Raw genomic sequence first — 57,671 nt, forward strand, 5'->3', positions numbered from 1 at the left:
AAACTTGTTCACCTTCTACGCTGCCTGATCGCTCAACTTTTTGTAAAAAATATATTGAACGATCCGGACGTTTTCAACGGCTATAGCTGTATTCCCTTACGTCCATAATTTGTCCCGTCTCTGCTGCCTTAAAAATGGATTCGATGATCTTCATCAATTGATAAACTTCTTCATTTTTGACAACAGGTTCCGACTCTCCCCTGACGACTTTAGCGAAATTCGTATAAAATGGGTCCATTTGGGTTGTCACTTTTTCAAATTTTTCTTTTATGATTGCCTCTTCAGAAGGTGGAGCCATGGTTTTTGTCAGTCCTTGGCCAGCTTTAATCGGTTTGGGCGCTACCACAAATTCAAGTCCGCTTTGCTTCACGATTTTACCATTTAGATTCCAATCCTCTATGATAGCAGATCCTTTTGTCCCCTTTACGTACCAACGGGGAAGTTTGACATAATTGGTTGTCCCGACCTCCACAAGGGCAGTTACGCCATTTTCGAAAGTCAGATAGCTGATGAAGCCATCATCCACCTCGTCGCCCAAAATATAGCTCAAATCTGCGGCAACTTTCGCCAATGGGCTATCGATCATATACAAAAGCTGATCCAATAAATGAACGCCCCAATCCAAAAGCATACCGCCGCCATGCGCTTTCAGATGGCGCCAGTCACCCGGTATACCATTGGCCCCCTGTACACGAGATTCTATATGAAAGATTTCTCCAATTTTTCGCTTCTCGTACAAATCCTTGACCATCTGAAAATCACTATCCCAACGGCGATTTTGATGGACCATAAATACGCGGCCCATTTCCTTTGCGGTATGCATTATTTCTAACAGTTCTTCGCTGTTAAGTGTCACCGGCTTTTCGCAAATAACATGTTTTCCTGCTTCCAACGCCTGGATAGCGATCTCTTTGTGTACATCATTCGGAGTTGCAATCAATATGGTATCTGCAGAAGCATCATTCAAAGCTTCTTCTAGGCTAGCATAGGCGCTATACCCATCTGCTTCGCCAGCCTGTTGTCGGCTTTCTAAAATATCAAATATCCCATGTAATTCAACTTCTGGATTTTCCTGAATCAACTTAGCGTGAAAACTGCCCATACCACCGTAACCAATAATCGTGACCTTTAATTTCTTCATAATTAGTCCTCTTTCCTACGCCCACCACATGTCCTGTGGCGTCTCTTTAATCAAAACGGATTGTAAATTCTTCACGGCTCTGTTCAATCCCTCATCGATGGACATCAAAGGATCTTCATGTTCAATACTGACCACATAATCATAGCCATACATCCGCAAAGCGCTCATTATATCTGACCATACTTTTACATCATGACCGCACCCAACCGATCGGAACGTCCATGCTCTTGTTTTGACATCTCCATACGGTTGCATATCCAACAGACCATACATATTGATGTTATCTTGATCGAGATAGGTGTCTTTCGCATGGAAATGATGGATCGCTCCGGCATTTCCCAGAATCTTAATGGCGCCTACCGGGTCAATCCCTTGCCACCATAAATGGCTGGGATCAAGGTTCACGCCGATTGCATCGCACGTATTTTCGCGTAATTTCAAAAGCGTATACGGTGTGTGGCATAAAAAACCGCCATGCAGTTCAATACCAATCTTTACGCCATATTCGGTAGCCATTTTACCTATCTCTTTCCAGTAAGGGATGAGCTTATTTTCCCACTGCCATTTATAGATATCAGTATAGACTTCTGGCCATGGAATTACCGGCCAATTAGGTGCCGTCGCATCTTCACTATCCCCTGCCGTTCCGGAAAAAGTATTTACCACAGGAACGCCCATCAATGCAGCCAACTTAATGGTTTTCCTTAATATTTCATCTGCAGCTTTGGCTTCAGCAGCATCTGGAGAAATAGGATTATTGTGGCAGCTGAACGCACTGATGGTTAAGTTCCGTTTTTCTAACTCTGCTAAGTATGCTTTCCTCTTCTCTTCGCTTTCCAACAGTTCATCAGTAGGACAGTGATGGTTTCCAGGGTTGCCTCCGGTTCCAATTTCCACTGCGCTTAAACCTGCACTCTGGACTTTATCCAACATCTCTTCAAAACTTAAATTTGCAAATAATGGTGTGAATACACCTAGTTTCATATCCATTCCTCACTCTCTTCATTTCATGATTTATCAGCCTTAATCGTCTTTTTTTATACGAGTCGTTGTCTATTTTTTAGTTCTTCCAATGCTTGACTGTTCCCGTAAGCGGGATAGGCATGCTTTGGTGGTTTGCACCAATCAATCCCGTTTTTAATGACTTGTTGAATCTCTGTGTTGTAGTAGGTCGGATAAGTCTCATGACCCGGTTGAAAATAAAAAATCTTTCCGTTTCCGCGTCTGTAAGTTAATCCGCTGCGGAATATATTCCCGCCTTCATACCACCCGACAAAAATTAACTCATCTGGCGTCGGCACATCAAAGTGCTCGCCGTACATCTCTTCTCTTTCCAACTCGATGTATTCGCCGATTCCAGCAGCTATGGGATGGCTTGGGTTCACTACCCAAATCCGCTCTTTTTCTTCGGCTTCGCGCCATTTTAGGTCGCAACTCGTGCCCATCAATTTCATAAAAATTTTGGACATATGCGCCGAGTGCAAAACAACCAAACCCATTCCTTTTAAAACATGTTCATGGACGCGGTTGACTACTTCATCTACTACTTCGTCATGGGCAAGATGACCCCACCAAACAAGAACATCTGTTTCAGCCAACGCCTCTTCCGTCAATCCGTGCTCCGGTTCATCTAAGGTCGCTGTCTTGACATCCAAACCCGATGACTTCAAAAAGCTTTCAATTTGTCCGTGTATCCCATTCGGGTAAACTTTTGCTACAGCTTCATCCGTTTTTTCATGCCGATACTCGTTCCATACCGTTACTTTCATTCAATTATCCCCTCTTTAGATCAGTATTTTTCCCATCTCTTCTTTATGTTGATTGATGTATACTGGCGCTCCTGTTTTAGCAGATTGGTAAATGGCTTCCAGTATTTGGGTCACGACTAATGCCTGTTCTGGTTCCACAACCGGATTGGTATCGTATTGGATGCTTTCAATCCATTGTTTCGCTTCCAGATAGGCGGGATCATCTCCCGATCCGTCGTAGAAGTCTACTCCACCAGGCTCCAATACCATTGTTTTATCGTACATCATGCCATGAGCTTCTCCGTTGATACGCAAGCCATCCTTCATATCCGCCCCACCTTCGGTCCCATGCAGAGTCGTTTGAGCTTCTCCTACATCCAAAGAATTCAAGGCCCAACTGGACTCCAGATAAATGGTCGCTCCGTTCTCCATTACGATAAACCCGAAAGCAGAATCCTCTACGGTAAATTCAGCCGGATTCCAAGGTCCGAAAGCATTTGCGGCACTTTCAGTCTGCGCCAATTTATGATACGTATTCCCCACAACATACTTTGGTTTATAGTTATTCATCATCCATAGCGTCAAATCAAGCGCGTGCGTTCCGATGTCAATCAAAGGGCCGCCACCTTGCGCTTCTTCATCAAGAAATACGCCCCAAGTAGGAACCGCGCGTCTCCTGATCGCATGCGCTTTAGCGTTATAAATATCTCCCAATTCTCCCTTTTGACAGATTTTATGCAAATAAGAAGAATCTTTTCTGAATCGATTTTGATAACCGATCGTCAGCTTTTTCCCGGTCCGATTCATCGCGGCTATCATAGCTTCTGCTTCTTCCGAAGTTTTAGCCATCGGTTTTTCACACATCACATGTTTACCGGATTCCATCGCCGCTATTGAGATTTCAGCATGAGAAATATTTGGTGTGCAGACATGAATGACATCAATCTCTTCATTTTTTAAAAGTTCCATATAGTCTGTATAGACATTTGCAGCATCCGTTCCAAATTCTTCTCTCGCTTTGCTTGCCCGTTCCTCGATAATGTCACAAAATGCCACCATTTCAACCGTTTCCACTTTAGCCAACGCTGGCATGTGTTTGTTGTTTGCGATTCCCCCGCAACCAATAATTCCAATTTTCACCATTTCATTAACTCCCTTTCCGATCCCGATTATAATGGAATAAATCCATCAGTTACTTACTTTCCAAACTGTTTAGCTTATCTTATTTTTTGATGACAATGGTTTCATAAGGTCTTAACTTCAAATCATCCAATCGATAGTTTCTGTCCCCGTAATTCGCTAGAATCGGCGTGTATATATCCGTATCGTCCCATACCGAAACTTCTTGGTCTGCAGAGCTGAAATTCGCCACAACCACCCATGTTTCATCAGCCAAGTTCCTTTCATAAGCAAAAACAAAAGGATCATCCTCCAATAACAACTTGAATTCTCCGACTACAATGATAGGGTTATTTTTACGAATCTTTATCAATTTTTTATAGCAGTTGAATATGGAATCTTCTTTGTTCCTTTCCTCCTGCACATTGATCCACTCTTTATTTGGATTGACAGGCAGCCAAGGGGAAACAGTGGAAAATCCGGCATGCATATCCGCATTCCATTGCATCGGTGTGCGTGCATTATCTCTTCCTTTGGCATTGATTGCCTGGAAAATTTTTTCATCCTGCCAGCCTTCGTTACGTAATGCAGTGGCAATGTTTATGCTTTCGATATCATTCAGTTCGTCGAATGAAGAGAGGACTCTGTTTGTCATACCGATTTCTTCCCCTTGATAGATATAAGGAGTACCTTTCATCATATGCAACAGAATCGCAAACATTTTTGCACTCTCAACCCGAAAAGTTTCATCATTCCCCCAACGGGATACAATTCTCGGGGTATCATGGTTATTCCAAAATAAACTGTTCCATCCTTCGTCCTTCATTTCAATTTGCCATTTTGCCAATACTCTTTTTAAATCCAACAAATCAATTTTTTTCAGGTCCCACTTGGAGTCATCGGATTGCTGATCCAATAGAATATGCTCAAATTGAAAAATCATGGATAGTTCATTTCTTGCAGGGCTGGAATACTTTATCCCTTCCTCGGGCGTCGCTCCCCACGTTTCGCCTACCGTCAACACATCATATTTCCCGAAAGTATTCCTGTTCATCTCTTGAATATACTCATGTAACTTTGGACCATTTTGAACTATTTTTTTATCAGGATCTTTTCCGATATGGTCAATGACATCCAATCTGAAACCACCAATGCCTTTGGCTAACCAAAAATTCATCATTTTCCAAATCTCTTTTCTGACAGTTGGGTTTTCCCAATTCAAATCTGGCTGGCGCTTACTGTATAGATGTAAAAAATACTGTCCACTATTTGGTTCATATTCCCAAGCTGATCCCCCAAACGAAGCTTTAAGATCATTGGGCTCGCTATCATTTATAGGGTCCCTCCAAATGTAGTAATCTCTGTACGGATTGTCTTTGCTTTTCAACGCTTGCTTGAACCAGTTATGTTCATCCGAAGTGTGGTTGACTACCAAATCCATTACTATTTTGATCTTTCTTTTTCCGGCTTCCGCCAACAGTTCATCAAAATCGGTCATCGTGCCAAAATCCGGAGAAATATCAGTATAATCGCTTATATCGTAACCGTTATCGTCCATCGGGGATTTATAGATCGGCCCCAGCCAAATAACATCAATACCCAATTCCTCCAAATAATCTAACCGGCTGATTATTCCTTGTATATCCCCGATACCGTCCCCGTTGAAATCTTGAAAACTTCTGGGATAAATCTGGTATACTACGGCAGTTTTCCACCACTTGTCTACAGTCATACTGACACCTCCATCATTTTATGGCGCCTCTCGTGACACCTGATATAATTCTTTTTTGTGCAATAAAATACAAAACCAGCATAGGCAGCATCGATAACAAATACGATGCAAAAGATAACGTATAATCCGTGCTGAATTCTGACTGGAAAATATATTGCGTCAAGGGTAAGGTTGCAGCTTCATTTTTTCCGCTCAATACGACCAACGGCAACATGAAATCATTCCAAACGCCCAATGTTGTTATAATGGCCACGGTGGCGTTGATTGGCTTGAGCAGAGGAAAAATAACTTTCCAAAATACTTGCCACGTTGTAGCGCCATCAATGATGGCTGCCTCCTCCAACTCAATGGGTATTGATTTAATATACCCTGTATAGATAAACAAATTGAAAGCCAAATTCAATACTAAGTACAGCAGAATCAACCCCCCTAAGTTATCCATATTCCAGCTGGCTGTTTGTTTTACAATTGGCAACATAATGATCGAGAATGGGACAAACATGGCACTGATGATGTAAAAATAAATAAATTTATAAACTTTTTTTTGCAGGTTACGGGCAATCACATACGAGATCATTGAGTGAAATAAGATTGTTAATATTACGGTTGGAATCGTAATAAGTAAACTATTCACTAATGCCCGAAAAAAGTCGGTCATTTCTATGGCTGTAGTAAAATTCTGCAGTGACCAGCTTTCAGGTAGTGCCAAAATACTATTTTGAGCAAGTTCCAGGGGTGTTTTAAAGGCAATCGTAATCGTTAAGTATAAAGGGAATAGTACAAAGAATGAACCGATTGTCAGTAGAGCTGTCGTTAGCCAGTTCTTTTTAGAGTTACGCATCAATCATTCCTCTTTTCTAATACTTTAATTTGGAATAGGGATATGGCCACAACGATGATAAAGAAGATGACCGCATTTGCAGATTGGTATGCAAATTCTCCGGCAGAGAAACCACCTTTATAAATCAAGAGTGAGATTGATTCTGTAGAAGTACCAGGTCCACCGCCAGTCAACGCTACAATTTGATCAAAAACCATCAAATAATTTTTCATCGATACAACAACGTTGATCATGAAAAATGGCGCTATCAACGGGAAAGTAATTTCCTTAAATTTGGTCCATGGCGTAGCTCCATCAATATCTGCTGCTTCATATAAATCAGGATCGATCGTGACCAAACCACTCAGATAGAGGATGGTGTTGAATGCCGTGGATTGCCAAACGGCAACGATAACGATCCCAATCCATGCAGAATCCGGATTACCGAGAATATTATTCGCTAATAAGGCAATACCTAAATTTTTACCGATAATCGGCAAATAATACGAAAAAATGAAATTAAAAATATACCCGATGACTAACGTACCTAATATATAGGGCAGGAAGTAAATCCCTCTAAGCGCTTTTTTAAAGGCAATTTTAGAATTTAAGCCGATAGCAAGCGCCAAGCTGATTATATTTGTTATGACTGTAGAAACGATTGCAAATCCTATCGTAAACAGATAGGCATGGCCCACCCTATAGTCCTTAAAAACGTTAAAATAATTTTTTAAGCCCACGATTTCAAAATCCCCGTATCCCTTCCAGTCCGTAAAACTATAAAATACACCTTGCAAAAGTGGATAGGTATGAAGAATAAAAAATATGATGACTGCAGGAATCGTTACAAGAAAGTAGACTTTATTGAATGATTTTTTCATTTTACCCCTCTATTCCCATCAAACACAGGATCACTAAAAATATAGCGACCCTATTTTTGATAGATTATTTTATCGGTTAACTACTTTATCCCACTCGCTGTCCATCATTTTTAAAAATACGTCCTTGTCTCCGTCAATCAAGTATCCTTGGACAATATTTTCTGCACCCATCCCAGCAGGATAAAAATGATCTGGGAAGCTATCTATGTTACCCTCTTCAAAAAATACTTTTATATTTGCAAAGGTTGGATCTTCTTGCAATACACCTTGGATGGCAGAAAAAGCTTTCTGTTCATCAATGTATTGGTTCGAAATTTCTTCACTGATCATAAATTCAACGAATTTCTTGGCCTCTTCTTTGTATTCGGATTGTTCACTGATCGCTAACATGACATCAATGCCTGAAACAAGTTTATTTTCCGCTTGATCATCTGACGATGGTAAAGCCATGAAGTTTATGTTCGCATCAGGGTTATTTTTTAATATTTCAGGGATTGCCCAGTTGCCTTGTATATAGAAAAGTCCTTCTCCATTTGCAAATTGTTTATTGCCGTCATCATAACCCAATCCAAATATGTCGCCTTCGCCATACTTGACTAACTCTGCTATTTTAGTTGCCACTTCATCATAACCTTCAACAAAACTGGTATCGTCAGCAGTTTTAAGTTCAGCAAAATTTTCTGGGGCTAGGTTACCACCAAGACCATTCCATATAGGCATTGCGGTCCATGCATCTTTGAGCGTAAAGAGTATCGGAACTTCTCCTTGTTCTTTTGCAATTTCCAGTGCAGCAATAAATTCTGCATACGTTTTAGGAACGCCCAGTCCCAATTCATCCAATATATCTTGGTTGATTAATACACCATTGGCATTTGTAGCATACGGAACACCAAAATTACCCTCGACCTCTGTTCCAACTAATTTCTTAGACATGTCAAGGTACGCTGGCTGAACTTTTTGCAATAAGTTGGTTTCAGATATATCCACTAGCACACCGGCCCTTGCAAGTTCTCCAAATGTAGCATTTCCGCCAATAGCCATAATATCTGGCACGTCATTTTTAGTTAATCTCGTTTTTAATACAGTCTCGGCTTCAGGTGGTGATTGCAATTCGATATTTACACCAGGATTTTCTACTTCAAATTTTGCAATCACAGATTCCAATGTATCTATATTTTCGCCTTTATTACTGAATAATTCTAATGTGACGCCATCGTCTTCTTTTCCTTCAGCAGTGTCGCTGCTTGATCCGTTCCCACAAGCTGCTAAAAGTAAAAGAGACGAGATGGAAATAGTGGTAAGTAATAATTTTTTAGTTTTCATCATATTTTCCCCTTTAATATAGATATCAAGTCGCAACAACGTAAACGTTTACGTTGTTGGTAAAAAAAATTTCTCGCTTACATATCATTATACGTAAACGTTTACGTATTGCGGAAAAACAAATTTCCCATATTGTTCCACGTAAACGTTTACGTGGAACGGGAAAATTTTTTTATTTTATTCTTTTCACACTATCTCTTTCAATAATTTGATAAGGCATTATAATCGAATGCACATCGACATCCTTCTTATTGATAATTTTGAACAATATTTCAGTTGCTTTCTCTGCCATTTTCACTAATGGCTGAGCAGTGGTTGTCAGCGGTGGTACTGACATCTCAGATATTTTCAAATTATCATAACCCATAATAGAGACATCACTCGGTATGCTTATGCCTAATTTATATGCAGCAGAGATTGCTCCAATGGCCATTTCATCACTTACACAAAATATGGCTGTCAAATCAGGATATTGCTTAATTAATTGAATAAAATTATCTCTTCCGTCATCGAATCCAAACCCGTTTCCCGATACTATCTGTCTTTCCTCAACAACCATATTTAGATTTTCTAATATTGCCTTTTTGTAGCCATCAATTCGTGGATTCCCCGCAATTGGATCTGCAGAGCTTCCGCTTATTAAGCCAATTTTTTTATGCCCCATCTTGATCAAATAATTCGTGGCTGCATAAGATGCATCATAATCATCAACTTTCACGTATGGTACACTCGCATATTCAGCTGATTTCGTAGATAGCAATACACAGGGAATATTATTTCTTTTTATATAATCATAGTATTCCTTTCGTAGGATTTCACTTACGAATATTATGCCATCCACTCTCTTCTCATGCAACATTCGCAGATTCTCTTCTGTGCTTGCAATATTTGATTTCGTATAGGTAACAATTAAGTTTGAATTTTCTTGCTTCGCTATAGCATCAATTCCATTAATAAATTCTGAACTTAATAGACTCGAAATCTCGGGTATAATAACTCCTATTGTATTTGTTTTTTTATTGATTAAGCTTCTAGCAACTTCATTTGGTTCATAACCCAATTCTTGGGCTATTTTTTTAACTTTTTTTCTTGTTTCTTCTGAACATCCAGGCTGATTATTTAAAGCTCTGGAAACTGTTGCGATAGAAACTTTTGCTTTTTCTGCAACATCTAGTATTGTACTCACAAAGCATCCCCTATTTCGTAAACGTTTACGAAAAATAATATATCACGTGTTTTTGGTTTTGTAAACGTTTTTTTATTTATATATTATATGCTTTAAATTAGTCATCAGTCGATTGTTTCACCTTATCCCTTGTTCAACCAATTAATTCCTTTACTCTCCTGTGCTCAGTACCGGCTAAATGAGATCTATTTTTACACCATATTTAATTACTAATGAGTGTAGTTTGATAGTCCAAAGTAATACTCTTCTAAAGCAGCTTCCAAAAAATGATTTCCAAACGTATAAATAAACCACCTCTGTTGGTCCCACAAAAGAGACATCTTTTATACCTTAATTGATTAAATTTTTATCTTGGAATATTCATTTTATTTGACGTGAATGTTTCCAAATTCTATTTTATGATTCCACCACTTGCGAATTAGCCATGCAAAGTACGGTATTTCTGATAACAGTAGCTTAAATTTCTGCCTTATTTTCTTTTATTACACACAAAAATATATCCCTATGAAATACCTCCTGTTTGGAGATTTTCACAGGAATACAATTCACATAAATACATACTTTCTTTGATGGTATTATTAGCAAACAGTTATATATAATACCAATTCTTAAAAAAATTTTATTTAATATACGAGTATATTTAGTTTCGTATGCATCAGTATAGTCTTTGTTTTAATTTACTCGCTCTATCATAGTGCCATTTCGTAGATTTTTCTGCTGATATCCAGTGTCTGGTCAGCGCGTTCCGAAAGGCGATCCCGCTTATGGACTTCCAATTGTTCAACCATATAGTCGATGTCCGTCTCTTCGATGCCGATTTCACTGAATCGGGTCGGCATTTCCAACGCACGGAAGAATTCTTCAGTTTTTTGGATGCCAAAATCAATTCGCGCCTCATCGTCACCTTCCGTCGCGCCCCAAACGCGCTCAGCATACTGCAATAGCTTATCCCATTTTTCCTTTTTGCGTACTTTCATGGTAGCAGGCAGAATGACCGAAAGCGTACGGGCATGATCGGTCCCGTTCAAAGCAGTGATTTCGTAGCCCAAGGCATGGCTGGACCAGTCGCCCGGGACCCCGGAAGCCGTGAATCCGTTGAAGCCGTTGGTCACTGTCCACATGAAGTTCGCCCGCGTGTTGTAGTCTATTTCTTCATCCGCCAGGACTTCCTGCCCAATTTCGATGAAAGTATGCAGGATGCCTTCGGACCAGCGATCCTGCAGTTTTGCGCCGACCGGATAGGTCAAATAGTTCTCCATGACATGGACAAAGGAATCGGATAGTCCGTTCGCCAATTGCCTTTTCGGCAACGTGTAAGTCAATTCGGGTTCCAGAATCGAAAAAGCCGGGAAAAGATTCTCATTTTTGATGCTCACCTTCGCCTGCAGTTCCTCGAAGCTGACGACTGTGATCGGGTTCATTTCCGAAGATGTGGCCGGAATCGTCAATACCGTCCCGAATGGCATGGCCTTTTCAACCGGCAAGCCTTTGCCGACACCGCTTGCGAAGATGTCGATTGGATCGCCTTCAAACAGGCTGGCTGCCGCGATGAATTTCGTGCCGTCGATGACCGAGCCGCCGCCCACCGCAATCAGGAAGGTGTAGTCTTCCGTTTTGATTTTCTCCACGGCATCCATGAGGTATTCAAAGACCGGGTTCGCCGGGATGCCGCCGAACTCCCCCCATTCCCTGTCGCCCAGCGCCTCTACGACACGGTCGAAGGTGCCTGAGCGTTTGGCGCTGCCGCCTCCGTAGGTGATCAGCACTTTTGCATCTTTAGGCACAAACTTGTCGATTTTTTTAACCTGATCCCGCCCGAACGCTATCCGGACAGGATTATAAAACTCAAAATCCATGATTTCAGCTGACGGTGACATAATATTCCCCCATTGGTTTCAGATAATTATGCTAACTTTGTGCACAAAGCATCGATTGCGTTTTCAAAGATGGCAAGACCGGCTTCCAACTGTTCATCCGTCATGACCAACGGAGCCAGAAAACGGACCACATTTCCGTAGGTGCCAGCATTTTCAATGATCAGGCCGTTCTGTACACAATGCTGGATGAGCGCGTTCACCAATTCCGGAGCAGGTTCCTTCGTCAATCGATCTTTGATGAATTCGACGCCGATCATACCTCCCAATCCGCGCACATCGCCGATTTCTTTGTATTGCTGTTGCCATTCCTCAACGCGGACAGTGTATGCTGCACCAAGTTCCAATGAACGTTCGCAGAGGTTCTCGTCTTCGATGACTTGGATTGTCGCAAGCGCCGCAGCGCAGGAGACCGAATTGCCTCCGAAGGTGCCTCCGATCAATCCGCCGCCAATGCCTTTAACGATTTCGTCACGGGCAACGATGGCGCTGAGGGGGAAGCCGCCTGCGATTGATTTTGCCGTACACAGAATATCCGGTGCACAGCCGGCTTCTTCGTAGTAGGAAGAGACGAAAAGTTTTCCTGTGCGCCCGAATCCGGTCTGCACTTCATCGGTCATCATCATGATGCCATTTTCATCACAGATTTGGCGGACAGCTTTGACCCACTCAATTGGAGCCGGAATGAAGCCACCCTCGCCCTGCACTGGCTCAAACACGATGGCAGCAACTTGACTGGCCGGCGTCAACTCATCAAAAGCGCGTTTGATGCGGTCGATATAGTAGGTGACTGCCTCTTCATCCGTGTAGTAGGCCGGTTTGCGGTAAAGGTTCGGATAATCCACTCGGAATATGCCGTCCGGAAAAGGCCCCAAGCCAATCGAGTTGGCCTTTTTCGCAGTCATATGTGTTGTCAGCAACGTACGTCCATGGAATGCACCAGAGAATACGATGACATTCGGACGTTTCGTGTAGGCTCTCGCCACCTTGACACCGTTCTCGATTGCTTCCGCACCACTGTTCGCAAAGAACGTCCGCTTCTTGAGACCCTTAACCGGTACGATGTCGTTCATTTTTTCAGCTAAGGCGATGTACTTTTCGCTCGTAAGGATATTGATCATCGCATGAAAATAATCATTTTCCTGCTGCTTGACCGCTTCCACAACTTTCGGGTGGCGATGGCCGATATTCAGAACGCCTACGCCTCCGACCCAATCCAAAAAGCGGTTGCCGTCAACGTCCTCAATGATGGCGCCCTCTGCCTTCGCGATTGCAACCGGGTAGACGCAGATCAAAGAAGGAGGGATCGCTTCAGATCTCCGTGCCAGTATGGCTGCTGCCTTTTCCCCCGGCAATGCCGCAGTGATGATCTCCGGCAATTGATATCTCAATTCTGTTTCTGTTAATGATGTTATTCCTGTCATAACGCTCGCTCCCCTTTTCATGCAAACTTGTCATATCTTTTATAACTTCGATGGTTTGATTATATAGATTTACCAACCAAACAAAAAACATTTGTTGACACCAGATAGGACATTTTCTGTTATGTGATGTCAGCTTCATTCACACGGCTTTGGGAATAAGGTTGCAATAACGGCCAATATCTTTGATACATATAGGATTCCAAGCAAAAAAACCTCCCGTTATCTTTACGGAAGGTTTCCTGACATGAAGCTCGATTTATTTTTCATTTTCATTTCATTTAAAGAATATTGCCCAGAAAACGGGAGTGGAAATGTAAGATTCTATGAAACAGGCCGAGCTCATGACTTTATGTCCCGCTCCAGAAAATGTCCGAAACTGAAACGGATCGCATTTTTTTGATCACCGAATTGGATGCCTTCTTTCACCACCACTTTTTCTTCCAACAATTCCTGAAGCAGTTTATCCATCTCGGCATCGGTTTTATTGGCGAAGTGACAATAAAGATGGTAGCCGCCTTTTGCCGGTTCGAAGCTTATTTCCGATCCATATTTTTTTCTGAGCCACGTCTGCAATTTGTCGGCGCGCGCTTTCAAAGCCGTAATGATGATTGGGAGATGATCTGCGATTTCGCTCGCTAAATAATGGTCAGCCAGCAGCTGCGGCAAGAAACTCAATCCGGAGTCAATCTGATCCCGAATGTCAGCCAGTGCCCGGATAATGGCGGCTGGTCCAACCATCCAACCGATCCGGATATGCTGACCAGCAAACTTGGACAAGGAACCCAGATACAGCACTTGTTGCCGTTTATCCAAGCTTTTCAACGGACGGTTATCAACCGTTTCATCAAAAACGAAGCTGCCGTATGCATCATCCTCCACAATCGGGATGCGCTTCAGCAAACAATAATCAAGGATAGCCTGTTTTCGCTCCGGACTCATGACCGTACCCGTCGGATTCTGGAAAATCGGATTCAGAAAAATCATCTTCAGAGGATATTGCAAGGAAGCTTCTTGGAGACCCTTGACAGTCATTCCCTCGTCGTCCATCGGAATCGGAATAATCCGCAAACCGGCAGCCTGAAAAAGCCGTAAAGAATAGAAATAAGAGGGAGCCTCGATGCCGATAGCATCGCCCGGCTTCAGCAGACCTTGCGTTATCAAAAACAATGATTGCTGGGTTCCCGAAGTGATGAAAATTTCCTCTAGCGGGACAGTCATCCCGTACGCTGTCTGCAGGTGCTTTTGGACACTTTCCCTCGTCGCTTTGATCCCGCGGTTCTCCCGGATGAAGGTCGCTTCCCCATGCAACATTTCCCCCAGTGAAATATCCGGGATTTTCAGTTGCGGCAAGAGGTCCTTCGGCAGATCCCCGTTCCCCAAATCCAAGATTTCACGCGATCGGTGTTGCGCCAACAGCTTTTTTACGTTCCTTTGATAAGGGGTGTCCACCGAAAGATTATCCGGCGTCAAAGAAGAGCGCCAATTGATGGTGGGCCTTGTCTGCATCCCCCATTTATTCGGATTCACGAACGTCCCGCTGCCCCTTTTGCGGATGAGGATGCCTTGCGTCGTCAGCTCTTCCAGTGCCCGGATGACGGTTGAGCGGTTGACTTGCAGTTCCTCCGCCAGCTTGCGTTCCGCCGGCAAGGCTCGGCCGGGGACCAAATCGCCGGCTTTTATCTTCTCTTCGATCAGCTGCATCAACTGTTGATAGAGCGGCATGCCCCTATCCTGGTCCAGTCTCCATTCCGTCATTCCTTCACTCTCCTTGGTTTTTATTCATTATACAACAAATTGGTTGGTTCGGAAACAGTCCAATTGGATGTAGGTATTTCTGAAAAAAGGGATTATGATTTAACCATTCTTTAATCATTTCATCATTTAAACCAAGGAGGATTATTAATGACAACAAAAGTTATCGGTTCAGAAAAAGTAAAACGCGGGATGGCCCAAATGCAAAAAGGTGGCGTCATCATGGATGTCGTGAACGCAGAGCAAGCCCGTATCGCTGAAGCGGCTGGTGCCGTAGCGGTAATGGCGTTGGAACGCGTGCCTTCTGATATCCGTGCAGCCGGCGGGGTTGCCCGAATGGCAGATCCCAGCATCGTCGAGGCAGTGATGAACGCGGTCAGCATTCCCGTCATGGCGAAAGCCCGCATCGGCCACATCACCGAAGCGCGCATCCTGGAAGCGATGGGCGTAGACTACATCGACGAGAGCGAAGTGCTGACCCCTGCCGATGAGGAATTCCACCTTTTGAAATCGGACTACACCGTTCCTTTCGTCTGCGGCTGCCGCGACTTGGGTGAAGCCTTGCGCCGCATCGGCGAAGGGGCTTCGATGTTACGTACAAAAGGCGAGCCGGGGACCGGCAATATCGTGGAAGCCGTCCGCCATATGCGCAAAGTCAACGGGCAAATCCGCCAGTTGATCACGAAATCGGACGATGAACTGATGACATTCGCCAAGGAAATCGGAGCTCCTTACGAATTGGTCAAGGAAATCAAACTGCTCGGAAAACTTCCGGTCGTGAACTTTGCTGCCGGTGGCGTCGCAACACCTGCTGACGCAGCCCTCATGATGAGCTTGGGTGCGGATGGCGTCTTCGTCGGATCGGGCATTTTCAAAGCCGAAAATCCCGAAAAATTCGCCCGCGCTATTGTCCGCGCGACAACCAACTACGAAGATTATGCCTTGTTGGCTGAACTGTCGAAAGGCTTGGGCGAACCGATGAAAGGGATCGACATCAGCACGCTCAACGCCTCCGAACGCATGCAGGAAAGAGGCTGGTAAGCATGACGAAAAAAATCGGCGTATTGGCCTTGCAGGGGGCCGTCACAGAGCACCTGCAAGCACTGACTAAATTGGGCGTCACCGCGACTGTCGTTAAAGTGCCTGTCGACTTGGATGATCTTGACGGACTGATCATCCCGGGCGGAGAATCGACCGCGATTGGCCGCTTGATCCGCGAACAGCATCTTGAGGAACCTTTGCGGCAGTTTTATGCATCCGGTAAAGCGATTTTTGGAACTTGCGCGGGGCTAATCCTTTGCAGCACCGACAGCAGTCATGCACCCGATGAATTGCGGCTCGGCTTCATCGACATCGCAGTCGAACGGAACGGTTTCGGACGCCAGGTAGACAGTTTTGAAATACTACTGCCTTTTGAGGGCATGGCCGAGCCGGTGGAAGCCGTCTTCATCCGCGCCCCTTACATCCGATCCGTCGGCAACGGCGTGCGGGTCTTGGCGAGCATCGACGGAAAAATCGTGGCAGCCGAAAACGACCAGATCCTGGTTACAGCTTTCCATCCGGAATTGACGGATGACCTGTCGGTGTTCGAGTACTTTTTGAAGAAAATCAGCTAAAGTACTGTTATCGGATGCATACACCTCTTGTGGTGACCGGACTGTCTGATATCTTATCGTTATCGGACAACTACGGTCCTTGTAGGCATCAACTTGTCCAATATCTTTCCGGTATCCGATAGCTGGTCCGCATCCCAACTGCTCATAAACAGACAAAAAAATCCCCTGTTCACAACATCAGCGTGTTGTGAACAGGGGATTTTGTATTGTTTAGTCCAAATCTTCACCATTGCTGGCGATGGCTTTTTGGTACCAGTAGAAGGAGTCCTTCTTCATGCGGTCCAAGCTGCCTGAACCGTCGTTATTGCGGTCCACGTAGATGTAGCCATAGCGTTTCGCCATCTCGCCCGTACCGGCCGAAACCAGGTCGATGCAGCCCCACGAGGTGTAAGCGACAAGATCGACGCCGTCAAGCACAATCGCATCACGCATCGCTTTGACATGATCGCGGAGGTAGGAGATGCGGTAATCATCATGGATTTTGCCGTCAACGATTTCATCGATAGCACCCAAACCGTTTTCGACAACCATCAGCGGCAGTTGGTAACGGGAATGGAACGTATTCAAAGCGACGCGCAATCCCAATGGATCAACTTGCCAGCCCCATTCCGATTCCGCCAAGTATGGGTTCTTCTCGCCCATCAAAGCATTGCCTTCACCCGGCACGCCGGATTGCGCAAAGCTGGCTGCGCTGGAAGCATAGTAGCTGAAGGAAATGAAGTCGACCGTATGTGCAGCCAAGATTTCCTCGTCGCCTTGTTCGAAGGTAACGTTGATGCCCTTCGTGGCGAAGTAAGCCAGTTTGCTCGGCGGATAATACCCACGAGCATGGACATCTGAGAAGAACAGCTTTTCTTCTTCTTTTCGTTGCGCAGACCAAACGTCTTCCGGTTTTGCCGACAACGGATAGACAGGCGCATAGGCAATCATGCAGCCGATGCGGTTCTCGGGATCAATCGCTCTTGCTGCTTTCGTCGCCAAAGCGCTGGCGACAAACTGGTGATGCAAGGCTTGATACATGATTTTTTCCTGGCTTTCGCCCGCTTCAGCTTTCGAACCGATCGAAATCTGCGGCAGGAATGTCGCCATGTTGATTTCATTAAAGGTCAACCAATAATTGACTTTCCCTTGATAACGTTCAAATAAAGTTGTCGCATATCTTTCGAAGAAGCCGATCAGTTTGCGGTTTTTCCAGCCGCCGTAGTGGTCGACCAAGTATTGCGGCATTTCGAAATGCGAAATCGTCACCAATGGTTCGATGCCATATTTCGCCAATTCATCGAAGATGTCATCATAAAACGCCAAACCGGCTTCGTTCGGTTCCAGTTCATCGCCATTCGGGAAAATCCGCGTCCAAGCAATCGACATCCGGAACATCCGGAAGCCCATTTCGGCGAACAAAGCAATATCTTCCTTGTAGCAGTGATAGAAATCGATGCCGGTGTGCGACGGGTAGTAGTCGCCGACACCAGCGAAACGTTCGGCAAAATCGCGCGAGCAGGTCAGTTGGTCGATGACCGACGGACCTTTACCATCAGCATCCCAACCTCCTTCAAATTGATTGGCGGCTGTGGCGCCGCCCCAGAAGAAACCTTCCGGAAATCCTTTACCTGCTGACATGACAATTCCTCCTATTTCTTTACCAAAGATGCGCCGTTTGTAGCGATGACTTCTTTGTACCAGTTGAATGATTTTTTCTTGTAACGATTCAGTGTGCCGGACCCGTCGTCGTGGCGGTCGACATAGATGAAGCCATATCGTTTTTTCAATTCTGCAGTTGAAGCGCTGACCAAATCGATGCAGCCCCAAGTTGTGTAGCCCATCAGATCGACACCGTCTGCGATTGCTTCCGCAACTTGCACCAAGTGATCGTTCAGGTAGTTGATGCGGTAGTCATCGTTGACAGTCATTTGGCCGTCTTTGCCTTCAACCAACTGGTCAACTGCACCCAAACCATTTTCGACGATAAACAATGGTTTTTGGTAACGATCCCAGAAGGTGTTCAGGATAACACGCAAGCCTTTTGGATCGATTTGCCAACCCCACTCGGAAGCCTCCAAGTATGGATTATGAATACCGCCCAAAATATTGCCTTCGCCTGCTGCTCTCTTGGTAGGATCAGCCGTTTCCGTGGAACTCATGTAATAGCTGAAGGAAACGAAGTCGACAGTATTTTTCAAGATTTCTTCGTCTTCCGGCGTGATATTCAACTCGATGCCGTTTTCACGGAAATAGCGTTTCATGTAGCCAGGGTATGCACCGCGGACATGGACATCCGAGAAGAAGAAGTTTTGACGATCCGCTTCCATCACCGCGATGATATCGTCAGGATGGGAAGTCAACGGATAAGTCGGCATTGCGATGACCATGCAGCCGATTTTGAAGTCCGGATTGATTTCATGGCCGATTTTTGTCGCCAAAGCGCTGGCTACCAATTCATGATGGCAAGCTTGGTACAAATCTGATTTTGATAATTTTTCCGGAGCCGTCGCGATCCCGCCGCTCATGAATGGTGCGTGGATGATCGAATTGATTTCGTTGAACGTTAACCAGTATTTGACTTTGTCTTTGTAGCGCGTGAAGACAGTGCGCACATAGTTTTCGTAGAAGCCGATCATTTTGCGGTTAACCCAACCGTCATATTCGCGGGCAAGGTGCAGCGGTGTTTCATAGTGGGACAAAGTGATCAGAGGCTCGATGCCGTATTTTGCCAATTCGTCGAACAGATCATCGTAAAACTGCAAGCCAGCTTCATTCGGCTCCGTTTCGTCGCCATTCGGGAAGATGCGTGTCCATGCGATGGATGTACGGTAGGTTTTGAAGCCCATTTCCGCAAATAAGGCGATATCTTCTTTATAACGGTGGTAGAAGTCGATCCCTTCCAATTTCATATTGTCAGGTGTAGGACCATCAGTGATCGGCCCGAATCCTCCTTGAGGGGTTACGTCCTGAACGGAAAGCCCCTTTCCGTCAACATTATAAGCACCTTCGTATTGGTTAGCGGCTGTTGCGCCACCCCATAAAAATTCTTTTGGAAATACTGTTTGCATGTGACCGCTCCTATTCTTTTTCTGGTTCTATTTTATGCACAGGTCTGTGCGCTATTGCGCGACAGCCATGAATTATGAAAATTCATCCCAAATGGGTTCGGGCGCCTGAGACCACAAACCAAATTCCCGAATATCTGGTTTTTACTCGAGAACCTGGCTTGCGGTCTAGGTTTTTTCCCCGGATATCTGGTTTTTATCCGAGAATATTGCTCGCGGTTTAGATTGATTTCCCGAATACCTTTCGTTTATGCGATGACCGTCAGCAGATAGTCGCCGTCAGTCAAAGTAGCTTCTTTCGTCGTGATGACATCCAAGTAGTCATTGCTGTTTGTGACGATGATCGGTGTGATGATTTCATAGCCTGCTTTTTGGATAAAGTCGATGTCGAATTCCAACAGCAATTGACCAGCTACGACTTTATCGCCTTGTTGCACGTGACTCATAAAGCCTTTACCATCCAATTGGACCGTATCCATTCCAACATGGATCAAAATTTCTGTTCCGTTTTCAGTCGTCAAACCGATTGCATGTTGCGTCGGGAACAAGAGTGTCACAGTTGCGTTTGCAGGAGCGTAAACTTCGCCGACAGTCGGGCGGATCGCGATTCCTTTACCAAGTGCACCAGTCGCAAAAGCTTCATCCGGAACATCTGACAAGAGAACCATTTCACCGATCATTGGGCTAGCGACCAAGTCTTTTTCAGCAGCTGCGCTCAAGTCTTTTTTCATTGCTTCAACGACTACAGAGTTTGTGTTAAGTGTTGATGCTGTATTTGTTGAAGTTGATGCTGTTTCAGTTTCTCCGTAAAGAACTGGAATTTTAGAGAAGAATACAAGCAGGAAGCCTGCAACAAGTCCTACCGCACATACGATGAGGGAAGCCCAAAAATTGAAGCTCATTGTTCCGTTTGCATCCAAGTAGCTAGGGAATGAGAATACGCCCAAACCGCCCATACGGTAGCTTGTCAATTTGAAAACACCTGCCAAGATACCGGTTATGGCACCAGCAATACAGCTCAATTGGAACGGACGTTTCATCGGTAATGTGATTCCGTAGATGGCTGGTTCCGTTACGCCGAACAAGCCGGAAATCATAGCTGGGATGCTTAACTGTTTTACTTCTGCTTCTTTAGTCTTCATGTAAATTGCGATGATGGCGCCTGTCTGGGCAAAGGAAACGCCTAAGACTGTAGATAAAAGCTGATCATAGCCTTGCGTCGCAAAGTTGTTGATTGCGATCGGAATCAAGCCCCAGTGCAAGCCGAACATAACGAATACTTGCCAGCCACCACCCAACAATGCTCCGGCGACGATTGGGCTCAAGTTATAGACCCAGGATACGCCAGCACCAAGCAACGTAGCAGCCCATGAGGAAAGCGGTCCGACAAACAAGATTGTCAAGGGAACGACGATCAACAAGGTTAAGAAAGGCACCATGAACAATTTCACGACATCCGGAACGACTTTCTTCAAGACATTTTCAACTTTTGAACCAAGGAAGACGGCCAACAGAATCGGCACAACCGATGAAGCGTAGCTCATCATGATGACCGGTAAGCCGAGGAAAGTCATGAAAATTGGTGATTCAAAAATGGTACCTGCGAACAAAGTGTACAATGGATCGATTCCTGCAGGATTGACCATGCCCGGATAAACCATTGCAGTTGCGACTGCCATCGCAGTGAAGCTGTTCATTTTGAAATGTTTGCTGGCAGTGAAAGCAAGGAAGATCGGCAGGAAGTTGAAGAATCCGTCACCGGCTGCTTGAATCAGGACGTACGCTCCATCTGTTGCTGGAATACCGAAAGCCAATAGCAAAGCCGCCAAACCTTTCAGCATCCCTGTAGCTGCTAAAGGTCCCAGGATCGGTTGAAAGATTTTAGAAATCATATCGATGAACTGATTGAACAGGCTGCCTTTTGGACCTTCGTCCTCCGCTTCCACTTCGCCGCCTCCATTCAATCCGCCGACAGCACTGACTGCTGCGTAGACGTCAGGTACGTGGTTGCCGATGACGACTTGATACTGGCCGCCGCTTTGGATGACGGTAACGATGCCTTCGAGTTTTTTCAGGTATTCCGTGTCCGCTTTGCTTTCGTCAACCAATTTGAAACGCAGACGCGTGATGCAATGAGCCAAGCTGCGGACGTTTTCTTTGCCGCCCACATGAGCCAAAATGTCTTTTGCTAATTCTTCATATTTCATGTTGTATCCCTCTTTTTCTATTATTTTTTATAAAAAAAACCTAAATAGAGAGCATGGGAATTTCTTCCGCTGCTGTCTACTTAGGTTTTGCCTGCTTTACCAGTAACAATCCTCTTGAGAGCATTTTAGGTATTCACTTTTACTGCACGACCCGATGGATATGGATCGTGAGGTAAACAAGTTCATCGGTCCCAACTTGGAAATGGTGGGCAGCTCCGACATAGGTCGATATTTTGTTGGCACACGTATAGGCAGCCGGATAGTTTGCCTTCACCTGCTCCACCAAGAATGTGTCTGGAGCCGTCTGGAAAACTTCTCCCATGACGACCCGCTGCGCAAAATACTGCAGATGGGTGTAGAATCGGTTATAGGAAATCGATTCTTCATCGAAGGCGACTCCGAAATGCAAGCGGACAATGTTCAGGATGTCCTGAACGATCCGGGTCACTTTCATTGTCTCTTCGATCAGTTGGCCTTCCTTCTGCGCATTCACGAAATGAAGAGCGATGGATGTCGCTTCATCGGGTGCCATCACAACACCGGTATGCTCCGCGATGAGTTCAAGCCCAATTTTACCGAGCTCGTATTCCCGTCGATAGAACTTCTTCACTTCGAAGGCCAAAGGATTGGTCAAGTCGATCCCTTCCTTGGTCCGCTGGATGGCGTAATGGATGTGGTCGGCAAGCGTCAGGTAGACATTTACTTGGAAGATATGATTCAGCCTCGTCTCGGCCTCTTGGATGATCTTAAAAATGGCATCTGATTCTTCTTGCGGTAAATCTTGATAAATGGCCTTTAATTGATCTGCTGAATCATTTTCCTGGATGACGAAGGTCTTCTCGATCAAAGACTTGTCGAAAACGTCCCCTGATCTTTTCTGGAAACCGATCCCTTTTCCCATCACAATGACTTCCGATGAATCGCCGGCTTTCGCCAGCACCACGTTGTTATTGTAGACTTTTTCAATCTTCATCGATTATCCCCATTCCCCCTTCCATTAAAAAAAACCTAAACTAACACCAAATGATGTGCACATCATCTCGTATCAATTTAGGTTTTGCCTGCACAACCAGTAACAATCCTATGAACAACATGTTAGCACTTCCAACAAAAAGTTGCAAGCCCTTTCTATAAAAAAACTTTTTTTCATTTAGTGCGTTGGTATGTCAGTATTTTTTTGAAAATGAATGTTATTAACTTTGTGACTAGTGAGTTGTGGAGCAGCATTCTGCGGTACAAAGATGAATTTTTTGCGTTAATTCATCTTTTTGACCACATTTCGCACCGTATAGATGAATTCTTTATAGTTATTCATCTTTTTGGCCGTATTTCGCATCGAAAAGATGGATTCTTTGTTTTTATTCATCTTTGTGGCCGACATTCTGACTTCTGATGACAAAAGTGGCTGCCTCGTTAGGAGGCAGCCACTGCGTTACGCGCGTTCTTTGATTGTCAGCATTTTCTGAAAAACGAAGCGGCTGTTCAATCGGTTCGCGAAATGCTGCGTCACCGTACCGGTGAAGAGCATGGCGAACACGGTCCCGAGCCCGACTCCGGCGATTCCTTCCAGGAACAGCAATGAAAATACAACACTCAATCCGACGCAGACGACGTCGAATCCCGTCTTCATCTGCTTGACTGTTAGTCCGAAATGCTCGGACATCTCGCGCACAAACAAGTCGAAGGGAAGAGCCGGCAAGCGGCAATTCAGCATCAGACTGATCCCGAGCGACAACATGAAAAATCCGGTGAAAAAGAACACGATCCGCAGCGGTATGTTTGCGACGATGCCCGAAAAAAGCAATTCAAAGAAATCCAGCAGGTAGCCGAACAACAATGCCAATGCAATCGAAAAGACATATCCCAAAAACTTTCGCGTAATCAGAGCCATCACCACCACAAGGACCACTTGGAAGAGAAAGTTCCAGCTGCCGATCGTCACGTGCGCAAACATTTCGTTCAACACCACAGGCACGGATGAAATCGTCGACACCCCTAATTCGCTTTTGATCATCAACGACACGGCAATGGCGTTGCACATCACGCCCATTGCCAACGCAAGTTCACTTGCCAACACTTTTTTCTCCATATCTGCCTCCTTATTCCGTCTTTCGCATTTTTTACTTTTTGATGACCAGCCCCAGCATCACAACGAAGGCCAACGCCTGTTCTTCGCTGACGATCGCACCTTTCAAATCCTCAAGCGTGACGCTGATGCGTTCAAATCGGCAAGTGCTGATGTCAATCGCCTTCAAAGGGGTTCCAGTGAAATTGATTCCGGACAGCTCGCACTCCGAAAAATCGACTTTCTTCAGTTTGCATGTATATAAATCGGCTTCATTCAGGCGGCAGTTCTCGTAACGGACATTCTTCTGCTTGCTGAATCCCAAAGCCGCCATCTGCAGATTGCATTCCCGGAAGAGCACGTCCTCGAAGACCCCTTCGGTCATCGAGGTCCCGATGAGCCGGCAATTCATGAAGCGGACCCGCTTCATTGTAACTTCATCCAACTGCACATTGGCAAAATCGCAGCTTTCGAAGATGACATCCCGCAAGTACAATTGCGGCACCGTCGCTTCGCTGAAAGTCACGTTCTGGAATCTGACTTCGGTGAACTCCACTCCCCGTCTGTCGCCAAGGTCGATGGCAGTATCTTTGAAGAGGGCATGCTCTATGTAAGGTTCATCCGGATCGAAACAGTCGGCGAAATTTTTTTCAGGCAAATCCTTTGTTATTGCGGGTTCCATGATCTTTACAGGCACTTAGTTCATTCCTTCCTGATGGTTCTCTTTCTTTAAGTATACCTGAATAATCGTCGCTTAGATATCAAAGCTTGCGCGAGCCACCCTTTCGTCTGCAGTGATATAATGGAGGCAAGGAAACAGGACAAGGGGGAATTTATATGGATCATACATATGCTAAAGTGTTTCGGGGAACGGCCTTCACCAGCAGGTCGCCGCAGGAAGTGAACGCATTGGAGGATTGTCTGTTTTGTCTGGATGAGGAAGGCGTGATCCGGCGCATCTTGAAGCCGCAGGATGCTGATTACGGAACGATTTTGGCTGCCTACAGCGAAACGGAAAAATTCCACGAGCTTGCTGAGGGACAGTATTTTCTGCCGGGCTTCATCGATCTGCACATCCATGCACCGCAATGGGCACAGGCAGGGACAGCCATGGACATCCCTTTACATGATTGGCTGGATACCTATACCTTCCCGCTGGAATCGAAATTCTCCGATCTGAATTTCGCCCGCAAAGTCTATCAGGATCTTGTCGCTACATTGTTGGCGAATGGAACGACGACTGCGCTCTATTTCGCGACCGTCCACAAGGAAGCCAGCTTGCTGTTAGCCCAGATCTGCGCCGACAAGGGTCAACGCGGTTTGGTCGGGAAAGTGGTCATGGACGATAAGGAAGAGAATCCAGCGTATTACCGGGATGAAAGCACGGAAGCCGCTTTGGCGGACACGGAAAGTTTCATCCAGCTAGTCCAGGAATTGAACAAGACGACCAAACAAGGCGTCTACCCGGTCGTGACTCCCCGATTCATCCCGAGCTGCACGGACGAAGTGCTGGCGGGACTTGGCGAGTTAGCAAAAAAGTATGATACACATATCCAATCGCATTGCAGCGAAAGCGATTGGGAGCACAACTATGTCCTCGAGCGGATGCATAAGAGCGATACATTTGCACTCAATGAGATGGGCCTTCTGCAGGATAAAGCGGTCATGGCTCATGCCGTCTTCCTTTCGGATGCGGATGCCGATTTGTTTGCCGAAACTGGCACAGCAATCGCCCATTGTCCGATTTCGAATGTCTGCTTCTCAAACGGTGTCCTTCCCGCTTCCCGTTTCACTCGGAAAGGGATAGACATCGGCTTGGGCACGGACATCTCCGGAGGCTTCTCCCCCAGCCTTTTCGACAACATCCGTCAGGCTGTCATCTCATCGAGAATGCTGGAGGAAGGCGTTGATCCGTCGTTACCAGCTGCGGAACGCGGCCTGCCGCATTCGCGGATTTCCGCCAACGAGGCATTTTACTATGCGACTGCCGGCGGAGGACAGAGCCTGAGCCTGCCGATCGGACGCTTGGAAGAAAACTACATCTGGGATGTCCAAGTGATCGACGTCAACGCACCTAACGCCAAGTTGCAGATTTTTGAGGAAGGGATTTCCATGGAAAACCTGTTGCACAAAATTCTCTTTTTGAGCCACCCGGAAAATATCCGAGATGTCTGGGTACAAGGCGAATGCGTGCATAAACGGACGTAAATGAGTCGAAAGGCGAATTTACTTTGTGCTGCATTTGGTTTGCTGCCGCGGCAACTCCAGTAAGCCTCCGAATTATTGATGATTCGGAGGCTTTTTGTATTTTCGTACCGTAGTTGTCCTATTCTTCCGAGTTATCGGACAATTTTGTCAATGAATGCTCGCATTAACAGATTAAACTCTGTACTTTTTGCCTAATGATATATTTAGAAAGCAATATAGAAGATAACATGGGGGCGAATAAAATGCCTATATGATCTATTCATGTTAGAATTATAATAAGAAACTATTGGAGGATGATATTATGAACCAAAAACTCGTTGAGATTTGCCTGCGTGTCAGAGATATTGATGCTACTTTAAACTTCTATACTGATCTATTTGATTTTGAAGTTGCCAGCCACAGAAAATTCCCTGAAGATAAGTTTGATTTAGTTTATCTGAATTCTCCCGGTTCTTCAGTACAAATTGAACTCACTTACAATTACGATGCCGAGCCATATAATGTAGGAAATGGCTTCAGTCATTTAGGTGTGACTGTCAGTGACTTAGAAAAAATGCATGAAGTTTGTAAAGCTTCTCCTTACGAAACAGGTGAATTAAAAGGACTTTCAGGCGGCACACCAACCTATTTCTTTGTGACGGATCCTGATGGTTATCGAATTGAAGTAAAGCGCGCAAAATAATTTTTCGAATATTTCAAATGTAAGTATATCAGATTTTGTAAATATATTTACATTTTTTTCAATTCCTTCTTATCATTATCCGTATTTAAAAATAAATAGTAAAAAAAGAAACACGCAAGCAGCCAAGCGGATGCTTACGTGTTTCTTTTCATTCAAGCTGCTCAACCAGCGGATGTTTAGACTTTTTCTTTCAAAATGATGTTCAATACCAACGCAACGATTGTACCTGCAGAAATACCAGAAGAGAACAATCCACTCAAGATGCCCGGCAATTGTGCCACTGTATCCGGCACAAAGGAAACACCCAGACCGACACCCAACGCAGAAGCTACGATGATCATGTTGCGGTTGTTGAATTCAACACGTGACAGTGACTGTACACCGGCAGCGGCAACAGTACCGAACATCAAGATGCCGGCACCACCCAATACAGGTTGCGGCATGATCGAAATCAGCGTAGCAAATTTAGGGAACAGGCTCATTACAATCATGATGATGCCGCCCATGATGGCTACTTTACGGGAAGCATTGCGGGTCAAAGGAATCAATCCAGCATTTTGGCTGAAAGTTGCGGCAGGACCGGACCCGATGAAAGGTGCGATGAACGAGCCGAAACCATCCGCACGGACACCGGCAGCGATTCTTTCATCCGTCAGTTTCGTTTCCGTAACGACACCCAACGTCTGCATAACACCGACTGTTTCAATGACTGTTACCAGATAGCCGGATACAAAAGGAATCGCGTATTCAAGCTTGAAATCAGGTACTCCGAATTTGAAGAACTGTGGTAAGGCGAACCATTCAGCGGCAACGACTTGGCCGAAGTCGACCATACCCAACGGAATGCAGACGACATAGCCGATTGCGGCACCAATCAAGACAGCAGCTGGCGCGATTTTGCTTGGTCCGTAATGATTGATCAGAGCGATAATCAGGAACACGAGCACTGCGATACCAATATTCATCGGATTACCGAAGTCCTCAGATCCGAAACCGCCTCCTGCCCAGCCCATTGCAACGGACATCAGCGTCATCCCCATCAAAGAGATAACTGATCCGGTAACGACTGGGGGGAAAAATTTCAATAGCGGTTTTACGAAATAACTCAAAATAATTTCCAATAAAGCACCCAGCATCGTTCCGCCAAGATAGGCAGTGATGCCGCCCGCTCCGATGACAGCAGCAGCTGGCGCCACAAAAGCAAAGTCAGTTCCCATGATTGTCGGCAAACCCGCTCCGACGCGGAACCATTTCGGACCGAAACCTTTTGATTGAATGATTGAAACGATGCCCGAAGCCAAAAGCGCCGCGCTGACCATATAAGCAGTATCCTCAACCCCGAAACCTGCGATTCCCGCAATGATAAGCGGTACTGCCACTAAACCACCAAAAGCGGTGATGACGTTCTGAAATCCTAAAACGATTGTCGTGCCTAAATCCGGTTTATCTTCCACACCGTAAGTCAGGCCTGTATGTACTTTCTCTTCCATGCTTCTCCTCCTGATAACGAACATTAATGATTGCAAAATAAAATATAATTCGTTTATTAACGATAAATAAAATTATATCGATATCACATACAATTGTAAAGTGTAAATTCCGAATTATAAGGGCTTTCATTATGAGAATATTCACATTTTTTGGGTTTATCGAGGTTAAAAGCGAACATTTTGAATGCTAATTGGGTATTTGTATTGAAATGACGAATTATACTTTGTAGAGCGTTGTCAGATACGGGTACGTTGTAGTTCGATTTTTTGTTATACTATATTAGACGAAACAGATGAATGGGACATAAGCAGTAAAATCAGAAAAATCATGCGGAGCTACTGTTCTTTCCAGCAATAACGACAACCCAAACGTTCTCTTGATCAAGCACGAAAACGGTCGTCCCACCGTTCATCCAAGCGCAATGCGTATCGGTTGTGTCTCAAACCAGACCAGGTAGTTATGGCTGAAAAATAAGGAGTGAAATTTTGACGAAATTAATAATAGATTCAACGTGTGACCTTAACGAAGCGATGCGCAAGCATACCAAACTGGAGTACCTGCCGTTAAACATCATCATCGATGGCAAAAGCTACAAGGACGGCATCGAAATCGATTTGGAACGCGTCTACGAAGTGATGCGCAAAGGAGAGATGCCACAGACTTCACAGATTGACATCGCCAACCTATTGGAAATATTGGACCGCAACCGCAAAGCCAACGAAGATCTTATTTATTTGTCTTTCTCAAGCGCAATGTCTGGAACACATGCGGTAGCCCATCAAGTATTTGAGATGTACCGGGAAGAATACCCGGAGATGAAGCTAACCTTGATCGACTCGCAAGGCGGTTGCGGCGGCGCTAGCTTGGCTGCCATCCAAGCCCTCAGCTTGCTGGATAAAGGCCATTCCCATGATGACGTTGCCCAAACCCTGCGAGAAATCGTGGCGCATACTTCCTATTCCTTCACGATCGCTAATCTGGACTGGCTACAGAAAGGTGGCCGCATCAATAAAGTAACAAGCGTCATCGGTGACAATCTGAACATCAAGCCTTTGTTGACCGTTAAGGCAGGCAAAATCGTGATGGACCAACTCCTGCGCGGACATAACCGTGTCTACAAACGTATCATCAAAAAAACGGTCGACCATATCGGTCCCTATCAAGATCAACTCGTTGTCATCAGCCATGTGGGCGATCCAGAAATCGCACAAACACTCAAAGCAATGCTGAGCGAGGCCTTGCCGGAAGCTTCCTTTGTCTTATTAAGGGTAAGCGCGGTTCTGGGCGTTCATCTCGGTATCGGTGGTGTCGGTGTTTTTGCCTTATCTCAATTGCCGGAAAGATATGATAGACGCCCTGCGTTTTTGGAAAAGTAAAATGAAACAAACGAATGGAGCATAAACTATGAAATCAGAAAAATCATGCGGAGCCATCGTGCTCTCCCCAGATAACACCAATCGAAAAGTATTATTGATCAAACACGAAAACGGCGGCCATTGGGCATTTCCAAAAGGCCATGTTGAGGAAGGCGAAACGGAAGTCGAAACAGCATTGAGGGAAATCAAGGAAGAAACCGGCTTGAGCACCGATCTAAGCACCACCTTCCGGAAATCCGTCAGCTACTCCCCTGCTCCCGGTGTAATCAAAGAAGTCGTCTACTTCATCGCCTTCGCCCATACGGAAATAATCGAAAAACAGGATGCCGAGGTCACCGACTTCGCATGGATGCCGTTCAACGAAGCTTTGCAAGCCATCACATACGACAACGACAAAAGCATCCTGCAGTCCGCCATCGATTTCATCGAAGGCATGAAAAACTAAGAAAAGCGCAGAAGGGCCGCCTCATTTTTTTGAGGCGGCCCTTCTGCGCTAAAAACTTTCAGTAATGTATGCTGCTCCGGCGAACGATGGCTCGACCGGAGTTCTTGCTGCTTTTCGATATCCTCCTCCGGCGGCTCAGCCCTCATAGAAGTTCCCGCATGATTTCAAGTCGCGTTCTTCGATGAGCAACAGCTTCACCGGAGTTCAAGCCCCCGAGTCGCCAAATTGCAACTGCTCCTGCAGATCTACAATTCAATTGCGCGTCAAAACAATCTCAACGGCAAACTTGTCGTAGCGATGGACAGAGGTGGAGAACTCAAACGCATTGCCGGTATCGAGATAGCCGATCTGCTCGGCTACCGCCACTGGATCACCCTTTTCCAGTCCAAGCTCATCCGCTTCAAAGTCAGTAGCTTTGCGAACGGAAACCGTCCTATGCGCGCTTTGTATTTTCAAATGAAGATCCTTCTCGATGTAGTCATAAATAGATCCGCTGATATTTTTTTCTTTAATGTTAGGTATCAAATCAATCGGCATGTAGATTTTTTCCATCACGGTCGGCTCATCCTCCACATAGCGTACCCGATAGATGTCGTACACAAAGCTGCCAAGCGAAATATTCAACTTTTTCGCTGCTTCTTCCGGTACCTTCACGATTGAAAAATTAAGTATTTTGCTGCGGACCTTCTTCCCAGCATTGAGCGCAGTCGTGCCGCGGAATTGATTCGCCATCGTCACGCGTTCGATTTCTTCCAGGTTCAGGTCCTTCACAAAAGTACCGGAGCCTCTCCTCTTGATAACCAATCCTTCCGCCACCAAGATGTCCAACGCTTTTTTGACCGTCATTTTGCTTGCATTGTAATGAATGCACATATCTTTTTCGAAGGGAATCTGTTGATTGGCAACGTACTCTCCTTTTACGATTTTATTCCGAATGTCATTGGATATGACGACATATTTTTGCATATTTTAACACTGCACCTCTCGTTAATGTCTAGCTTTCCAAGATCAAATTAAGTAGATCATCTCTAAAAAGTCTATATTTTTAGCATACACAAAATATGACTTGAAGACAATAATTTCTTCTTCATACTGTCGAAAATCAATAAGCTCCTTCCACCTTTTTACGCTAGCTGACATAATCTCAATTCGGCCATTTTCAAGTCCATCTCCCTAGACACGAAAAAGAGCACAACACCAAAACGATGGTATGCCCTTTTTCCTAGTCCGTCCACACTCAAATCGAAAAAAAGTTATTCAAAATCCATTTGATTTTCAAACTTGTGGGAACCAATTGCATGAATTTTTGATGGGCCGTCAACTCTTCGATGGCCTTCTCGTTTTTCTCCAGATATGCTACGACATTATCCAGGGAAACATCCCCTCCAGCGAGTCGTTCAACCATTCTTTTTATATCGGGACCCGTTATCAAGGAGTGTTTGTCATGCAGTTGATATTTTTCTCCCTCAGCCGCAATGCTCTTGATGAGCAGCAACAAAGCGATATTGAACTTAGTCCCCCTGAATGTCACAACACCTATATTCGTCTGGTTGTCCTCATACCAATAGTTCCCGTCATCATAGTAAAGTTCACTCTTCAGAAAATCAAAATCACGTGTGATCTTGTCATTGTTCAGGGTAAGATACTCTCCCGTCCGCAAGAGTTTTTCCATATTTTCACGCACTTCATTGGAAACGAATCCTTCGTCGCTGATGAATTTAGGGGGCCTTCCTTCTTTCGTCATTTCCACCAAGATGCGCTTAGCCTTGACATCGATATCTTTCACGATCCACACCCTGCCCGCCAACAGAATTTTGCTTTCAATTTGGATATCAGGTGTAAACGGCAGACTGCCGATGCGCTCATGCTGGTAATGGACAGAAAAATCACTGGTCGTAAAAAACAGTGCGTAGAAATCCCTGGAACGCAGCAGTCGTTCCCCCTCCAAGCCCACAATCGCCTCATCATCCATGATTTCGATGAAATCCTTTTCTACCATATAGTCAATCAACAGCGCCAAATCCGCATCCGGAATCGCTCTCCAGACTGGAAATATTTTATTCAGCTGAAACAATTGCGTCATCGGCATGCTGACTTTTTGGAAGAGGATCGCCATCACTTGATGCGCCAAAGCGTTGTAGGGAGTCTCGATCATTTCCGTGGCATCCATTTCACCGCGTTCCAACAAATCCAATGCGGCATAGGTCTGCAGCATTTCCCAGGAGTCGTCTTCCACAATGTGCAGGATGCTTTGGTGGGTTCTCCGTCCGCTGCGCCCCAGTCTTTGGCTGAGCGAAGAAGTGGACGGAGGGGAGCCATACTGCACCACGCTGTCCACCGATCCGATGTCTATTCCCAATTCCAAGGTGGAGGTACAGGTGATCGTGAACAACTGATCCTCATTATTTTTGGCAAAAAATTCCACTTCTTCACGCAAAAGTTTGTCCACCGATGAATGGTGGGCAAAATAGCGGATAGGCGCGTTCTCTTTTTTTGCCATCTTATCCAATTTATGGGTGATTTCTTCCACCCGGTTGCGGGAATTCGGAAAAATCAGCATCGTTTCCGTTTTGGAATACTGATAAATCGCTGCCAAGGATTCCCTTGCAACGAATGGACCCGCCTCACCACTCGTGTAGTCTATCGTGATGAGCAGATCATTTTTATCACGGTCCACGAGAATATCCGTATCCCGATTGCTGCCGAAGAAGGCTTTCGCGTAACCGAAATCCTTCTTGTTCAAAGTTGCGCTCATCGCGATGAAACGTGGCACTTGCATGAATTGGCTGATCCGTTGCAGCAGTGATTGCAGGTGAATGCCCCGTTCCGTCCCCAGAAAACTGTGCAGTTCATCGATGATGATCCATTCCACGCCTTTAAAGAGGTGCTGCGCTTCGCCAGGGCGATTCACCAACATGCCCTCAATCGATTCTGGTGTGATCAAAAGCACGCCTTTCGGTTGATTCACAACTTTCTTTTTCTGTGCTTGGGAAACTTCTCCATGCCAGCGTGTTATTGGAATATCCAAATACGCACTGAGTTCGCTGATGCGCTGGAACTGATCATTGATCAGGGCTTTCAAAGGAGAGATGTACAGCACTTTCAGCCCCGTTTCCCAATCTTCCACACTATTCAGCGCCGGGATGAATGCCGCTTCCGTTTTTCCCGATGCCGTCGGAGCTGACAGAATAAGGTTGTGATCGGTATTGGCAACCTGCTTGATAGCAGCATTTTGGATGCTCGTCAAGCTTGGCCACCCTTTATCATAGATGTATTGCTGGATGTCTCGGCTGAGACTATCAAATGCCTGCATCAGTAAACCTCTATTTCATCGTGATCATCTGCGTCCTTCGCCACAACGGAAGACTTTCTACCAAACCGATCCGCAAGTATGTGGCTGAAAGAATAGTCCGGATTTTGGCGCTGCAAGGACAGGATTTCGATATAATCCTTGATGACGGACCGCGGCGTCAAAAATGACGCAGCTCCCGGACGGTTCAACTGGTCTTCCATGTATTGCTTGATTTCGCTGTCCTTCACTGTCAGCGTCGTTTGATAGGCTGTATTGTATATTTCCAATAACTTGGTCAAAAGGATAAAGATCTCTTCCGGTGTCAGTGGCTTCAGATCGATGACGGTACTGTTCACATTGACATAGTCTTTGTTTTTCATCAATTCATTACCGAAGCGTGTTTTCAAAGCGCCATAGCTGGCCAATCCTCTTCGTTCGTCATAAACCGTGTGCTTCGTTGCGCCAAAATTGATGAACAAGCCTTTTGCTTCATTGGTTTTCGTTTCGTTGTAAAGATTGAGGATCATTTCATAATTTTTCTCACGGGTCAAAGAACGGGGTAATTTGTACAGATTGACCGATTCGTCAAAGTTTATGACAAACCCCTTGTATCCGATCTTCAAGAATAGTTCCGCCAGATTTTTCAACGCAATGAGATAGTTCGAATCGTTGATGACGTTCTTGATGCCCAATTCTTTGGAGGCTTCCGTTTTCGTCGTGATATCCCCACGAATCCAGCGTATCGCTTCAATCTGCAGGGACATATTGTCGCCCGCAATCCCTTCGAAATATTTCATCAGTGCTTGCCCGAATTCGTAGGAAAGCCCCGAAGAATAGAAGGAATTCGTTGTCTTCAGGATGGCATTCTCCACCAATTTCCAATGGTTCTTTTCCATCAAAGCAGGAACGGTGAGGCTGTTTTCCGCGGCAATCTGCTCGAGCAGAACCTGAATCCATTGCTGGACGATTGTCTCGATGGCATTCCCGTCGCGGTTGTTCTTGATGACGATCTTATTGACGACTTCATTGTACAACGCCAAGGCTTTCCCGGATGAATCATAGAAACGGCGCGTTGGGGTCAAGTCGATCGTAGAGACGACGAAATTCTTTTGCAGCGCCAGCGATTCGATCGTCCGCAAAACAAAACTTTTTCCCGATCCGAAATCGCCCACCCAAAATCGCAGATCACTGTTGCCGTCTTCCAATTTTTGCAAGGTGTCGATGATCTCCTTGACTTCATTGCTCCTGCCCACCAGCACATGCTGTACCCCTTTTACAGGAACAACGCCTGCCTCAAGTGAATCAATAATCGTTTGGGCATCCTTCTTTCTCAGCTTGATTTCAGCCATAAATCCATTCCCTCATTTCTTCCATAAAATCCTCTTCGATGATGACTTGTTGCTGGCTGATCACCAGCACTTGATCATCAAATATTTCATACAACACTTCATTCAATTCTGTTAGGTACGCCTGATGGAGTTTCCCTTTATTTTTTGCGTGTACTTTAAAATCATCCAAAGATATCCCGTTGCCTACCACCAACTGTTTCAGGAACAGCATATGCTCTGACTCCTGCTCAGTGTCCGTATTTTCGGTCTCTTTTATAGTGACGGCTGAAATAGCTACCGATGTGGCGGCCGCACTTTCTGGTTCGCTTTGTTCCTCGGCTGGCGATAATTCCATTTCGGCAAAAAAGTTCAGGTTGACAGCCGCATCCAGCCCTTCGCCGGTTTCCTCATCACTCAAGTAAGTATCGACCATATCAATGATGGTATCCAAGGCAGAATGTGATGCGGTGATTAAGGCTGTGTCCAGTTTGATTTCTCTGCGTAGCGGTTGCGTGCATTCCATTAACAGCTCCGGCAAACTTTCGATAGTCAGATTTGCATCAAGCAGCAACTGTTGATAATCGGTCTGTCTGGTTGGATGAATGAAGCCATCCCGCTCTTTTTGCAGCGCTTTTGATACGGGTAAAGCTGCCCTTTCCATTAAAAATACAAAAATGATGCGCTTATCCACTTCCTCGCTTTGTTTGATCACCTTCATGGCTATCTTTTTCAAGTCTGGATCTTTTGCAATATCCTTAAGCTGCCCACTAATTTGCTCTATCGATTGTTTGATGATGAGATTGGCTGCCTCATGCCAGACAGTCTTGTTCACGGTCCGCAAGGCTGCTATAGTCTGATAATCCAGCTCCAGCTCAACTTTCTGGCTCAGATATGCTTTAATCTTCCGGATCGTTTCATCCGGCAAATATTTTTGCAGGCTCTGCAGGCTTTCTTCAGCAGGCAACACGCGGAGACCCTCGACCTCCTTGCGGATCATGTTTTCAGCCAGGAGGTAAAGGTCTGCCGGCAGACGGAACGTTTCTGCCCAGATACGCTCATCATTCAACGGCAAATGAAAATATTTCCTGAAATAATTATTGGGCTTGATTTTCCATTTGATGGATTCATCCTCAAGGTCATGCAACACAAGCTGCATCAGGTCTGCGTATTTCCCCAAACAATGGGCCATGACAGCCGGGACTTCCGTAAACCTCGTCGCCCTTTTCCTCAGTTGATCAAAATACGCCATTTCGATCCCATCAAAAAATTGTTTGTCGCGCAGCATTCCTGATGGATCCCACCAAACGATTTTGCTGCCGAATGGCGTCAAGCCGAATTGTTTTCTGGTCTCCTCATCCGGGAATGGTAAATTTTCCTGGTACGCATCAAACTCATGCGTAATAATTTTTTGGATGTCCCTGGACAACATGGCCTTCAAGTCATAGGAAAAGAAATCAGCCACAGGAATGGTATCCTGTCTGTAAAACGAATAGACCACTTCTTTGGATAGCCGATAAACTTCGTCAAATACAGATACATGATAATAGTAACGCTCATATTTCACATGTTTGATGTTTTTATGCTTCTTCTTCAGCTCCACATCGACGGTAGCACATAATCTTTCAAACAATGCACCAATCACTTCCTCGGTCTGTCTTGTGAAATTGTCATTCAATCTTACGGGCGGCGAAACGTAGCTGATCCAAGCTCTTTCCGCGGCCTTCTGCTCAGATATCTCTTTAACTTTTTTCAGATGTTCCTGCTCCGCGATCAGATCTCTTGGTTTGATGAAAGACTCCTCATTATTCACCAATTCAATGATTGATATCTTTTCTTCTTCAGAAAGCTTCTTATTTTTGAATATTTTATTTATGAATTCGAACATGTTGGACGTCCCCCCTTCTAAACCACTGTAAAGATACGATCTAAGTATACGTCTAATGGCGCGCACATTCAAGAACGCTTGTTCTATTCAGTGTGGGACATACCGCATATCCTCTTTTCTGTATCGTAGACGCGAATGGAATTTATAAGAAGTAATTACCAAGCTCATCGATTATATTACGGAACATTGTCACGTTAGAATCACTGTGATAATCGCCGAAGAAAGCGGACTTTCTCTCGAATATCTATCGTCAAAATTCAAAAAAGTCAGAGAAATCAAATCCTTGAAAAATTATCGAATATACAACTATGCAAATTTCCACTCACTTTGGATTTTCTTGATAAATTTATAGCAGAAGACTATTTATGATAAAATGAAGGCGAATCGAAACCGCTTAAACGCACCCTCTTTTTTTCACTTGGCTCCCGTTCTGGCTGCTTTGCCATCTATCTTTGCCATAATTCCTGTCAAATATAAAAAAAAGACAATATTTAACGTATGTCAGAGCTAAACTTTGACAATACGCTTCCCTGAAGGAGGGGAGTACCATGAAAATTTTAAAAGTTTCATTGTCGCTAACCCATTTGTTTGTGGCTATCTTCGCCTTTCTTGGCGGCTGGGCTGCCATATCACGACCTATGGACCCGTTTGGCATCTCTACCGATATGCTGTCTAATTCCCCTTTTAAGACTTTTTTGATTCCCGGAATGCTGCTTTTTATTGTCATTGGCCTAGGGCAATTGCTTGCTGCCGCCTTTATGCTCTTCCGCTCGCGCTATCAGGCCTATGTCAGCTTTAGCACCGGCGGAGTGTTGCTGATTTGGCTACTCGTTCAGGTCCTGATGATCCGGACCATTGAGGTGCTGCATGTGGTGACCTTTGCGATTGCCTGCATCCAGGTCGCCCTTTCCCTGGCATTGATGTATAAGGAAAGGCTCTTTCCGACTGATTATGTTATGCGTTTCATAAACCGTCACAAGCATGCCTAAACAGTAGAGTTTTTCCATAAGGAGCAGGTCATCGTCTGCTCCTTTTTATGGATTTCTGTAAAATTCCCCATACAAAATCGGCTAAAATACCACTCCGCTCATATCATTTCCCCACCCCATCTAAAAGTGCTACACTTTAGTTGATATAAAAGCACTTATTAATCTTAATTATGTAAGGTTCACCTGGATCATTCATAACAGCTACCGAATCAGATTCATCATCAGGAATGGGGAGAAAAAAACTATGGATACGATCAAAAACTATGTCGATTCCGTCTTCACAAATCTACCAAAGACGCCGGAAGTATTGGACCAAAAGAATGCCATGTTAAATAGCATGCAAAACAAGTACCAACAACTGAAATCAGAAGGCAAAAGCGAGCACGAGGCAATCAGTGGCGCCATATCGGCTCACGGTAATATTGATGACTTCACCGTATCGGACATACCGGTTGCACCTGCAGAACATCTCCAAAATGAAGTCTATCTTACGCCCGAACAAGTCGATGAATATATTGATCATCGTCATCACTTCGCCTGGGCGATGGCGACTGGTGTTTTCTTATGCATCATGGGCCCCGCCAGTCTGTTTCTCGGTCAGTACCTTACCGGCTATCGGAATGGCCAAGGAGGCCGTACGAGTGAATTGCTGGACATCCTGACACTAGTGCCATTGTTTATTTTTATCGCAGCCGGCGTCGCGCTGTTTATCCTTTACGGCATGAAGGAACAGCAATTTGAACTGGAAGAGAAACGGGTCCAGCTCGACTCCACGACCTACTCCCGCCTGAAAGCTGAGCACAAAGCCTTCCGGCCGCGTTTGGCCGTCGCTGTCGCAATTGGGGTTGCGCTCTGCATCCTGGCGCCCGTCTCGATGCTCCTTTCCGTAGTTTTGCTCGGGGAGGATAATGGCCTGTCGCTCGTATTTCTATTAAGCTTCATCGCAATCGGCGTCTTCCTGTTTATCTTCTACGGCATTCAGGACGAGACATACGAAAAACTGCTGTCGATCGGTGAGTATGCTAAGGATAAGGCCGAGAAGAATAAAGTGGTCGGTATCGTCGCGGGTGTCGTCTTCCCGCTGGCTGCTGCCATCTATTTGATTGCAGGCTTCGTTTATTACGCTTGGGGGAGCGCCTGGATTATCTTCCCGATCGTCGGCATCCTCTTTGGGATCTTCGCAACAGTGTACAATGGCTATGTTGATTTGAAGAAGAAAAAATAAAGAAGCCGGCACAAGCTGAAACAACATCCGGAAATAAAACAAAGTAAAAGAGAAGAAACACTCACCTCCGCGGATGACTGTTCCTTCTCTTTCTTTTTGGCTATCCAGCTACCCCCCGGTGTTCTCATCCATAATCTCAATATTCGTACGGATCAGTTCCTCGATCTTGCCGCTGTCTTCCATCTCATCCAAAATATCGTTCACCGCATCCAGAAAATCTTCGCTGTCTTTCGCAACGGCGATGGCCGATTCGTTCGGCGTGCTGGCGACGTCGAAGTCGGCGATTTCAAGGCCTTCGTTCTCTTCGACGTAGCGCTTCGCAACAGTCTCCACCATCAATACAGCATCCGCTTTGCCGGTGACCAGGTACAGGATGGCCGTGTTCAATTTCGGCACGGACTGGATTTCAGCATCCGGAAAATTTTCCAGCAGGTACGTCTCCTGGATCGTCGCCTTTTGCGTCGCCAACCTGGCTTTCTTCAGGTCGTTTTCCGAGCGGATATTATCCGCATCCTCCGACTTGATCACCAGGGCATCCTTTTGAGTAAAGTAAATGTCCGTGAAATCGACGCTTTGTTTTCTTTCTTCCGTAGGGTTCATGCCGGCGATTACCATATCGACCTTGCCAGCGGACAATGCCGGAATCAGGCCATCGAAGTCCATATCTATGACTTCCAGCTCGACCCCCAGTTCATCCGCGATGGTTTGGGCGATATCGATGTCGAAGCCGATGATTTTGTCCTCTCCGTCCTGCCCAAGATGCCACTCATACGGAGGATAATCAGCACAAGTTCCGACGACCAATTTGCCGCTGTCTTTGATTTCCTGCAGGGCGCTGCTTCCATCCGTCGCAGCGTTGTCGGCTGTTCCGCCCGTGTTTCCACATGCCGCCAAAGTCAAAAGACTCATCGTTCCCAAAATCATTTTCAAAAACCCTTTTTTCAATCGTGATTCCTCCGCATTCTTTCCTTGTCTCAAAAAAAGGATGCCCTTTTCAGAGCACCCCTTGCACTTTTATTGGTTTAATACTGTTTTTATTCTGCTGTATTGTCTTCCATCAATTGTGTATTGACTTGAATCAATTCTTCAATCTTGCCGCTGTCTTTCATTTCTGTCAAGATATCATTGACAGTGTTCAAGAATTCGCCGCCGTTTTTAGCGACTGCGATTGCTGATTCATTCGGGTCACTTTGTACATCGAATTCAGCGATCATCAAAGTATCATTTTGGGAAACGAACTGCTTCGCAACCGTTTCAACCATCAAGATAGCGTCAACTTTTCCAGTTGTCAAAGACATGATTGCCGTGTTCCATTTTGGTACGGATTGGATTTCAGCATCCGGGAAGTTTTCCAACAGGTAATCTTCTTGAATTGTCGCTTTTTGCGTAGCCAATGCAGCTGTTTTCAATGAATCTTCAGATGTGATGGTTGCAGCGTCTTCTTTTCTGATCACCAATACGTCTTTTTGTGTGTAGTAGATGTCAGTGAAGTCAACGCTTTGTTTTCTTTCTTCAGTCGGGTTCATGCCGGCGATGATCATATCGATCTTGCCTGTGGATAATGCTGGGATCAAGCCGTCGAAGTCCATGTCTTTGACTTCCAACTCAACGCCTAATTCATCAGCGATTGCTTGCGCGATATCGATGTCGAAACCGACCACTTTATCTTCGCCGTCTTTCACAAGGTGCCACTCGTATGGAGGATAATCCGCGGATGTACCCATCACCAATTTGCCGCTGTCCTTGATTTCCTGCAATTTATCTGTCGTTGTTGTAGCTACTGAATCTGTTGCGGAGCTGTCCGCTGTCTCGCTTGTATTGCCACATGCCGCCAAAGCAAGAATGCTCATTGCACCCAAAGCTAATTTCAATAATCCTTTTTTCATCCTAACCCCTCCAAATTTCTTTTTTTATTTTATAGGACTTTCGATAAGAAATCCTTTGTCCGCTCACTTTTAGGATGATTAAAAATCTCATCCGGTGTTCCTTGTTCCATCACTTGGCCGTCATCCATGAAAAGGATGCGGTCGCCGACTTCTTTCGCGAAGCCCATTTCGTGGGTCACGACTACCATCGTCATGCCTTCCAACGCAAGATCTTTCATTACCTGCAACACTTCGCCGACCATTTCCGGGTCAAGCGCGGATGTCGGTTCATCGAACAGCATCATATCCGGCTCCATCGCCAAGGCCCGCGCGATTGCGATCCGTTGTTTCTGTCCGCCTGATAAGGATTGTGGATAAACATCGGCTTTCTCAGTCATACCCATACGCGTCAATAGTTTTCTGGCGATCGCTTCGGCTTTGTCTTTCGGTATTTTCTTGACTTGCTGCGGTCCGATCATGATGTTATCCAATACCGTCAGATGCGGGAAAAGATTGAAGCTTTGGAACACCATACCCATTTTTGTGCGGATGGAATCGATGTCCACACCTTTTTTGTTGATCTCTTGTCCTTCGAAGATCACTTTGCCGGTTGTCGGTTCCTCCAGCAGATTCATGCAGCGCAGAAACGTACTTTTGCCCGATCCGGATGGGCCGATGATAACGACCACTTCACCCGAGTTGATTTGTTCATCGATGCCTTTTAGGACTTGCTTATCCCCGAAAGATTTCGTAAGTTTTTCTGTTTTAATCACTTTGTTTCAACCTCATTTCTAGAATGTCCACTAATTTAGAGACGATTGATGTCATGATGAAGTACATCACAGCAGCGACCACTAGCGGGCCGAATGGCAAGAATGTCGCACCGCGGACCGTGTTTGCGGCGAACATCAAGTCGCGCAAGCCTAACACGGAAACGATGGATGTTTCTTTGATCAGTGTAACGAATTCGTTACCCAAAGCCGGAAGGATATTCTTGATGGCTTGTGGATAAATGATTTTTTGCATCGCCATTGATTTGCTCATCCCGATCGAGCGGGCGGCTTCCATTTGGCCTTTGTCGACTGCTTGGATTCCGGAACGGATGATTTCGGCGATGTAGGCTGCCGAGTTCAATGATACAGCGATGACGCCGGATAGGAAGTCAGGCAATTCAATATTGATGACGTACAATCCATAATAAATGATGAATAATTGCACCAACAATGGTGTACCCCGCACAATTTGGATGTACCCTTTCGCTAATATGCTGAGGAACTTGTTGGGCGACATTTTCATCAATGCCAATCCTGTCCCCAATATGACGCCCAGTACGATCGCACTGATTGAAAGGCCAATCGTATAACCTGCGCCTTGGAAATAAATCGGCATGTAGGTCTCAAAGAAAGTTGAATCCATTTGTATATAATCCCCTTTTTTATGTTTTTGCTGGTGGTGCTTTGGGTACTAAAAAACCGCCCCTTGTATTGCTACAAGAGACGGGTCAATGTTTGATTCCGCGGTACCACTCTAGTTGATCTGCTGTGAAACAACAAATCCACCTCGATTAAATTAACGCATAAAGTGCGTAAAAGGCTACTGAACGTTCACCTTTTCGTCATCCGAAGTGCGCTTCAATTTGATATTTTACTGCTGGGCTTCCACTCTATCCCGGCTCGCTGGAGAAAATATTCAAATCTACTCTCTTCATCACTGACTTTGTTTTATTCAGTTGTGGTATGAAATCATAATATAAGATTTGAAAAGAACTGTCAACAAAAAAACTATCATCGGATTTTCATATGATTCCTTTTTCTGAGAAAAGTAGTGATCACTCGATCTTTTTCTCATTTTTCATCTCAATTTATGCCTCGTCCACGATCTGTTGCACACGTCCGACCTGGTCGCCTTCAACCAGCATGACTTTGATTCCGTGCGGATGATTGGGGCTGTTGGTCAACAACCGTTTCACATGCCCTCTTGTCAATTTCCCGGTACGTTGGTCTTTCTTCAAAACGATATCGACCAAACCGCCGATTTTGATGTTTTTTCTGAGTTTTCCGTCCATAGTATCCTCTTTCTCAAGCAAGTTTTTTGCTTAGTGTGATGATTTGATCGACTGCTTCGTCCAAATAGCGGATCGTGTCCTGCAGCGCCTGATCCGTTTTGATGTCCACGCCGGCCAATGCTGCGGCTTCTGCGGATTCCAATTGGTCCCCTAGCGCCAGGAATTCCAACCATTTTCCGACAGCCGGTTCCCCTTCCGTTTTGACGCGCAGGAAGGCTTGGGTCGCGATCGTCAAGCCGGCCGAATAGGTGTAGGAATATAGACCCATGTAGTAATGGATTTGACGCATCCATGTCAGCTCCGCTCCGGCGTTGATTTCCACAGCATCTCCCCAGAATTGCTCCAGTACGCTCCTTTTGATTTCGCTCAATTTGCCGGCATCGAAGCTCTTGCCCGCATCTATCAGGTTGTAGACTTCTCTTTGGTAGGCCGCCTCCAGCAGGTGCGTAACGAAATTGTGGAAATAGGTGTCGGAAAGCATCTTCGTCAAAGCGAAGCGCTGCATGCGCGCATCCGTGCTCTTGCGCGCCAACGACTCCGTCAACAACAGTTCGTTGAAGGTGGATGGGCCTTCGATCAGGTACAATGATGGCTCCGAACCAAGGATGCTGTTGTTTTCGTTCGACAGGATCATCTGTCCGGCATGGCCCAATTCATGGATCAGCGTGTATACGTCCGAAAGTTGGTTCGCCCATGACATCAGGATGTAAGGGTGCGTGCCGTATGGGCTCGTGCAGAATCCGCCTGTCGATTTTCCGATATTCTGGGCGAAATCGATCCAGCGCTCCGGATAAGCCTGCATAATCCGGTCGGTATAATCTTGACCCAATACCGCGATGGCGTCCTGCACCATCACCCGCGACTCTTCGATCGACACTTGCGGCGAATACTCCGGATCCAGCGCAATCTTCAAGTCGGCATAGGTCATTTTGTTCAGTCCGCGTATTTCCTTCAGGTGGGTGATGTATTTCTGCATAACCGGCGCTAGGTCGATCATGATCGTGTCGATCTGGCGGTCATACAGATCGCGCGTCACTTCCTGCCCGTAAAGCAGATAGTCAATCACGGAATCGAAACCGCGCATCGTCGCCAGCGTCTTTTCTTTCTGCAGCTGGGTATAATAGGCCGTTGCGACAACGTTCTCGTAATCGCTGAGGACAGCCGAGAATTTATCGAAAGCTGCCCGACGGATCGCTGTGTCATCGTGATACATGTAGTAATCTTCGTAGAGCACGAAGCTCAACGGATATTCCTTCCCGTCGGCCGTAAAGGTGCCGAAGTCCATATCGCCAAGGCGGGCCTGCTCATAGATAGCGCTCGGCGCATCCAATGTTGGAGCCAACTGGGCCAATGCCTTTTCGACTTCAGGCGCAAGCTGGATGTTTTTATTTTTTTTTATGTGGCGGATGTAAGAAGCGAAGCGCTCTTCTTCCGAAATGACTTGATTGAAGACAGCGGCATCGCAGCCGATCAGTTCCGATTCGAAGAATGTCAGTTGGGCATTGATGTCTGCCATCGCGTTCGCCGTTTGCCGGGACAATTCGACATTGTCCGGATCGGTCAGGTCGGTCGCTTCCGGCATCATCGCATAGTGATCCGCCAATGTCGCGGTTTCGATGAGTTTTTCGTATTCTTTGATTGCGGCAAGGATCGTTTTGGCGTCCGTGAGTTTGCCTTCGTACGTCGTTGCGAAGGTTGCTGTTGCAACTTTTAAACCATTCAAAGCGGCCTCGAAGTCTGCTCTTGTTTTATAAAGGGCGGTCACATCCCAAGTCAATGCCTCAGGGACGTCCGCGCGGTTTTTCAGTTGTTCTTGTGTCATGATTTTTTGCTCCTTTTTTCGTGCTTGTTGACGAATGTCGAATGAATGCTTCCATTATAACAAAAAAATGCTGCCGGCGTCGGGTGTCGAGCTTGGCGCGGCTTCGCCGGAGTTCGACACCCGTAAACTCTCTCAGCTCCGGCAAAATCAAACCTGATAGGAGCTGGTGCTTTCCTCCGGTGAGCGGCTTTCTCATCGGAGTTGGGCTTCCGGCGATTTGCTCTGCTCCTGTGAGCGAATGTCGGCCGGAGCTGGGCGCGAAATCGCAGCCTGTCCTCCGTCGAGCGATGGTTCGTCGGAGGTGACTTTGCGCTCGCCTTAGCTCTGGCAAGGAGTGCCCCGCCGGAGTTGCGCTCGCCAAAAATCATTCGGCGCTGCTTCAACCTTCAGCAACAACGCAAAAGCCCCCGCTAGCGAGGGCTTGATGTCTTCGCCTGCGAAGGCCGGTAATTCGTTCTCTCAGTATGTTGCTTCGATGGCTTGGATCTGATCGTATAGGTACTGGTTCGTCGGAGCAGGCAATCCGTATTTTTTCGCTTTTTTCAGAATGGTACCTGCAAACAACTCGACCTCTGAAGGCCGTTTCGCAATGCCATCCTGCCGCATCGATGGCATCTCCAACGGCGTAAGTCCGTCGATGATCGCCAAGTCATTTTCCAGATCGGTTTCGGTCAGGTTGACGCCTTCCTTCTGGGCAATCGGCAGGACTTCGCGCATGGCAGCAATCATCAGATCGCGGGATGGTCCTGCTTCGTGGATGTCACGGAAAGTGCCTTCCTTCACCATCAGCACTTGGTTCACGCCGACATTCAGCATAAATTTCGCCCACATGCGGTGCAGGATATCCGCTTCGACCACATGCGGCAGGCCTGTTTCTTCGAAGAAAGCCGCAACTGCATCCAAACGCGCCTGTTTTTCGGCAGCGTCGAGGCCGATGCGCAGTTCACCGATATGGACAGATTTCACATCGTTGCCGATGCGCAACGCGTCCATCCCTTGGGCTACGCAGTGGATGACTTTCTCATCGCCGAATGCAGCTCCGATGACTTCCTCGCTGGCGATGCCGTTCAGGACCGAAATGATCGTTGTCTCCGGCCCGACCTGGTGGCGGGCGGTTTCGATTGCTTCATCCAAGTGGGTTCCTTTTACGGCCAAAATGACCAGATCCGCCGGTGCCAGGCTAGCATCCGTTTCGTCAACGTACTGGAAATTGCAGGCTTCGCCGTTGAAGGTAAACCCTTGTTCTTGGTAGCGCGCCATCCGTTCTTTGTTGACGACGATGCGCACGCGGTCCTTTCCGACGGCCTTTGTGAAATGGTGCCCGTAAAGGATCCCCAGGGCACCCAATCCGATGATGGCTACAGTTTCTATCTTCATTTGTTCACGCCTCTTTCCGAAAGATTCTTGCATAACTTCTTCTATTCAGCCAGTTTGTATTTGCGCAGTTGCGCGATCAGATATGGCAGATCCGTCTCGAATTGGACACCATAGTGCAGTTCGCGTCCGCTTTTCAGCGTGCGCTCGATCACCATGCTGTTGTAGCGGACAGCCGTATCGGTGGCTACAGCCAGCGGTAGATTTTGGAAAAGCAGACCGCCCACGACGCTTGTGAACAGATCACCCGCGCCGTCATAATGGCCGGGAAAATGTTTCGCGAAAGCATAATGCGCTTCGGGATCGTTTTGGCTGACGCAGATAGCACCGATCGTTTCCGTTTCCAAAGAAACACCCGTCAGCACGACGCTCTTCGGATTCAACACCCGCAAATCAGCCAATACTCCCGCAACCTCTGCTTCCTTATAAGGCTTCTTCAACATGGGGCGTTTCGTCAAAAAACAGGCTTCCGTCACGTTCGGCGTGATCACCGTTGCTTCCTGGCAGAGCGCCGCCATCTCTTCCACATATTCCAGCGTGAAACCCGGATAGAGCACGCCTTGATCGCCCATCGCCGGATCTAGGATGATGTGGGCATCCTCGGCCGCAAATGTATGGATAATTTCGCGTACGATGTCGATTTGCTGGTGCGAACCCAGATAGCCGATCAGGATGCCGTCGAATTTGATGCCCAATGATTGCCAATGCTGCAGAATACCCCCCATTTCCTGGGTCAGATCCAAAAAGGTATAGCCTTCAAATTCTTTACCCGTATGGGTGGATAATAGTGCAGTCGGCAGGATGCTCACCCAATTGTCCAGGCAGCTCACTACAGGAACCGCCACGTTCATGGAAATACGGCAACTGGCGGAAATATCTTGAATAAGCAGTACTCTCGGTTGACTCAAATGCTTGCACCCCTTTACTTTAGAAACTCAATTATTCCCATTCTATCATCTTTTCATCGGATTTTCTCATTTTTCCATCATTTTGAAAATTCTTATGAAAACGATGAGAAAAAGAGTGCAAACTTTTGCATAAGGACTATAATTAAAAATAATGCTTGGAGGCGAATTGCATGAAAACTAAAAAAAGTAGTACTTACAGATTGGTTGTTTTGGCCTTATTTATGGCGCTGACTGTCGTCATGACCTTATTGTTCCGCATTCCGATTCCTTACGGTTACGTCAACTTGGGAGACATGGTGCTTCTGTTGGCCGGTCTATCGTTCGGAGGCAGCGCAGGCTTCTTCGTCGGCTCACTCGGCAGCATGTTGGCCGACCTGTTTGCTGGCTATGCCTTCTATGCGCCGATCACTTTTGTCGTAAAAGGCTTGGAAGGTTTCTTTGCCGGTTGGTTGTTCCAGAAAATGGACCACAAGAGGCCGTTGGTTGCCACCGTGATTGCCGGTGTGTGGATGGCGATCGGTTACGCCATCGGGGACACGGTCCTTTTCGGCTTCGGCGCTGCGATTGCTTCATTCCCGTTGAACATCGCACAAGGACTCGTAGGAGCTTTCTTGTCCACCCTCTTGTATCGCTGGTTGAACCCTTATATTGCGAAGAAACTCAAATAACGACCGCGCGTTGAGGGAAACTTGTCGAATATTCTCTCTGCATTCGACAAGTTAGCTCCATTTTGAAAATAATTACCCAAAACCAGAAGAACGCCCATTCCGCGAACCGTGCGGAATGGGCGTTCTTTTTGCTTATATACCGTTCAAAATAGCAGCGCAGCCAATAACGGGATGGTGAACACCGAGAGCAGCGTCGAAATGAATACATAGCGCGTTGAGAAGGCCGTATTGCCTCCGTACTGCATCGACAGCGCGACAGCCATCGCTGGACCGGGCATGGCCGAGATGATGACGAGAATCCCTAGCATTGTTGGGTTCGTCAGGATGCCCTTCGTGGCCCACCATAGGAACAGCGGAATCACGATCATGCGGTAGAACGCAAACAGATAGATTTTCCATTCCTTGAAGGCGCCAAGGATATCGATGTCGGCCAATGACGCGCCGATGATGATCATCGCCAATGGGGACGTGATATTGCCGATGCTCGTGGCTGTATCCATCACCAACGCCGGCAATTTGATGTCGAACAGGAAAACGAAAACCGCGAACAGCGAAGCGAGGTTGCCCGGATTCAGCAGGATCGCTTTCCAGCTCGCCCGCGATTTTTTGGAACCTTTCGCAATCAGGAAGACCCCCAAAGAATAGATCAACAGGTTGTTGGGAATGCCGTACAGCGATGCATAAAAAAGCGCGCCTGTTCCGAAAATGGCCTGCACGACCGGCAGCCCCATGAAGCCGTTGTTTGTGAAGATGGTCAGGAATTCGATGATTCCTTCCGTTTCTTTATCCGCCCGGAACATTTTCGGACTGAACTTGGCCAAGCCGACCGTGAAAAGATACATCAGCGTCGCGGTCAACAGGACGAAGAGCGTGTCAGATTTCGTACCTACCTCACCTGCGCCCTCAACGGACGCGATAACAAGCGCCGGCACCGTCACATACGTGATTAACGCCGCAAAATTGGCGTTCGCGTGTTTGTTGAAAACCTTCATGACCGTTGCGAGATAGCCCACAAACATGATCAACACCAGCATGATCATCCTTCCAAATACCACCCTAACATCCAAAACCCGAACGCCTCCCCTGTCCCATCCATTTATATATCCAAATTCTAACACAGTTTTGCGCTGAAATTGCGTTTTAGAGTCAGTTTCACGATCCGACCTCTACGTCCCAGGGCATATCAATCGGTATCCACCGCACAGAGTGTTAGAATGGAAACAACAATATAATGAATGCTACTGTCACATTTCATCCGGAAAGGTGGATCCCTATGCAGGAAAAATTGACGATCCTTCAGATCAACGACACCCACAGCTACTTGGAGTTGCACAACGAACTGTTCTATGAAAAGGAGAAATTGGCATTCCGTAAAGCTGGCGGCTATGCCCGTCTCCAAAGCCTGATCAAAGATTTCCGCAGCAAAAATCCAACACTCGTTTTCGATAATGGTGACACAATCCACGGCACCTACGAAGCGATCGCTACGAAAGGCTGGCACATGCTGCCGGTGCTGAACGAAGTCGGTTTTGATGCGATGACATTCCATTGGGATACCGGTTTTGGTCCGGCAAATTTAAAAAAAATAGGCCAGCAGTTGGATTATCCGATTCTCGCAATCAATGCCTATGAAAAAGAGAGCGGTAAGTTAGCGTTCGAGCCTTACAAAATCCTGTCGGTAGGCGGACATTCAATTGGTGTGATCGGCATCGCCTGCAATATCATCGACAAAACAATGCCGCCCCATTTCAGCGAAGGCCTCTCTTTCACTTTGGGACGTGAGGAGTTGCCCGGCTACGTGGCGGAACTGAAGGAAAAAGGGGTCAATCTGATTATCGTCCTGTCCCATCTCGGTTTCCCGCAGGACCTGAAACTGATGAGCGAAGTCGAAGGCGTGGCAATCTGTCTAAGCGGCCATACCCATAACCGTCAGGAACATATCGTCACAGTAGGCGATACGGCAGTCATCCAGTCCGGTTCGCACGGCTCTTTCCTCGGGGCACTCGAACTGACCCTTGAGGACGGCGCGATTCAATCCATCGAACATCAACTCATTCCGGTCACGGAGAACATCCCCGAAGATGCTGAAATGAAAGCTCTGATTGATGAGGCTTTAGCCCCGTACCGCGAAAAATTGGGTCGCAACGTCGGTGAAACCAAAAAAGTACTGCATCGCGGTTGGAGCGTTGAAACGACGATGGACAACTTCCTCTTGGATGCGATCCTGTTCCACACAAAAACGGATCTGGCCTTCTCCAACGGCTGGCGCTACGGTGTTCCAATTCTGAAAGGCCCGGTGACACTGGGAGAGTTGTATCAGATCATCCCGATGAATCCGCCGATTTCAACCACTATCCTGACAGGCTCGGAAATAACCACTCTGTTGGAAGAGAACCTCGAAAGCACCTACGCAGCAGACCCATTTGATCAGATGGGCGGTTATCTGAAGCGGGCGATGGGCTTGCATGCTTATCTGAAACTGGAGAATCCGAAAGGAAACCGGGTCCAAAAACTTTTCATCGCCGGCGAAGAAGTCATCCCGGATAAAGAATACACAGTCAGCTATGTGACCAACCAAGGTGTGCCGAAGAAATTCGGAAAAGAACACAAAAATCTGGAGAAGCACGCGGTCGAAGCGATGATGGATTATCTGGCCGAGATGGGTCCTTACGAAAAGGAACTACGCGGAACCTATCAGATTGTCTGATCCGCCAACACAATGACAAATAAAACAGCCCCGACGGAATCTGCTTATGGACTGCAGCTTACGCCGGGGCTATTCAGGTTTCACATTTTTCTTACGTCATAATAATCCGAATCAACGCGTTCCATCAGTCCGGATTCCTTATCGGAAACGGTCAGATAGAGCTCGTGCATCGCCCGGGTGCAGATTGTGTAGAGGATCTGCATTTCATTCTGGGCAGCTTTTGCCGGATAGTGGCAAATCGCAAAAACGACATCGAATTCCAGACCTTTAGCCAAACGGGCCGGCATGATCAATACCGGATGGTGGCTGTTGTCGGTATCCTGCTGCACGAGTTTGAAGTCAATACCGGCAGCCGATAGTTCCTTGCTGATGTGTTCCGCATCTTCCGCATTGCGGCTGATGAAAGCAACGCGCATACCGGCAGCGACGCTCGCATCCACCTTCTGTTTGATGTAGTCCATATCGAGCCCGCCATCGTCAGTCAGCAGCACTTCCGGTTTCTTTCCGGAACGAATATAGGTTCCTTCCGGTTTATCGCCTTCGATGAAGCTTTCCGAGAAGCGGACGATTTCATTCGTCGATCGGTAGCTGGTCAGCAGACGGTACGAACGGAACGTGCTTTCGGAAAAGATGGTCCGGAGATCATCAAAGGAAAGACGTCTGTTCAGGATATTCTGATTCAAGTCGCCGCTCAGAATGAAGCGTGCGCTCGGGTATGCGTGCTGCAGCATCTGCAGTTGGAATGGTGAAAAATCCTGCACCTCATCCAGACAGATATATTGGTATTTCATGTCGCTGGATGGTCCCTTCAACAACAAGCGCAGACTATAGTAGGCATCCAAATCTTCCAGCAATACACTCTTCTCTGCCATATGTTCGGCAACCACTGCGATGTGGGTGCGCCATTCATCCTCATCCAAGCCAAAAGCATCCAATGAGAGCAGTTTAGGAACGGCTCTCAGGAAATGGATATATTGATTCTTGTAGCGGATAAAAGCTAGCGCTTCAATCCTCGCAACGATCGGTTCGAAAGCGTCCTCCAGGATATCCGCCGTCATGGCCTCTTCCATCGCTTTTTGGTTGTGGGTCTCTTTCTCATAACGGTAAAGGTCCAAGTCAGACATGGCAATCATTTCTTTTTCGACCCATGGCTTACCTTTTTGCGATTGTTGGATGCGTTCCACGCGCTGCAACAAGTGTCTTTTGAGAATATCCAACTTGCTGGCCAATGACCCTTGGCTATCGATGCTGTAGAAGGCTGACTCGATTTCCTTCTGCGAAAGGATGATATCATCGCGAAAACGGATATCCGAGAATTTCAGATAGCGCTTCTTCAGGATCATTCCGTATTTCTGTAACGCTTCATAAAAGGCCAAGCTACCCTTCAACACCGTAACCTTGGCTAAGCTGTCCTCTTGATCGGCGCGCAACGAAAATCCGGTCACTTTCCGCTCCATGAACTCGCTGAAGGTCGTATTGCCCACGTTCAGTTCGCCCAATGCAGGTAAAACTTGGGAGACATATTCCTGGAATATTTTATTTGGGGAAAACAGGACGACTTCTTCCGACTTCAATTGGTCCCGGAAAGCATACAACAAATAGGCGATTTTCTGCATCAGAACAACCGTTTTCCCTGATCCGGCAACCCCTTCAATCAGCGTGACGGCTGCTTTGGTTTCCCTGACGATCTGGTTCTGTTCTTTCTGCAAGGTGGATACGACCGTGCCCATCTGATAGGATGAAGGTCCTTCCAACACTTCCAGCAAATACGGATCGCCCATGACATTATCCGTATCCATCATGCGGATGATTTCCGCCTGTCTGATCAGAAATTGCCGTTTCAGGTCAACGCCGTATGTCATCGGTTGATCGGCTATCATCAGCTTCACTTTTTCGCCTTTGCTGCCTTCATAATAAAGCGATGCGATCGGCGAACGCCAGTCGACGATCAGGTTCTCGTCTTTCTCGAACAAAGATCCGATCCCAATGTAGATCGTTTCATTGCCGAAATCATCGTGATAATCGATACGGCCGAAGTAAGGCTCATCCTGCATTTTTTCCAAGACAGCGACACGCTCATTGCTGTTCTGCAATTCGTTATTGCGGATCATCAGTTCCTGCTCAAAAGCTCGCAATTCAGCCGACGATTCCCAGACGCTCTCGGAAGAACCTTGGCTGATTTTGATCTCTTTGGATTCTTTTAATTGCTGTCTTTGCTTTTCACTTTTTTCTTCTACTTGCTCGGCCAATCGCGTTTTTTCGTTGTTGATGACTTTGATGACGCGATGGACACGTTCCTGTTCTTTCGTTAGATCTTTATGCAACCAAATGACACCTCTCTCTTAAGAAAACTCTTGGACTATTCGGTCTACTTCACTAAATGCGACAATTAGTAGTATACCATCGTACAGGGATTCTGGCTATTCCTTGTACCTGAATTAAAACGTTCCAAATCAAAAAACAGCCGGAAGGGAAAGCCTGTTGCAGCTCTTCCTTCCGGCTGTTTTTGTTGTTCGGATTGCTTTTTGTAGGTTCTCATGCATTTGTGTCTATTCGTTGAGGGTCTTTTCGATTGCAGTGTATCCTCCCAGGATATTGATAATCTTTTTGAATCCCCTCTCTTCCAATGCACCGATGGCGACGGCGGAACGGACGCCAGATTGACAATGGACGTAAAGAGGTTCATCCCTCTTGAACGGCAACGGATCCTCCAAAAGCTTGCCGAGGAGTACGCGCTTGGCATCGGACAGATGCCCTTTATCCCATTCACTCTTCGAACGCACATCCAATATCTGCAGATCCTTTTCTTGGCGCAAGGCGATGAATGCGGCTGCCGTGATCGTCTCGGTCATCTTTTCGTCCTTGATCTGGCCGGCATCCAAATAGCCTCTGACTTGGTCGAACCCGATGAGCTGTAGCTGACGGGCAGCCGTTTCAGCATCTTTTTTGGTTCCGATGAAGGTCACTTGGCCTTCGTAATCCAGGAACCAACCGGCATAACTCAAAAACTTTTTGTTCAGCGGAATATTGAGCGTCCTTTCGATGTGTCCGGCTTGATACATTTCTTTCGCGCGCAGATCGATCAGCCTATCGTTCGGACCGGCCTGTTGAAGCGGGAAGACCGGATAAGGGACGTAGGCATCACTGTCCAATTTATTGATCTTCTTCATCTGGGCAAAATAGCTCGGCGGCTCAGGCTGGTCATCCGTCAGGGCTTCGATGAAACTCGCTTCCTCGTCATGTTGGAAAGCCCAGTTGTTGTCTTTCTCGTATCCCAACGTAGTCATCGGTACTGCTCCCAACGATTTTCCGCAGGCACTGCCGGCACCATGTCCGGGCCAGATCTGCAGATGATCCGGATAGTCTGTCATTTTCTTAAGAGAGCGAAACATCTCTTTTGCACCGATTTTAGTGGTACCTTGCATATGCGCAGCCTCTTCCAGCAAGTCTGGCCGGCCGACATCGCCCACAAAGATAAAATCGCCGGTGAACAGTCCCATCGGAATGTCCGAACCGCCACCGATGTCCGTCAACAGAAAGGATACACTCTCCGGAGTATGTCCAGGCGTGTACAGGACCTCCAGTTTGACCTTCCCTACTGAGATGATGTCCCCATCCTGCAGCAGCACGCTTCCTTCAGGCAGATCCTGGTACTGCCAGTCATCCCCGCCCATGTCCGAGACATACAGTTTGGCGCCTAAACGCTTCCCCGTCTCCCGCAGACCGGATGCATAATCGGCATGGATATGCGTTTCTGTCGCCGCAGTGATGACCAGGCCTTCGTCTTCGGCTGCCAAAATATAGTCTTCTAACTTGCGCAAGGGATCAATTATGATGGCTTCTCCGGTTTTTTGGCAACCCACCAAATAGGAAAATTGCGCTACTTGCGGATCGAAAAATGATTTAAAAAACATGCATGAACTCCTCCTTTATCTTGGCAAAAATTCCATATGATTCATCTGCTCAAACTTGCGACAAAGTTGATGGTCGTGGCGATGATGGCTGTCCCGAAAACAAAAGACAACAGCGCATGGCCTAGAGCAGCCTTCCGGAATTCCGGCGTCGTGAAGGTCGTATCAGAGACTTGGTAAGTCATCCCAATCGTGAACGCCAGATAAGCGAAATCCCAAAAATTAGGCTGTCCAGTACCTTCAAAGATGACGCCGCCGTTCACATCGCGATAATAGAGTTCCGCGTACCGCAACATGTAGAGACTGTGCACCGTCGTCCAGGAGAGCACGATGCTGAACAGTCCAAATCCGATCGTCACGAAACTGCGTTGATGAGTTGTCAACATCAATGCGACGGCCCCGATGCTGATCAGACAGGCAATCAGGACAAAAAAATCGATCGTCGAATATTGGATATCCTCTTCTTGTGCAATCCGCTCCGTTTCCGTACCATCATGCGGATGAAAATCCTTCCACAGCAAATACAACAAAATGATTGCGGCGCTGTCCCAACCGATCAAAGGGGCCAATTCCCATCGTAACCAGAATCCTCCGAAAATACCGATACTTGTCCCGATCAATCCAGCAATCAGGAAGCGCGTTCTCTTTTTACGCATATCCTTTCCAGCTTTCGTTTGATTGGAAATTAGATGGATTCTTTTCTTCATGGCTGTCCGCTCCCTGCTTTTTAGGCCCAACTGTTCTTTCAGATAGTGATTTCAATGACGTTCTTTTCTGGATCGAGGAACATGCTTTCATAGTAGCCATCCCCTGTAATGCGCGGCTGGCTTTTGCATGTGTACCCCGCTTTGATGAGCCTGTCCGTAAAATAATCGACGTTCTGTTTGTTTCCGACAGAAATGGCGAGATGTGCCCAGCCCAGCATATCAAGGGGATAGCGTTCGTTGACATCCATCCTTTTCATAAGCTCCAAACGTGCTCCTTCACGGAAAGTAATAAAGTAGGATTGGAAGTCTTTCTCAGGGTTTCGGTATAATTTATTGGCCTTTCCATCAAAAAAACGAACATAAAAATCGCGCATCAGCTCCAAATCGTCCACCCATACTGCAACATGTTCAATCTTCATCGCTATTCACGTCCTCTCATCATCCTCGCCGGTGCGCTGGAGATAATCTCTGCGCGGATGGCCTGCAATAAAGCATCCCGGAATCCCTTTCTGGTCTTGCCGTAAAGGCGCTTCCTCAAGTTGATTTTATCACATCCCTAGCGCATATGCGTTCCCTAAGCATCCGGATGCTCAGTCAACTAATGTGTCTTTTTGCCATCTTTTTCAAATTATTTTCTCAGCATCCACTCAGAATATGATTGACAGACTGATTTCTATTTGATAGTGTGGAAGTAACAAAATACGATTCGATGTGATGAAGAGGTCGCGGTTAACAATCAGTAAGGGACTCCCTGAAAGGTGTTGCTGCCGAAATACTCTGTATTGGGGCCAAGGTTGAATAAATCTGGCACTGTCGGACAAAGCCGCCCAGCTTTGTTCGGTGAGCTTCTCACGTTGGGGCAAATTGGTGGAATTCACTATATGGATGCAACGCTACAGCTTACGCAGCCTGTTTTGAACGACTATGAGACCATTTGCTCATAGTCGTTTTTTGTCTATTCATAAATAAAACACAGAATTCAGGAGGAAGATAAGCATGGCTATTTTTGAAGGATCAGGCGTTGCGATTGTTACGCCGTTTAAAGACACGGAAAACCAAGAAATCAACTACGAGGTATTGGAAGAACTGATTGAATTCCATATCGCGAACGGCACCGATTCGATCATCATCGCGGGGACAACCGGTGAAGCTTCAACGCTGACGGATGAAGAGCAACTTCAGCTCATTCGTTTCACTGTCGAAAAAGTCAACGGCCGTATTCCCGTCATTGGCGGTGCCGGAAGCAATGACACGCGCCACGGAGTCGGATTGACGCGTGCTGTAGAGGCAACGGGTGTGGATGCGATTCTCAGCGTTACTCCTTATTACAACAAAACGTCACAAAAAGGCTTGATTGAACATTACAAAGTAATCGCCAACAGCGTTAAAGTTCCGATCGTCCTTTACAATGTGCCGGGCCGCACCGGCCAGAACATTACCCCGGAATCGCTGGTGGAACTGGCGAAAATCGATAATATCGTTTCGTTGAAGGACGCTACCGGAAACTTCAGTCAGGCTGTTGATAACCTGAGTCTATTGGGCGATCGCTTGGATATCTACTCTGGTAATGATGACACCATCATCCCGTTAATGAGCTTGGGCGCAAAAGGCGTCATCTCTGTCCTTGCCAATATCGCACCAAAAGCTACATCCGAAATGACGCATGCCTTCCTGGATGGCGACATCAAGAAAGCTGCCGCGATGCAAGCACAGTACAAAGAACTGATCGACTGTCTGTTCGTGGAGCCGAATCCGATTCCTGTAAAAGCTGGAATGCAATTGTTGGGCTTCAATGTCGGACCGATGCGTTTGCCTTTGACGGATGCCGATCAGGCGGTCATTGACCGTTTGGCCGCAGCCATGAAAAAAGTTGGACTGATCTAGAAACAGAACCAAAAACCGCCATCGGAAATTTAAAATTCCGATGGCGGTTTTTATGTTTTTCAAAAAAGATGCAGTATATATTTATTGATAAACAAAAAAATCAGTACAAGAAGCATAACGATGACAAAACCAATGGCTCGTTTCACATAGAACTCTCTCAACTTCATGGCTTGTTCCTTCCTTGACTTCTCTGTAAAAAAATCCTTTATTTCACGATTCCGAGCTTCTTGAAATGGGCCTTAGGAAAAGCAGTGATGCCGATGCCGTTCGCATCCCCCAACTTGATTGTACCTCCTATGAACAGCGGTCCGCCCTCATAAGCTTCGATTTTGTAGAACGATGGCCCAATGAAGTCGACCATCGTGATGCAGTTTTTGGCAGCTGCCAGATGGGCCGCTGCGCTGACCGAAATCTTGCTTTCCAGCATGCAGCCGATCATGCAGTCCACCCCGTAGGTTTCCGCTACTGTACAGATTTTGAGCGCCTCGTGAATGCCACCCGTTTTCATAAGTTTAATGTTGATGAGGTCGGCTGATTGTGTCTGGATGATATGGAGGGCATCCTTCACGGTGAAGACGCTCTCGTCAGCCGCTATCCGTGTTTGGACGTGTTGCGTCACAAATTTCAGGCCGGCCAGATCGTGCGCCATCACCGGCTGTTCCACCAGCTCAGCCTGCACGCCCTTATCTTCCATCATGTTGATGATCCGGACTGCTTCCTGGGGTTTCCAGCTTTGATTGGCCTCTACCCGGATGCGGATGTCCGATCCGACTGCCTTGCGGATGGCCAACAAGCTTTCCACATCCTTAATCCCATTCCTCCCGACAGCCACATTCAGAATGTTAAAACCGTCCTGGACGGCCTGCAGACTGTCACGCAGCCTCTCATCGACAGGTTTGTCGCT

Annotated in this window: 48 protein-coding genes, 1 riboswitch and 1 other annotated feature (1 of these 50 cut by a window edge); of the genes, 11 read left to right on the forward strand and 37 right to left on the reverse strand. The window is 46.4% G+C overall.

Going from position 1 to position 57,671, the window contains the following annotated elements; all coding sequences use genetic code 11:
- Positions 1–73: 73 nt before the first annotated feature.
- The 12 genes from BLV66_RS05660 to BLV66_RS05715 form a co-directional block, all read right to left on the reverse strand.
- Positions 74–1,141 carry a Gfo/Idh/MocA family protein gene (locus BLV66_RS05660; protein ID WP_086987411.1) on the reverse strand — a complete coding sequence of 356 codons (1,068 nt, stop codon included), beginning with the start codon at positions 1,139–1,141 and terminating at the stop codon, positions 74–76.
- Positions 1,142–1,156: 15 nt separating this feature from the next.
- Positions 1,157–2,125, reverse strand: coding sequence for a sugar phosphate isomerase/epimerase family protein (locus tag BLV66_RS05665; RefSeq protein ID WP_086987678.1), 969 nt, complete (start codon positions 2,123–2,125; stop codon positions 1,157–1,159).
- A 53-nt stretch (positions 2,126–2,178) separates the two neighbouring features.
- Complete coding sequence (locus tag BLV66_RS05670; protein WP_086987410.1) at positions 2,179–2,910, reverse strand: ThuA domain-containing protein; 732 nt, start codon at positions 2,908–2,910, stop codon at positions 2,179–2,181.
- 15 nt (positions 2,911–2,925) lie between these two features.
- The gene (locus BLV66_RS05675) at positions 2,926–4,032 is read right to left on the reverse strand and encodes a Gfo/Idh/MocA family protein (RefSeq protein WP_086987409.1); all 1,107 of its coding nucleotides are present in this window, start codon (positions 4,030–4,032) and stop codon (positions 2,926–2,928) included.
- A gap of 79 nt (positions 4,033–4,111) precedes the next feature.
- Positions 4,112–5,740 (reverse strand): glycoside hydrolase family 13 protein, encoded by a 1,629-nt coding sequence (locus tag BLV66_RS05680; protein WP_086987408.1) that lies wholly within the window; start codon positions 5,738–5,740, stop codon positions 4,112–4,114.
- 13 nt (positions 5,741–5,753) lie between these two features.
- Positions 5,754–6,581 carry a carbohydrate ABC transporter permease gene (locus tag BLV66_RS05685; protein ID WP_086987407.1) on the reverse strand — a complete coding sequence of 276 codons (828 nt, stop codon included), beginning with the start codon at positions 6,579–6,581 and terminating at the stop codon, positions 5,754–5,756.
- Positions 6,581–7,441, reverse strand: a complete 861-nt coding sequence (locus tag BLV66_RS05690; protein WP_086987406.1) for a carbohydrate ABC transporter permease — start codon at positions 7,439–7,441, stop codon at positions 6,581–6,583. The genes BLV66_RS05685 and BLV66_RS05690 overlap by 1 nt, the downstream gene beginning before the upstream one ends.
- Positions 7,442–7,510: 69 nt before the next feature.
- The gene (locus tag BLV66_RS05695; RefSeq protein ID WP_218131803.1) at positions 7,511–8,764 is read right to left on the reverse strand and encodes an ABC transporter substrate-binding protein; all 1,254 of its coding nucleotides are present in this window, start codon (positions 8,762–8,764) and stop codon (positions 7,511–7,513) included.
- A 172-nt stretch (positions 8,765–8,936) separates the two neighbouring features.
- On the reverse strand, positions 8,937–9,950 hold the full coding sequence (locus BLV66_RS05700; protein ID WP_086987404.1) for a LacI family DNA-binding transcriptional regulator: 1,014 nt from the start codon (positions 9,948–9,950) through the stop codon (positions 8,937–8,939).
- Between the two features lie 689 nt (positions 9,951–10,639).
- Positions 10,640–11,827 carry an iron-containing alcohol dehydrogenase gene (locus BLV66_RS05705; protein ID WP_086987403.1) on the reverse strand — a complete coding sequence of 396 codons (1,188 nt, stop codon included), beginning with the start codon at positions 11,825–11,827 and terminating at the stop codon, positions 10,640–10,642.
- A gap of 26 nt (positions 11,828–11,853) precedes the next feature.
- Positions 11,854–13,248, reverse strand: a complete 1,395-nt coding sequence (locus BLV66_RS05710; RefSeq protein WP_086987402.1) for an aspartate aminotransferase family protein — start codon at positions 13,246–13,248, stop codon at positions 11,854–11,856.
- Positions 13,249–13,587: 339 nt separating this feature from the next.
- Positions 13,588–15,003 carry an aminotransferase-like domain-containing protein gene (locus tag BLV66_RS05715; RefSeq protein WP_086987401.1) on the reverse strand — a complete coding sequence of 472 codons (1,416 nt, stop codon included), beginning with the start codon at positions 15,001–15,003 and terminating at the stop codon, positions 13,588–13,590.
- Positions 15,004–15,150: 147 nt separating this feature from the next.
- Here BLV66_RS05715 and pdxS point away from each other — a divergent pair, with 147 nt between their 5' ends.
- Entirely contained in the window at positions 15,151–16,041 is an 891-nt protein-coding gene (gene pdxS, locus BLV66_RS05720) for a pyridoxal 5'-phosphate synthase lyase subunit PdxS (RefSeq protein WP_086987400.1), read from the forward strand.
- 2 nt (positions 16,042–16,043) lie between these two features.
- Positions 16,044–16,616 (forward strand): pyridoxal 5'-phosphate synthase glutaminase subunit PdxT, encoded by a 573-nt coding sequence (gene pdxT, locus BLV66_RS05725; protein WP_086987399.1) that lies wholly within the window; start codon positions 16,044–16,046, stop codon positions 16,614–16,616.
- Positions 16,617–16,826: 210 nt separating this feature from the next.
- On the opposite strand, the gene BLV66_RS05730 is transcribed toward pdxT, so the two are convergent.
- From BLV66_RS05730 to BLV66_RS05755, 6 genes are all read right to left on the reverse strand, one after another.
- Entirely contained in the window at positions 16,827–18,236 is a 1,410-nt protein-coding gene (locus BLV66_RS05730) for a 6-phospho-beta-glucosidase (protein ID WP_086987398.1), read from the reverse strand.
- 11 nt (positions 18,237–18,247) lie between these two features.
- Positions 18,248–19,666, reverse strand: a complete 1,419-nt coding sequence (locus tag BLV66_RS05735; RefSeq protein ID WP_086987397.1) for a glycoside hydrolase family 1 protein — start codon at positions 19,664–19,666, stop codon at positions 18,248–18,250.
- A gap of 245 nt (positions 19,667–19,911) precedes the next feature.
- Positions 19,912–21,870, reverse strand: a complete 1,959-nt coding sequence (locus BLV66_RS05740; RefSeq protein WP_086987396.1) for a beta-glucoside-specific PTS transporter subunit IIABC — start codon at positions 21,868–21,870, stop codon at positions 19,912–19,914.
- A 139-nt stretch (positions 21,871–22,009) separates the two neighbouring features.
- A complete protein-coding gene (licT, locus tag BLV66_RS05745) occupies positions 22,010–22,843 on the reverse strand; it encodes a BglG family transcription antiterminator LicT (RefSeq protein ID WP_086987395.1) in 834 nt (277 codons plus the stop codon).
- Between the two features lie 459 nt (positions 22,844–23,302).
- Positions 23,303–23,959 carry a DUF6198 family protein gene (locus BLV66_RS05750; RefSeq protein WP_086987394.1) on the reverse strand — a complete coding sequence of 219 codons (657 nt, stop codon included), beginning with the start codon at positions 23,957–23,959 and terminating at the stop codon, positions 23,303–23,305.
- A gap of 31 nt (positions 23,960–23,990) precedes the next feature.
- Positions 23,991–24,632, reverse strand: coding sequence for a pentapeptide repeat-containing protein (locus BLV66_RS05755; RefSeq protein WP_086987393.1), 642 nt, complete (start codon positions 24,630–24,632; stop codon positions 23,991–23,993).
- Positions 24,633–24,772: 140 nt separating this feature from the next.
- Here BLV66_RS05755 and guaD point away from each other — a divergent pair, with 140 nt between their 5' ends.
- Both guaD and gloA read left to right on the forward strand, forming a co-directional pair.
- Positions 24,773–26,143, forward strand: a complete 1,371-nt coding sequence (guaD, locus tag BLV66_RS05760) for a guanine deaminase (RefSeq protein WP_086987392.1) — start codon at positions 24,773–24,775, stop codon at positions 26,141–26,143.
- A gap of 301 nt (positions 26,144–26,444) precedes the next feature.
- The gene (gene gloA / locus BLV66_RS05765; protein WP_086987391.1) at positions 26,445–26,825 is read left to right on the forward strand and encodes a lactoylglutathione lyase; all 381 of its coding nucleotides are present in this window, start codon (positions 26,445–26,447) and stop codon (positions 26,823–26,825) included.
- Positions 26,826–27,001: 176 nt separating this feature from the next.
- On the opposite strand, the gene BLV66_RS05770 is transcribed toward gloA, so the two are convergent.
- Positions 27,002–28,315, reverse strand: coding sequence for a uracil-xanthine permease family protein (locus BLV66_RS05770; protein WP_086987390.1), 1,314 nt, complete (start codon positions 28,313–28,315; stop codon positions 27,002–27,004).
- Positions 28,316–28,801: 486 nt separating this feature from the next.
- Here BLV66_RS05770 and BLV66_RS05775 point away from each other — a divergent pair, with 486 nt between their 5' ends.
- Positions 28,802–29,692 (forward strand): DegV family protein, encoded by an 891-nt coding sequence (locus BLV66_RS05775; protein ID WP_086987389.1) that lies wholly within the window; start codon positions 28,802–28,804, stop codon positions 29,690–29,692.
- A 28-nt stretch (positions 29,693–29,720) separates the two neighbouring features.
- Complete coding sequence (locus BLV66_RS05780) at positions 29,721–30,137, forward strand: bis(5'-nucleosyl)-tetraphosphatase (protein ID WP_086987388.1); 417 nt, start codon at positions 29,721–29,723, stop codon at positions 30,135–30,137.
- Positions 30,138–30,389: 252 nt separating this feature from the next.
- Here the strand turns inward: BLV66_RS05780 and BLV66_RS05785 are convergent, their stop codons facing one another.
- From BLV66_RS05785 to BLV66_RS05800, 4 genes are all read right to left on the reverse strand, one after another.
- Positions 30,390–31,103 carry a GntR family transcriptional regulator gene (locus BLV66_RS05785; protein WP_086987387.1) on the reverse strand — a complete coding sequence of 238 codons (714 nt, stop codon included), beginning with the start codon at positions 31,101–31,103 and terminating at the stop codon, positions 30,390–30,392.
- A 271-nt stretch (positions 31,104–31,374) separates the two neighbouring features.
- Positions 31,375–33,450: a DEAD/DEAH box helicase gene (locus BLV66_RS05790; protein ID WP_086987386.1), complete on the reverse strand. Its 2,076-nt coding sequence runs from the start codon at positions 33,448–33,450 to the stop codon at positions 31,375–31,377.
- Positions 33,450–34,778: a BREX system ATP-binding domain-containing protein gene (locus BLV66_RS05795; protein ID WP_086987385.1), complete on the reverse strand. Its 1,329-nt coding sequence runs from the start codon at positions 34,776–34,778 to the stop codon at positions 33,450–33,452. Before BLV66_RS05795 ends, BLV66_RS05790 begins: the two co-directional genes overlap by 1 nt.
- Positions 34,771–36,642, reverse strand: a complete 1,872-nt coding sequence (locus tag BLV66_RS05800) for a tellurite resistance TerB C-terminal domain-containing protein (protein ID WP_086987384.1) — start codon at positions 36,640–36,642, stop codon at positions 34,771–34,773. The genes BLV66_RS05795 and BLV66_RS05800 overlap by 8 nt, the downstream gene beginning before the upstream one ends.
- A 548-nt stretch (positions 36,643–37,190) precedes the next feature.
- On the opposite strand from BLV66_RS05800, the gene BLV66_RS05805 reads away from it, so the two are divergent.
- Together BLV66_RS05805 and BLV66_RS05810 are read left to right on the forward strand one after the other, a co-directional pair.
- Positions 37,191–37,631, forward strand: coding sequence for a hypothetical protein (locus BLV66_RS05805; RefSeq protein WP_086987383.1), 441 nt, complete (start codon positions 37,191–37,193; stop codon positions 37,629–37,631).
- 244 nt (positions 37,632–37,875) lie between these two features.
- The gene (locus BLV66_RS05810) at positions 37,876–38,856 is read left to right on the forward strand and encodes a hypothetical protein (protein ID WP_086987382.1); all 981 of its coding nucleotides are present in this window, start codon (positions 37,876–37,878) and stop codon (positions 38,854–38,856) included.
- 108 nt (positions 38,857–38,964) lie between these two features.
- Here the strand turns inward: BLV66_RS05810 and BLV66_RS05815 are convergent, their stop codons facing one another.
- The 8 genes from BLV66_RS05815 to BLV66_RS05855 form a co-directional block, all read right to left on the reverse strand.
- On the reverse strand, positions 38,965–39,801 hold the full coding sequence (locus BLV66_RS05815; protein WP_086987381.1) for a transporter substrate-binding domain-containing protein: 837 nt from the start codon (positions 39,799–39,801) through the stop codon (positions 38,965–38,967).
- A gap of 89 nt (positions 39,802–39,890) precedes the next feature.
- Positions 39,891–40,742, reverse strand: coding sequence for a transporter substrate-binding domain-containing protein (locus BLV66_RS05820; RefSeq protein ID WP_086987380.1), 852 nt, complete (start codon positions 40,740–40,742; stop codon positions 39,891–39,893).
- A 29-nt stretch (positions 40,743–40,771) separates the two neighbouring features.
- Positions 40,772–41,494, reverse strand: coding sequence for an amino acid ABC transporter ATP-binding protein (locus BLV66_RS05825; RefSeq protein WP_086987379.1), 723 nt, complete (start codon positions 41,492–41,494; stop codon positions 40,772–40,774).
- On the reverse strand, positions 41,487–42,137 hold the full coding sequence (locus BLV66_RS05830) for an amino acid ABC transporter permease (RefSeq protein ID WP_086987378.1): 651 nt from the start codon (positions 42,135–42,137) through the stop codon (positions 41,487–41,489). Before BLV66_RS05830 ends, BLV66_RS05825 begins: the two co-directional genes overlap by 8 nt.
- Before the next feature lie 73 nt (positions 42,138–42,210).
- Positions 42,211–42,441: a binding site (T-box leader), on the reverse strand.
- A 141-nt stretch (positions 42,442–42,582) separates the two neighbouring features.
- Positions 42,583–42,786, reverse strand: a complete 204-nt coding sequence (locus BLV66_RS05835) for a YwbE family protein (protein WP_086987377.1) — start codon at positions 42,784–42,786, stop codon at positions 42,583–42,585.
- 13 nt (positions 42,787–42,799) lie between these two features.
- A complete protein-coding gene (gene pepF / locus BLV66_RS05840) occupies positions 42,800–44,608 on the reverse strand; it encodes an oligoendopeptidase F (protein ID WP_086987376.1) in 1,809 nt (602 codons plus the stop codon).
- 459 nt (positions 44,609–45,067) lie between these two features.
- Positions 45,068–45,985, reverse strand: a complete 918-nt coding sequence (locus BLV66_RS05850) for a ketopantoate reductase family protein (protein ID WP_086987374.1) — start codon at positions 45,983–45,985, stop codon at positions 45,068–45,070.
- Positions 45,986–46,026: 41 nt separating this feature from the next.
- Positions 46,027–46,890, reverse strand: coding sequence for a pyridoxamine kinase (locus tag BLV66_RS05855; RefSeq protein ID WP_086987373.1), 864 nt, complete (start codon positions 46,888–46,890; stop codon positions 46,027–46,029).
- A 170-nt stretch (positions 46,891–47,060) separates the two neighbouring features.
- On the opposite strand from BLV66_RS05855, the gene BLV66_RS05860 reads away from it, so the two are divergent.
- Entirely contained in the window at positions 47,061–47,558 is a 498-nt protein-coding gene (locus tag BLV66_RS05860) for an ECF transporter S component (protein WP_086987372.1), read from the forward strand.
- Positions 47,559–47,701: 143 nt separating this feature from the next.
- On the opposite strand, the gene BLV66_RS05865 is transcribed toward BLV66_RS05860, so the two are convergent.
- A complete protein-coding gene (locus BLV66_RS05865; RefSeq protein ID WP_143033105.1) occupies positions 47,702–48,613 on the reverse strand; it encodes an AEC family transporter in 912 nt (303 codons plus the stop codon).
- Between the two features lie 218 nt (positions 48,614–48,831).
- Between BLV66_RS05865 and BLV66_RS05870 the strand changes: the two genes are divergently transcribed.
- The gene (locus tag BLV66_RS05870; RefSeq protein ID WP_086987370.1) at positions 48,832–50,265 is read left to right on the forward strand and encodes a bifunctional metallophosphatase/5'-nucleotidase; all 1,434 of its coding nucleotides are present in this window, start codon (positions 48,832–48,834) and stop codon (positions 50,263–50,265) included.
- A gap of 80 nt (positions 50,266–50,345) precedes the next feature.
- On the opposite strand, the gene helD is transcribed toward BLV66_RS05870, so the two are convergent.
- From helD to BLV66_RS05890, 4 genes are all read right to left on the reverse strand, one after another.
- Positions 50,346–52,589, reverse strand: coding sequence for an RNA polymerase recycling motor HelD (gene helD, locus BLV66_RS05875; protein WP_086987369.1), 2,244 nt, complete (start codon positions 52,587–52,589; stop codon positions 50,346–50,348).
- 225 nt (positions 52,590–52,814) lie between these two features.
- Positions 52,815–54,179 carry an MBL fold metallo-hydrolase gene (locus BLV66_RS05880; RefSeq protein ID WP_086987368.1) on the reverse strand — a complete coding sequence of 455 codons (1,365 nt, stop codon included), beginning with the start codon at positions 54,177–54,179 and terminating at the stop codon, positions 52,815–52,817.
- A gap of 41 nt (positions 54,180–54,220) precedes the next feature.
- On the reverse strand, positions 54,221–54,883 hold the full coding sequence (locus BLV66_RS05885; protein ID WP_256327647.1) for a DUF1345 domain-containing protein: 663 nt from the start codon (positions 54,881–54,883) through the stop codon (positions 54,221–54,223).
- Positions 54,884–54,921: 38 nt separating this feature from the next.
- Complete coding sequence (locus tag BLV66_RS05890) at positions 54,922–55,302, reverse strand: VOC family protein (RefSeq protein WP_086987367.1); 381 nt, start codon at positions 55,300–55,302, stop codon at positions 54,922–54,924.
- Between the two features lie 290 nt (positions 55,303–55,592).
- Positions 55,593–55,739: riboswitch (Lysine riboswitch) on the forward strand.
- 140 nt (positions 55,740–55,879) lie between these two features.
- On the opposite strand from BLV66_RS05890, the gene dapA reads away from it, so the two are divergent.
- Positions 55,880–56,767 carry a 4-hydroxy-tetrahydrodipicolinate synthase gene (gene dapA / locus BLV66_RS05895; protein ID WP_086987366.1) on the forward strand — a complete coding sequence of 296 codons (888 nt, stop codon included), beginning with the start codon at positions 55,880–55,882 and terminating at the stop codon, positions 56,765–56,767.
- Between the two features lie 205 nt (positions 56,768–56,972).
- On the opposite strand, the gene BLV66_RS05900 is transcribed toward dapA, so the two are convergent.
- Positions 56,973–57,671: the 3' portion of a dipeptide epimerase gene (locus BLV66_RS05900; protein ID WP_218131804.1), read on the reverse strand. The gene runs 411 nt beyond the window's last position; 699 of the gene's 1,110 nt are visible here — the last part of the coding sequence; the start codon falls outside the window, past its right edge; the stop codon is at positions 56,973–56,975.

This window comes from Trichococcus collinsii (genome assembly GCF_900107505.1).
In the GTDB taxonomy this organism is placed as follows: Bacteria; Bacillota; Bacilli; order Lactobacillales; family Aerococcaceae; genus Trichococcus; species Trichococcus collinsii.

What these genes read in the sequence shown, in the direction of transcription:
- BLV66_RS05715 (WP_086987401.1), bottom strand. Translation starts at nt 15,003, where the DNA reads ATGACGGAATGGAGACTGGACCAGGATAGGGGCATGCCGCTCTATCAA.
- gloA (WP_086987391.1), top strand. Translation starts at nt 26,445, where the DNA reads ATGAACCAAAAACTCGTTGAGATTTGCCTGCGTGTCAGAGATATTGAT.
- BLV66_RS05860 (WP_086987372.1), top strand. Translation starts at nt 47,061, where the DNA reads ATGAAAACTAAAAAAAGTAGTACTTACAGATTGGTTGTTTTGGCCTTA.
- BLV66_RS05685 (WP_086987407.1), bottom strand. Translation starts at nt 6,581, where the DNA reads ATGCGTAACTCTAAAAAGAACTGGCTAACGACAGCTCTACTGACAATC.
- BLV66_RS05710 (WP_086987402.1), bottom strand. Translation starts at nt 13,248, where the DNA reads ATGACAGGAATAACATCATTAACAGAAACAGAATTGAGATATCAATTG.
- BLV66_RS05810 (WP_086987382.1), top strand. Translation starts at nt 37,876, where the DNA reads ATGGATACGATCAAAAACTATGTCGATTCCGTCTTCACAAATCTACCA.
- BLV66_RS05680 (WP_086987408.1), bottom strand. Translation starts at nt 5,740, where the DNA reads ATGACTGTAGACAAGTGGTGGAAAACTGCCGTAGTATACCAGATTTAT.
- BLV66_RS05795 (WP_086987385.1), bottom strand. Translation starts at nt 34,778, where the DNA reads ATGGCTGAAATCAAGCTGAGAAAGAAGGATGCCCAAACGATTATTGAT.
- BLV66_RS05850 (WP_086987374.1), bottom strand. Translation starts at nt 45,985, where the DNA reads ATGAAGATAGAAACTGTAGCCATCATCGGATTGGGTGCCCTGGGGATC.
- BLV66_RS05735 (WP_086987397.1), bottom strand. Translation starts at nt 19,666, where the DNA reads ATGCAAACAGTATTTCCAAAAGAATTTTTATGGGGTGGCGCAACAGCC.
- BLV66_RS05670 (WP_086987410.1), bottom strand. Translation starts at nt 2,910, where the DNA reads ATGAAAGTAACGGTATGGAACGAGTATCGGCATGAAAAAACGGATGAA.
- pdxS (WP_086987400.1), top strand. Translation starts at nt 15,151, where the DNA reads ATGACAACAAAAGTTATCGGTTCAGAAAAAGTAAAACGCGGGATGGCC.
- dapA (WP_086987366.1), top strand. Translation starts at nt 55,880, where the DNA reads ATGGCTATTTTTGAAGGATCAGGCGTTGCGATTGTTACGCCGTTTAAA.
- BLV66_RS05675 (WP_086987409.1), bottom strand. Translation starts at nt 4,032, where the DNA reads ATGGTGAAAATTGGAATTATTGGTTGCGGGGGAATCGCAAACAACAAA.
- licT (WP_086987395.1), bottom strand. Translation starts at nt 22,843, where the DNA reads ATGAAGATTGAAAAAGTCTACAATAACAACGTGGTGCTGGCGAAAGCC.
- BLV66_RS05830 (WP_086987378.1), bottom strand. Translation starts at nt 42,137, where the DNA reads ATGGATTCAACTTTCTTTGAGACCTACATGCCGATTTATTTCCAAGGC.
- BLV66_RS05805 (WP_086987383.1), top strand. Translation starts at nt 37,191, where the DNA reads ATGAAAATTTTAAAAGTTTCATTGTCGCTAACCCATTTGTTTGTGGCT.
- BLV66_RS05770 (WP_086987390.1), bottom strand. Translation starts at nt 28,315, where the DNA reads ATGGAAGAGAAAGTACATACAGGCCTGACTTACGGTGTGGAAGATAAA.
- BLV66_RS05665 (WP_086987678.1), bottom strand. Translation starts at nt 2,125, where the DNA reads ATGAAACTAGGTGTATTCACACCATTATTTGCAAATTTAAGTTTTGAA.
- guaD (WP_086987392.1), top strand. Translation starts at nt 24,773, where the DNA reads ATGGATCATACATATGCTAAAGTGTTTCGGGGAACGGCCTTCACCAGC.
- BLV66_RS05870 (WP_086987370.1), top strand. Translation starts at nt 48,832, where the DNA reads ATGCAGGAAAAATTGACGATCCTTCAGATCAACGACACCCACAGCTAC.
- BLV66_RS05880 (WP_086987368.1), bottom strand. Translation starts at nt 54,179, where the DNA reads ATGTTTTTTAAATCATTTTTCGATCCGCAAGTAGCGCAATTTTCCTAT.
- BLV66_RS05820 (WP_086987380.1), bottom strand. Translation starts at nt 40,742, where the DNA reads ATGAAAAAAGGATTATTGAAATTAGCTTTGGGTGCAATGAGCATTCTT.
- BLV66_RS05750 (WP_086987394.1), bottom strand. Translation starts at nt 23,959, where the DNA reads ATGGAGAAAAAAGTGTTGGCAAGTGAACTTGCGTTGGCAATGGGCGTG.
- BLV66_RS05885 (WP_256327647.1), bottom strand. Translation starts at nt 54,883, where the DNA reads ATGAAGAAAAGAATCCATCTAATTTCCAATCAAACGAAAGCTGGAAAG.
- BLV66_RS05785 (WP_086987387.1), bottom strand. Translation starts at nt 31,103, where the DNA reads ATGCAAAAATATGTCGTCATATCCAATGACATTCGGAATAAAATCGTA.
- pdxT (WP_086987399.1), top strand. Translation starts at nt 16,044, where the DNA reads ATGACGAAAAAAATCGGCGTATTGGCCTTGCAGGGGGCCGTCACAGAG.
- BLV66_RS05690 (WP_086987406.1), bottom strand. Translation starts at nt 7,441, where the DNA reads ATGAAAAAATCATTCAATAAAGTCTACTTTCTTGTAACGATTCCTGCA.
- BLV66_RS05695 (WP_218131803.1), bottom strand. Translation starts at nt 8,764, where the DNA reads ATGAAAACTAAAAAATTATTACTTACCACTATTTCCATCTCGTCTCTT.
- BLV66_RS05790 (WP_086987386.1), bottom strand. Translation starts at nt 33,450, where the DNA reads ATGCAGGCATTTGATAGTCTCAGCCGAGACATCCAGCAATACATCTAT.
- BLV66_RS05800 (WP_086987384.1), bottom strand. Translation starts at nt 36,642, where the DNA reads ATGTTCGAATTCATAAATAAAATATTCAAAAATAAGAAGCTTTCTGAA.
- BLV66_RS05890 (WP_086987367.1), bottom strand. Translation starts at nt 55,302, where the DNA reads ATGAAGATTGAACATGTTGCAGTATGGGTGGACGATTTGGAGCTGATG.
- BLV66_RS05835 (WP_086987377.1), bottom strand. Translation starts at nt 42,786, where the DNA reads ATGGACGGAAAACTCAGAAAAAACATCAAAATCGGCGGTTTGGTCGAT.
- BLV66_RS05740 (WP_086987396.1), bottom strand. Translation starts at nt 21,870, where the DNA reads ATGAAATATGAAGAATTAGCAAAAGACATTTTGGCTCATGTGGGCGGC.
- pepF (WP_086987376.1), bottom strand. Translation starts at nt 44,608, where the DNA reads ATGACACAAGAACAACTGAAAAACCGCGCGGACGTCCCTGAGGCATTG.
- BLV66_RS05705 (WP_086987403.1), bottom strand. Translation starts at nt 11,827, where the DNA reads ATGTCACCGTCAGCTGAAATCATGGATTTTGAGTTTTATAATCCTGTC.
- BLV66_RS05780 (WP_086987388.1), top strand. Translation starts at nt 29,721, where the DNA reads ATGAAATCAGAAAAATCATGCGGAGCCATCGTGCTCTCCCCAGATAAC.
- BLV66_RS05660 (WP_086987411.1), bottom strand. Translation starts at nt 1,141, where the DNA reads ATGAAGAAATTAAAGGTCACGATTATTGGTTACGGTGGTATGGGCAGT.
- BLV66_RS05730 (WP_086987398.1), bottom strand. Translation starts at nt 18,236, where the DNA reads ATGTCAGCAGGTAAAGGATTTCCGGAAGGTTTCTTCTGGGGCGGCGCC.